Source organism: Microcoleus sp. T3_A4, from assembly GCF_036700465.1.
Classification (GTDB): domain Bacteria; phylum Cyanobacteriota; class Cyanobacteriia; order Cyanobacteriales; family Microcoleaceae; genus Microcoleus.
This window is the reverse complement of record NZ_JAUBOY010000014.1, coordinates 1-57,671: the sequence shown is the minus strand read 5'-3', so window position 1 is coordinate 57,671 and position 57,671 is coordinate 1. Positions and strand designations below refer to the sequence as shown.

The following is a 57,671-nucleotide window of genomic DNA, read 5'->3' as shown; positions in this document are numbered from 1 at the left end:
TTTTGTAACCATCGCTACTCAAGCATTAGCTGCATTTAAAGCAGCGGACATACCTAGGGTACGAATTTTAAAGATTGGGTTAATTTGGCAGGGTCAGCCTGCAGAAAGGTGAAATCATTCTGGCGGTAAGCTTACAATGAAAATAAGACAGTGTAAAGCCGATCGATCCCATGCCCCAACCGCCTGCTAAAAGCGATCCCCCCGACCCAGCCCCCACTCCCAGGAGGTTGACAAATCGCGCAAGTGAAACTAGAATTCCTCCAACCGTTCGCTCGGTAGCCGGAACACTCAGCCACTTTGACCGTCAAATTCAGCCACATCCCGACTTAATTAAACGCACAGCGAATTATCTAGGTGCGCGCAAAAAGTCGAGCAACTGCATTGCAACGAGTGAAATTTTTTATGGAGGGTAGCCTGTTGAGCAGGGTAAAAACTTTTATTTAGAAATAGCCTCAAGCTGAGCCACTCAGCATCAATCGAGGCCTTTCCTAAATCCCGCCGTCATTATACAAACCACAAAGGATTTCAAGCTCATACCATGCTACAAGACACCCAAACAATCCGGCACTACCAAAAACTCACCGACGCCCTCGTCGAAATGTGGAATAGAGGTTATCGCTTCGATGACCTGCGGCTTTACTTAGACGGCTATTTAGCAGCCCTGCGGCATTCCAACGGCCTGGAACCCTATCTGATTCATAGACTAGAGGAAGAAGCAGCGCGTTACATTCACGACCCCTCCAATTTTGCAATGCCACAGACCCAAACTGAAGCAGACTACTATTAAATAGCAAATTCGGTTTGATAAACCCTTGATGAATTGGGAATTGGGAATTGGGAATTGGGAATTGGGAATTGGGAATTGGCAATTTTAACGGGTTCCCTGGCTATGCCTCGGAACCGATGTCCACAGGCTCGGCCTCGCTTTGGGAGCCTAAAAATTCGATGCCTAGCCCACTGCATTGCGTTCCTAGGCTTTGCCTGGTAACGAATAATTAAGTAAATCAACCTAATTCAACGTAAAACGCGATTGCTGTTATTTCCCCGACTTCTTTAAGAAGTCGGGGAAATGTTTTTTAGGTCTAATTTAAGAAGCCAAAGCCACTTCTACAACTTCTTGCAATTCGCCCTTTTGATACATCTCGATCATAATATCCGAGCCGCCAATAAACTCCCCGTTGATATAAACTTGGGGAATTGTCGGCCATTGAGAATACTCTTTAACGCCTTGACGAATTTCCTGGTCTGCCAAAACATCAACAGTTTCGTAAGGCACTCCCAAAGTATTGAGAATTTGCACCACAGTATTAGAAAAACCACACTGGGGCATTAACTTATTGCCCTTCATAAACACCATGATTTTGTTTTGCTTAACCAACTCGTCAATTCTTTGATGTGCTGTTGTACTCATGGTAGGTCCTAATATTGTTTGAAAATTTTTAAACGTTGACTGACGCAGAAACCGCGTTTTTTACGAAAATCTTTCGTTACAGCCATAGATTCCGGTAAAAAAAACCGGGTTTTTGTGGTTTTTGTGCGTAAGTGCAGCAGTTGTATTTCAAGCAACTATATTTCAAGCAACTATTGACACAAGCACAAACTTGTGATATCCAATTGCTACTCAACAATTAAGCAACTTGACTTTTCGCTTCCCATTCTGCGGGAGTTAAGGTTTCCAAGCCCAAAGCGTGGATGGCTTCACTAGCCATTGCCTGTTTGAGAGCGCCGTAAACCAGTTGGTGCTGCTGTACTCGGCTTTTTCCTTCAAAGGCTGCAGAGACGACTCTCGCCTGGTAGTGGTCACCGCCACCGGTCAAATCCTCAACTTGTATTTTAGCGTCGGGCAACCCTGCCTTAATCATTTCTGCTACTTGAGACGGTGTAACCATTGGTTTCTCTGATAAACGGCTGTAATTTAGATTTTAGTGGAACTATTTTGTCGATGAGCTCGGTTGACTGCTGGCAGGCCGGGGAAAGGGCGAATCCACAAAACCCAATTCCAGTAACTGCTGGTAAGCTTTCTTGCCCAAGTCGCGAGTTGGCTGCTGCGATCGAATAATCTGAATCAGCAGGGGCACAGCCAGTTCGGGCTTATTTTGTGCCCGGTGTACCAACGCCAGCCGATAGGTAGCTTCGTCGCGCATTTGGGCCGTTTCTACAGCTTTGGTGCGGTGGCTTTCGGCCAAGCGGATGTCTATTCCGGCAAAACTGCTACCCAGTTGTTGATAGAAGTTGGACAGTTGATTGAAAATTTGGCGGGATTCTTGGAGTTTTTGAGTAGCCAGTGCGTAATTCTGAGAGGAAATAGCACTGCTGGCTTCTGTCATCAAACGCTGGCCTCCTGGGACGCTCAGCAAGCTGCTGTCTTGCGTCAGAGGGCGAAGATTGTTGGGGTCTGTGGGGTCGTCGGCGGGCTCGACTTGCGGTTGGTTCTCTGGCCCAGAAGGTTGTTGTGCTTGGACTTGGAGCGGTTGCAACAGGGTAAAAGCTGCGATCGCCCCGATCGTAATCCGGGCAGTGGAGCGAAGCCAGCAAACAGTTCCAGAGTATACCATGAAATTACTTTGCGCCTGTGCGCTTTAAAAAAATATTTAGCTTGAGCCGATCTTACCATTGGCGATCGCAACCGGCTAAGTGTAAACCAAATTTGTTGAAATGTCAAAGGGTGCGATCGGGAGAAAAGCTCAAAACGAGTTTTCTGTGAGGTGGTTTATCTAAAAAACACTCAGCCGTCGAATAAAAATCGCCGATTGAAACCGATCCTACACAAACTTTGGTCTCTCTCGCTTGAGACGAAAGGAGTTAGTAAGGCGCTTATGGCGCACCCTACCGCTGTTAGTTACAGTTTCAAACCCCTCATGGTAAAAACCTGTCTGACAGCTTATAAATATGTTTGATAAATAGACATCAAAATTAAACAGGAATATTTCTGATGGTACAACCCAGCAAACCGACCTCCGACACTCTCCAAAACTATCAAGGGATTGGAGTCCCCGATGAAAGTCTGGCAGTTATTTTACAACGCGGCGGCGACGAATTGCTGCTGTCAAAAGCGGACGATCGCTTTACAGTCCGCCCCTCATCAACAGCATCAGCCTCAAACGATTGGGCTGCAACAACTGGGGCAAAAATCAACCGTCGCGTCGGCCAAAGCCATCTCGAAGAATATCTCGTTTCACCCGATCGCCTAGAAGCCGCAATGCAAGCAGCCCGCGCCAGCGATGCTGTAGCTTTTGCCAGCCACGTCTATTGCCCCGCCAACAATCCGAGTACATTCTTTTATCTGACAGACCAAATTACTATTCAATTTGGGGAACAAGTAGACGAACAATCGCGACAAGCGATCGCCAATGCAGCAGCTTTAAAAATAGTCCGGCCAGTAGAAGGAATTCCGAACACGTTCGTCTGCGAAGTCACAAAACAAGCAACAGAAAACCCGGTCAAAATTGCCAACCGCCTGACAAGATATCCAGAAGTTTTGATCGCGGAACCAAACATTTTAGTAGAGACACAGCAGCATTACACGCCCCGCGATCCGCTTTATCCCAAACAGTGGTATCTCAATAACAAAGGCGGCAACCAACTTGTCGGCGGTGCTCAAATTTATGCCGAACCAGCTTGGGACATGACTCGCGGAGTTCGATCGATCGTAATTGCCATCGCCGATGATTCAGTTGACATCACCCACCCAGATTTTCAAGGCCAAGGCAAAATTGTCTCACCCATCGATTTCAAAGAGGGCGACACCTCCCCGATGCCAGTAGCCGACTCAGACAACCACGGCACAAGTTGTGCCGGCGTCGCCGTTGCTGAAGAAAACGGCAAAGGCATGGTCGGCGTCGCCCCCGGCTGCGCCCTAATGCCCATCCGTACCACTGGTTTTCTCGATGACGATTCTGTCGAAAAAATGTTTAATTGGGCGATAGATAAAGGTGCCGCCGTCATTTCTTGCAGTTGGGGGCCTGCGGCAGTTTACTATCCCCTTTCCCTGCGGCAGAGTGCCGTTATCACCAAAGCAGCAACCCAAGGGCGGGGCGGCAGAGGCTGCGTTATTCTGTTCGCGGCGGGGAATGCCAACCGCCCAGTTAACGGCACAATTAACGAGAAAGGCTGGCCAAACAACGTTGTGGAGGGTCAAACTAGATGGCTAAACGGATTTGCCGTTCACCCCGACGTAATTGCCGTCAGCGCTTCCACTTCCCTCAACAAAAAAGCAGCCTACAGCAATTGGGGCACCAGCATCTCGGTTTGCGCCCCCAGCAACAACGCGCCGCCGGGAACTTGGTTGCCCGAAACCGGATTTATCGGCACGCCGCCGGAGGTGACGCAGTATTTGCCCGGTTTGGGGGTGTTTACTGCCGATCGAGTGGGCGATCGGGGCTACGACTGGGGGGACTATACTGATACTTTTGGCGGTACTTCCAGCGCCACTCCCGTAGTCGCTGGGGTTGCAGGGTTGATACTTTCGGCTAACCCCCGTTTGACGGCGCGGGAAGTGCGGGGAATTCTCGAACAAACTGCTGAGAAAATTGTCGATCCCGATCCCGATCCCCAGTTGGGCAATCGCCTGGGAAATTACGATCCTAACAACGGCCGCAGCGATTGGTTTGGTTACGGGAAAGTGAATGCTTTTAAAGCTGTGCAAGCTGCGGTGAGAAAGGGTGGCGGCAATCCGAATATCGGCGGTGCGGTGTTCAGTGATATTTCTGGACATTGGGCACAGAAGTTTATTGAAGCTTTGGCTGCGGCGAATATAATTAGCGGTTTTCCTGACGGTTCTTTTCGGCCTGATGACAGTTTAAATCGTGCTCAATATGCGGCGCTGTTGGTGAGTGCGTTTAGTCCGATTCCGAGGGTTCCGGCTACAAATTTTATTGATGTTTCTGCTACTTTTTGGGCGAGAAGTGCGATCGAACGGGCAAATCGGGGGGGGTTTTTGGCGGGGTTTCCGGGGTTGAAGTTCGGGCCGAATCAGAATTTGACTAAGAGTGAGGCGATCGTGTCTTTGGTTAACGGTTTGGAACTCAAGGGCGGCAATCCTGATTCTTTGAAAGTTTACAACGATCGTTCTCAAATTCCTAATTTTGCTTTAAGTGCGATCGCCACCGCAACTGCTTTGAAGATTGTGGTTAATTATCCTTCCCGCGATTGGCTTTCGCCGCAGCGCGATATTACCCGCGCTGAGATTTCGGCTTTGATTTACCAGACTTTGGTGGCGATTAATCGGGCAAAGGCGATCGATTCTCCTTACATTGTTTAATGGCAATTGGTTCGTAGTGAGGACTTAAGTTATCAGAATTTTATGAGGACTAAAGCCCTCACTACAAACCTATTTTAGGCTAGCAGCTTTTAAGCTCTAAAATCCCCCAAAGCCTTCAATGCAAACTGTGGCAAAGCTAACATCCTGCGCCACCGCCAAGGTTCTTGATAAAGTCGGTACAACCATTCTAAATGATTGTCACAAAACCAAGCCGGCGCGCGGTCTTTTGTTCCCGCCCAAATATCAAAACTGCCACCAACTCCCACCCAAATCGAATTAGGACAAAGGTGTCTGTGTTCGGCAATCCAAAATTCTTGGCGCGGCACTCCCAAGCCTACAAAAATTAGTTTTGGCTGCATTTGTTTTAGGCTTTCACGGAAGTCTTTCTCTTCATCTGCGGAAAGATAACCGTGTTGAGAAGCAATCGACAATCCGTTAACTTTTTGCTGCCACGTTTTGGCCGCCGCAGCCGCCACTCCTGGGGAACCTCCAAAGAAAAATAGTGGTTCCGAATCAGGCAATTTTCCGGCTTGTTGCAGCAGCGATTCTGCTAATTCAATCCCCGGATAGCGCTGTGCCGGTTTGCCACGCAGCCGCAAGTACAACACTACTCCCGAACCGTCGGGAATCACGAGTTCCGCTTTGCGAATTACATCCGCTAAGGCCTGATTTTGCTCGGCTTGCATGGCCATTTCAGCATTCAAAGTCACCACATGACTTCCTAACCCTTGATGCAGACGCTGCATCAGCCAACCTGCATAATCATCTAATATGTGAACTGGTAGTCCCAGCACTGAAAATTGCGGGCGCGATCGATCCATATTTTTTTCTTTGAGATTCCTACACACCTAGTTATTTAAATTAGCTGAGATTGGCGATCGACGCTAGAGCAGTTTTGGTCGCAAAAAACCCGGTTTGTGCCACCAATAGTCTGTTAAGTCATCGTTCGGTGGCCCAGAAACCGGTTTTTTTGTAAGCGACGGGTCGCGCAAGTTCATTAGAGTTGGCCAGCCAAGTGCGATCGAGCATTAGTGTTCGATTTTTTTGACCGACCCGTCAGCGTACCATTCCATCGGTACTAGCTCGATTTTACCATTAATTTTAACTGTAGAGTAGACAACTTTCACGAAAGGAACGCTATTGTTATTGTTGTTACGGGTAGACATGGCAATTACCTTTTTGTGTTTGGATAACTTGAGAAATAATCTAAACTCTGATATATTTAAAAGTCTATTCACCGCAATTCGGCTCGCATCAGGAAAAAGAAGGAAAACGAAATGGCGATCGCAAAAACCCAGCGGCAAACCAGGTTAGATTATTACTACCAGCAAATCAAAAACATCATCCTCAAGCGCCAGAACCCAATTACTGGTTTGCTGCCGGCGAGTACCGCCGTCAACGCCCACGGCGACTACACCGATGCCTGGGTACGCGACAACGTGTACAGCATTCTCGCGGTTTGGGGTTTGGGTTTAGCTTACCGCAAAATTGATGGTGATCAGGGCAGAACATTTGAACTCGAACATAGCACAGTCAAATTGATGCGCGGATTGCTGTTTGCGATGATGCAGCAATCGAGCAAAGTAGAACATTTTAAAAATACTCAGTCGCCCCTAGATGCCCTGCACGCTAAATACAATACTCAAACTGGAAGTATTGTTGTCGGTGATGACAAGTGGGGTCATTTACAGTTAGACGCTACCTCTATATTTTTATTAATTCTTGCTCAAATGACGGCTTCCGGGCTGCACGTAATTTTTACAATAGATGAAGTCAATTTCGTGCAAAATTTAGTTTACTACATCGGTAGAGCCTACCGCACGCCGGATTACGGAATTTGGGAAAGAGGTCATAAAATCAATCGCGGCAATGCAGAATTGAACGCCAGTTCAGTTGGCATGGCGAAAGCAGCGCTGGAAGCAATAAATGGGTTAGATTTGTTCGGAATTAAAGGTTCTCAAGCATCAGTTATTCACGTTTTGCCAGACGAAATTGCCAGAAGTCGCATAACTTTGGAATCGCTTTTGCCTCGCGAATCTAGTTCAAAAGAAGTAGATGCGGCTTTATTGAGCGTGATTAGTTTTCCGGCTTTTGCTGTGGAAGACCGAGAATTAATAGAACGGACTCGAAATAAGATCATTGACAAATTGCAAGGAAAATACGGCTGCAAGCGGTTTCTGCGGGACGGACACCAAACAGTTTTGGAAGATGCCGATCGCCTGCACTACGAACCCACAGAATTAAGGCAGTTCGAGCACATTGAATGCGAGTGGCCGCTATTTTTCACTTATTTGCTCTTGGACGGCATATTTCAGGGAAATCAAGCTCAAGTGCAGGAGTACCAGCAGCGTTTGGAATCTCTAGCAGTCGATCGCTCTGGTTTGCCACTACTACCCGAATTGTACTACGTCCCCGCCGAAAATATAGAAGCAGAAAAGCTCAATCCCCGCAGCCAGCAGCGCTTACCCAATGAAAATATTCCCCTGGTTTGGGCGCAAAGTCTGTATTTTCTCGGTCAATTGCTAAATGAAGGATTAATCGCAGTGGGCGATATTGACCCGCTGGGAAGGCACCTGTCGGTCGGCCAACACAGAGAACCTTTAGTGCAAATTGCCCTGTTAGCTGAAGACGAAGATTTGCAAGCAGAATTAGCCGCTAACGGCATTGCCGCGCAAACCCCAAAACAGGTAGAACCTATTCAAGTCCGCCAGACTAAAGAATTATCAGCTATTTACACGCAAATTGGACGCAACGACCAATTAGGCTTAACCGGCCGCCCCGTGCGCCGTTTGCGGAGTTTAACAACTTCTCGGGTGTTTAAAATTCGCGAAGAGGCGATCGTATTTCTCCCCTCATTTTTGAACAGACAAGAGTTTTACTTAACTTTAGATTACCATTTTTTAGTAGCCCAAATCAAGAGCGAAATAGCTCACATTCACCACCACTGGTATCAGTTGGGACGCCCTACGGTAACGCTGATGCTGACTCACACGATGCTGGAAACCGGCCGGGAAGCGTTGTTAGAATTAATGAAGGAATTCCGGGATGGACACTGTAAAAACACGCCCGTTAAACTCGGAAATCTTAAGCAGTTAATGCTGACCGCTGGCACCGAAAGAATTGATTTCATGCACGATTTTGAATTTACCGAATCTCCGGTGACAGGTGCAGTAGAAACGCGCAGCTATCTAACTTACAATCCTGAAAAAACTTGGCCTTTGGGTCACACGCAAGAATTTAAATTAGAGTGTGAAACTAATACTAACTTTTTGCTAAATAGCCTGCGAGATTCAGAAAATCTGTACGAACAAATTGAGTTGCTACACACGTTAGTTAGACTCAAAGGATTAAATTTTCATACAGGATTTGGAGGTGCGGAAGAAACAGTAGAAGTTGTGGATTTGCTCAACGAAGTTTATACCAAAGCTGGAGAAAGTTCGCAATCAAAAATCCAATGGGCAGTCATCCGCCATGCCGCAGGTTTGCTGGACAAGGTTGATATCAGCTTGTCCGATGCGGTGACAGATATTTTGGTGCGGCAAAAACAGATTGCTGTGGGGAAAGCCTACAGCGAAGATTCGATAATTTCGCGACCCGGATCTTACACCGAAGTGATGGACAAAATTCGCCAATTCTGCGGAGAAGATATTCGCGATCGAGTTCTCACCCAAGAAATTCTAATTTACCTCAGCGTCCTAATTAAAGCAGAACCGCAATTATTTAAAGGTCTACTGACACTGAGAGTTAGCTACTTTATTCTGCTGTTAACAAGCGAATTAGCCCGCGAATTAGGAGTGACGCAAAATGAAGCTTACGAACATTTAATGCAGCTAAGCCCTTTTGAAATCAAAAATCGCCTGCGCCAAGTGTTGACAGAATACGAGGAAATGAATCAAATCCTTAAACAGCAAGAATCCCTGCGCGTCAAACAGGCGGAAAAAGATATTGAATGGGTAGTAGCGCCTGTTTCCGAAGAACCGCAAATGCCTGCGGGAGGATGGCGGCGGAAGCGGCAGATGGAAGGTACTGTCAATCGCGTACCGAAGGATTTTTATCCGAGTGTTTGGGGACTCCTGCGGCACTGCAAAGGCTTGATAATTGGCGACAAATTAGAGCGGCGCAATCGCTTAGATAGCCATATCATTTTATCGGAAATGACCCCAGGCGAAAAGAATTTCGCGCTACAAATCGAGCATTTGCTGAATAAGATTGTCGCACCGGAATACCGACAAGTCAATATTGAGGCGCTGATGGAGTTGGCAGCGATCGCCCAGCGTAACCCAGATTTGCAAGTAGAAGAATACATCGTTTTAGATGTATTAGTCGGTCACGCAGTGCGGCTGAATTGGCTGGGTAAACACCAGGAAAGATCCGATAAATACGACGAAGATAAAGCGGCGGCTTGGCAAGCTTTTTACAATACTTCGCCTTACGTTTGCGCGAGTCACGTACTCGATGCTTTCAGATTCTTGACGAAGTTTGGATAGATTGAGTGCGGGTGGTTAATACAAGCTACCCCCTCCATAGTTCGGCGGTTGAAACCGCAACTACACAAACGAAGTCCGCCTCTGCGGACTAAGAAATAAGGGAGATATTTAAGCTTGATTTGGTATGGTAGCTTTCAACAAGTCTAGTCAACAGAATGTTTGCAGTAAAATAATGTCAGCTATTAGCTCAACTACCCGCATCATAATCAAAGCATACTTAGAAGTTTTCATCGAAAATCTTGTCAATGAATACAGAGGACGGCTAATACCGAAACTTGATATTCCAGCAGCATATTTATCATGCAAATCCTCTAAAGGTCAACTAAAACCGTTTCAGGCTGCTATTATGCCCTCAGAATTGCTACGGATTAACGAGTTTGAAAGAGGTTTCAGCAGCAGCTTGGGCACAACTTATGAAGAATGTGCAAAACTCATTGCTTTGGAACATCACCAAGAAGCAAGCAGAAGCTATGAAATTTATGGCGAAGTTAGCATAGAGGCTATCAATGAAATTGAGCATCAGATAGCGCTATTTGAACAGTCAGCAGACAATAATGCAAATAAACCTGCTTTTGAAGAAATGATAGAAGCTGTTCTTGTGGCTCAAAAAACGAACCATTTAGTTACGCGATCGGTCAGAGTCAAAGCAGATTTGTACGTGCTATCCCGTGACGGGAGGAAATTTTTCTTTGAAATTAAAGGGTCAAAACCCAACAAAGGACAATGCTTGGAGGTAATTCAACGACTGCTGAGATATCATTTACTGTGCGGACTGTCTCGGCCCGATGCTCAATCTTATTATGCTATGGCTTACAATCCTTACGGGCCAAATCGTTCAGATTATAAATGGCCAGTGGCAAGGAAGTACACGCCTTTTCAACAAGCTGTCATTATGGGACATGAGTTTTGGAATATTATAGGGGGAGAGACTGCCTACGAAGAACTTTTGGATATATATCAAGAAGTGGGGCGGGAGAAGGGTAAGCATATGCTTGATGCTCTTGCTTTTGGATTTTAGTAAAGTATGAGTTTCTTCAGCTTTCTCTTTTCAGTTAACTAATATATAAAAGAGTTGAGGAAAAAGAAAAGTGTCAGGGCAACTTCATGAATTATTAGCATTTGTTTTAGAAAAAGAAGTAGGATTGTTAGCCAGAAAGTCTCGATCTTTCGCCAGTCACTTTGCGGAGTTAGAAGAATTTCTTAACTTAGAAGCCGCCACACTCAGAAACGGCATCAGCAGCATATCTGGCAAAACAGCACTCAGATTTACTTGCGATGAGATTGAACGCATTTTAGCATTTATATCTTCAGGCAAGCTTTCGCTGCAACTTACTGTTGCTGAAAATTTTTTAGCCAGTATTTGTCGAGATTTTACTGGGCGACAGCTAGTTATGGTGGAAAATCTGACTTTAGGGAAAATTCATCCCAACCCATTTTTAATCAGGGCGTTAAATCTGGACACTCCAGAAGAAGTTGTCAGGCTTAATGTTTATATGACGGCTACGAGGTCTATTGTCACATCAATGGGATTTTTTATTCAAAAACTATTGATATCTTGCTCTGAAAGTGCAGAAATTCCACCGGAAGAGTCAGGATGGGACGCAATTAAAACTACCAGTGAGGGCGAGAAATGCTGGATACAAGTAAAAAGTGGCCCAAATGATATGGATAAAGACCCGATAGTATATTGGGCTGCCAAAATTGAGGAAAAAATTCAGGAGGGCGATCGCGCTTATATTGGTATAGCTTACGGTAAAAGAACTAATAAAACTGTAACACTTGGTTTACTGAAGCAAATTTTGCCCAATTCGGAAATGATCACTTTAATAGGTCGAGAACTGTGGGATTTTGTCAGTGAAGATACTCGCTATACTGTGAATCTGTTTGAAGTGTTGCGTCAGTCGGCTAGTCAAGTTTTAGCACAAAGTTCTATTGATGAAGCTATAGAAAGGTGTAGCGATCGAATCATCGCTGAATTGATCGGAAAGTACGGCGAGGGAAGTCAAGGCGTTTTTAACTATATAGCAGATATATTTTGATTGACAGCTTTGCAGTAGCCCAGAAGCGCTACTGCAAACCCCATACTACAAAACCCCTTTAGAACTCGGAATCCGGCTGGCGCGCCGCGGATCGATTTCTACCGCCATCCGCAGAGCTCGCGCAAATGCCTTAAACGCCGCTTCCACAATATGATGAGAATTTCCGCCCTGCAACTGTCGAATGTGCAGTGTCATTTGAGTGTGGTTCACCACCGCTGAAAAAAACTCTCTCACTAATTCAGTATCGTAAGTGCCGATCCGCTGGTTGGGAATTTCCAAGCTGTAACTTAAGTGAGGCCGTCCCGAAAAATCTAGCACTACTTCAATTAAAGCTTCATCCAAAGGTGCGATGAAATGCCCGAAGCGAGAAATGCCCGATCGATCCCCGACAGCTTTTGCTAGGGCTTGGCCCAAGGTAATTCCCACATCTTCGTTCGTGTGGTGGTCGTCAATCTCCAAATCCCCGATCGCCTGCACGTCCAAATCGATCAATCCGTGAGAAGCAATCTGGTGCAACATATGGTCTAAAAACGGAATCCCCGTAGACGCCTTGCAAGTTCCTACACCGTCTAGATTGAGGCTGGCCGTGACATCCGTTTCTAGTGTCGTGCGTTTCACCAAGGCGGCCCTAGCTGGTTGAACTGAATTTGCAGGAGGAAGAGAAGGGCGATCGATTATCTCCATAATTCGCAATTGGTCATTCATTAGTTATTGATAATTAGTAATTTGAGAACGGGATTTTTTTAGTGTTGAGTCTCAAGCGAGGGGCTGGTTCTGCATACAACTGACATCAGACACCAACGTCAATCAAGGGATTTTTGGTGGGTGGGGGCGGGTTTATTTAACCTGTCTGTTACCGGAGAAAGTTTTTGGTGAACCCGCCCCTACAGGTTCTTGAAAATGGTGCAAGAAGATGCGAGATAAAACTTACTTGTTAAAGTTAAAGTTTATTGTCTAAACCCGCCCCTACATAACTCAAAATTCTCGACTACCGTTACATTCCCATGATTTCGTAACCGGCATCGACATACAAAACTTGACCCGTAATTCCGCTAGCGAGATTGCTGCACAGAAAAGCCGCAGCATTTCCCACTTCCTGCTGAGTCACCGTCCGCCGCAGTGGCGCCACTTCCTCAACGTGGTGGATCATGTCCAGAATACCGCCAACTGCTGACGAAGCAAGAGTCCGAATCGGGCCAGAAGAAATCGCATTTACCCGAATATTTAACGGGCCCAGTTCAGCAGCCAGATAACGAACATTCATTTCCAAAGCCGCCTTAGCAATTCCCATCACATTATAATTAGGAACTACTCGGACGCCGCCCAAGTAAGTCAGCGTCACAATACTGCCGCCCTCGGCCATCAGGGGTTTAGCAGCAGCACAAAGCCGCACCAGCGAGTAAGCGCTAATATCCAAAGCATTGGAGAAACCTTGGCGCGAAGTGTTGGTGAAGTCTCCCGAAAGTTCGTCCTTGCCGGCAAAAGCCAGACAGTGGATCAGGACATCTAACTTGCCCCACTTGTCGGCGATGGTTTGAAAAGTAGACTCAATTTCGCTCTCGTCTTGGACATTGCAGGGCAAATACAGACTGGGATTGAGCGGTTCCACCAGTTCAGCGACTTTGCGCTCGTGCTTGCCTTTCTCGTCCTTCAAATAAGTTATGCCGAGGTTGGCCCCAGCTTTGTGGAGCTGCTGAGCGATGCCCCAGGCGATCGAGCGATTGTTGGCAATGCCCGTAACAAGAGCATTTTTTCCGGTCAAATCTATCATCTGTAGTTTATCTAAAAGCAACTTGCACCGTTCTCATTGGCTATATCTGACAACCCCGCCAGTTTAGACACAACTGATTCAGATTTAACTGATTCAGACACAATTGAGACACAATTGAGACACAATTGATATTAATTTTGCTGTGGAGCTACATGGGGGCGGAATTGAAAAAGTTAAGAGAAGGGCTAGATTTAATCATACAGTGCGTGTTTACCTTAACATTAGATGGAAGTAACAGAATCCCTAGATATTGGAGGTTGGGCAGTATATTTACTCAATAAGGTTAATCGGCAAGTTATAAAGTATTGATTAGTACAAAGGATCTAGTCGTGACGCATGATAGACCGCTAGCAGCCGTGTTCCGCCAAATCAGCGGCGGGGCGTTTCCACCCATTGTGGAAACCTTTGAACGGGGCAAGACAATTTTTTTCCCTGGAGACCCGGCTGAGCGCGTCTACGTTCTCATTAGAGGTGCTGTGAAGCTCTCCAGGGTCTACGAAGCAGGGGAAGAAATTACAGTCGCCCTCCTGCGCGAAAATAGCGTATTTGGGGTGCTGTCTTTGATTACGGGACACCGATCGGACAGGTTTTACCACGCGGTAGCCTTTACGCCGGTGGAATTGATCTCGCTGCCGATCGAACAAGTCGAGAAAGCGCTCAAGGAAGACCCGGAACTCTCGATGGTGATGCTGCGGGGACTGTCGTCTCGGATTTTGCAAACCGAGATGATGATCGAAACGTTGGCGCACCGAGATATGGGTTCGAGACTTGTCAGCTTTTTGCTGATTCTGTGCCGGGATTTTGGCGTGCCCGGTACAGAGGGGATTACGATAGATTTGAAGCTGTCCCACCAGGCGATCGCCGAAGCGATCGGCTCGACACGGGTAACTGTGACTCGTTTGCTCGGGGATCTCAGACAAGAAACCATGATCTCGATCCACAAGAAAAAGATCACAGTCCACAACCCGGTGGCCCTAAGCCAGCAATTCACTTGATGCCGAGAAAGTATAGGATTTTGGATTTTGGATTTTAGATTCAATCCAAAATCCAAAATCCAAAATCTAAAATCGGAATGACTGCTGGATACATCCTGGTATTTGTAATTTTAGTGTTGGGGGGTGTGATCGCCACTGTTAGCGATCGCCTTGGGACGAAAGTCGGCAAGGCAAGGTTGAGCTTATTCAAACTTCGCCCCCGCGATACTGCTGTTGTTGTGACAGTGATGGCCGGCAGCATCCTGTCAGCAGTCACTCTGGGCATATTGTTTGCTACTAGCAAGCCGCTGCGAACGGGAGTTTTTAGAATAGACGAGATTCAAAAAAGGCTCAACAACGCGCGCAGAGAAATCAACCAGGCCACTCAAGAAAAAAATCGAGTTGAAACTGAATTAGCTCAAGCCAGAGCCGCCCAAGCGCAAGCTAGAGCCAATTTAGAGCAAATTAATCAATCCCTCCAAGCAGCTAATGCTGAGCAAGCTCGAACGCAAACAAAATTAAACTCGCTGCGGGCCCAGCTCAACAGCGTGCAAGCAGCCAAGTCTAAAACTGAAGAGCAGTTAAGTCAGGTAGAAGCAGCTAAATCTCAGACAGAAGAACAGCTCAGCAGTGTGGAAGCGGCTAAATCTCGCACCGAAGAACAGTTGAAACTGGTTGAAACGATCCGATCGACTACACAAGCTCAGCTCGATCGCACCGAGAACCAATTGAAAACAGTTTCTGGTCAAAAAACGACTTTAGGAGCGGAAATCGCCCAACTGCAAGAGGAACGCCAACAGTTAATCGAGCAGGTAAAAACTCAAATTGCCCAGCGCGATCAAGAAATTGCCAAGCGAGAGAGAGAAATTGCCAGGCGAGACGCAGAAATTGTCGCTCGCAACGAACTAATTGCCCAACGGGACAAGGAAATTGCTCAGCGGGTGCAAAATCTCGCCGAGCGCGATCGAACTATTGTCGAGCGCGACAAAGTAATTGCCGAGAGGGAAGCACTCCTAGAAACCTTGGCACAGCAACAATCTCAACTCGAACAGCAACAAACTTTATTGCAGCAGCAAGTGCAAGTTTTGGAACGCGATTTTCAGGCAATCCGCGAGGGTACAGTTGCCATCAGGCGCGGTCAAATTTTAGCTGCGGGCGTGGTTCGTATTATTGAACCCGGTATGGCGAGTCGCGCGATCGATCGACTCTTGCAAGAAGCAAATAAAACCACCGTCGGACTGATGCAGCCGGAAAATAGGAAGGTTAGAGACCAGGTTATTCAAATTACTAAAGCAGAAATCGATCAACTAATTAGTCAGATTAAAGACGGTCAAGATTACGTGGTGCGGATTGTCGCCGGCGCTAATTACCTGCGGGAAGAAAAGGTAATTAAGGTATTTGCAGAAGCAGAAATCAATCGAGTTGTGTTCCGCGCTGGAGATGTGATTGCAGGGGTTGCTGTCGATCCCGTGACTTTGACCCACGAACAGGTGCGGCAGCAGTTGCTGCAATTGATAGAAGCTTGTCAATTTCGCGCTCGCCTGATCGGTGTTGTCGGCGGTAGAGTTCAAGTGGCCGACAGTCAGATTGAAACTTTAGCTGGTTTTATCGAGCGATTGCAGCAGTACGAGAAACCGCTGGACGTTCAGGCGATCGCAGCAGATGTCACTTATATCGCCGGCCCGCTTAAAATAGATTTAGTTGCTCTTGAAAACGGAGCCGTTGTGTTCCGCACCGGACAACAAAAACAAGGCCCCGGAGACTTGAAAATTCAAAAATAAACTTGGTAATTAATAATAGGTAACTGGCTATGATTTTAGGTTTCGATCCAGGTAAAGACAAATGCGGCATAGCTGTAATGGGTAGAGATAAGAAGGTCTGCTACCATCAAGTTGTACCCTCGGAGAGTGCAATTTCTACTATTCAATCTTTGTGCGAACAGTTTCCCATTGAGTTATTGGTGCTCGGAGATCAAACGACTTCTAAGAGTTGGAAACAAAAACTAACGCAGAGTTTGTCGCCTGCGATCAAAATTGTTCAGGTTGACGAGAGGTACAGCAGTTTAGAAGCGAGGGAACGCTACTGGGAAATGTACCCTCCGACGGGACTCAACCGCTTGATTCCGAAGGGAATGCGGACGCCGCCGAGACCGGTGGACGATATTGTGGCGATCGTCCTAATTCAGAGGTATTTAAACAAAAGTTAGTCAATTTTATAAGCGTTACCACTGATGAGCTTGGATAATTTAAGGAATCAATATGTTTTGGCGACTCTTGAATTTTTCACTTAAATAAAATACACCCTGAATTTAGTGAATTTATGATTAAATAACAATTAGTGTTACTTGATCACACCTTCGGTCAAAATTACCTTACCATTTTGCCGGACTTGTAGGCGTTGGGGGTTAATGGAATAGATAATATTGCCGTTAGTCGCTTCATAAGTTCCGTCGTCACCTGTCGTTACTTGCATGACATTGATTTGGCTGCCATTTATTTTGCTGAGGCCTCGGTAAAAAATATCGCCTTCCTGGGTTTTGCAAATGTATATAGAAAAGTTGGGCGTTGCGAAAAATTGCACCATTTCGGCTCTCGGACATCCCTCAACTTGAGCAATTTGTAGCGGTTGATTATTGCCCAAAGTGTTGGGTGCGATCGCCCGAACTTTGTCAATCGGTTGATTTAGTGCAGTTGCTTCTGCTGAGGCAGTCAAAAAGCAGATCGCACTAATGCCTGCCATAACTAGAACTACTCCTTTAATGCCCTTAACTCTCTCCTTATAAAACATCTTGTCACTCCTGGTTTTAACTATATAATTACATCTTAAGCTATCTTGGCTGGATATTAATAATATTTAATGTCAGAGGTGAGATGTGCAGGGAACAGGGTCGGTTTAAGTAAGGTGCGAACTGTCCACCCTACACCAGTGAAAATACATAAGTATGTCAATGCGATCGCCGGAAAGCAATCTCTTGCATTTATGACATTTTTAAGGTTTTATGACTTGTTCACGCTGATTTGAGAAACCGGGTTTCTTCATATATTTCTCGTTACTAAACCTTTGATTTTCCTAGAAACCGGGTTTATAGTCCCCCAGGCGATCGCTAACTGACTCTTTTACAGGGTAATGTTTATTTGCGCTTAGCTATTTAGTGATATCATGTCCGATCGAGTGACCGAGATTAAAAGGGCTGGTTTTTGAGATTGTCAATTATGGGCAGATATTTTTGGTGAGGGGAACTCCTACCGTATTAGGGTAATCGACCGGACATAATATGAATAAAAAAAGGGAAACAGAAGATACATTTTTACTCCCATTTCCCCTGTTGAAAAGAACCGTCGTCCTGCCTGGGAACCTGGTAATTAATTAACTGCTGCCAACTGTTTGTCTTTAATTTCCACTGGCGCGGTTAATGCTTCTTCCAAATCCGCACAGCCGAGTTTTTCCTCCAAAATTGCCATCACTTCGCGGCCGAAATCATTGGAATTACGCTGCCAAGCTTCTAAACAAATTTGCCCGAAAAACGAACCCAAAGGTTCGGGATTCCACAGCAACTTGCGCGCTGTCCAAGGCATCAAACTCATCGGATCGTAACCAGGTTGCAGAATATCCTTTTTAAAGGCGTATTCTTCCAAAATTGTGTGTGGCTGCAACCCGATAAAGAAAATAGCTGGTTCTACTTTATCTACTCCGAAAATTCGCTCTAATTCTCGGTGATAAGCAATAGTTTGCCGGATAGTTTCAAAGGTTTCGTCAATGACGTTAAACGAGTAATTCACGGAAACCACATCGTTGTAACCGGCTGCTTTTAAATCGCGGCAATTTTCCAAAACTACTCGCAAGTTATAGCCCATCCGCATTTTGCGAACCAGTTCCTGGGAACCGCTGGTGATGCCGATTTCAAAGTAATTCATCCCCGTTTTTACCATCAAATCGCACAATTCGGGTGTGAGATTGTCCGCACGGATGTAAGCAGCCCAGTGTATGTCGTCCATGCCGGCGGCGATGATTTTTTGCAATAATTCAACTGCATCATCGATGAATTTGCGTGCTGGGATAAATTGAGCGTCGGTAAACCAGAAATTGCGGATACCTCGATCGTACAATTGCCGTATTTCCGCCACCACCTCATCCGCCGGATTAATCCGCACTTGTTTCCCTTCAATCACCGTATAAATGCAGTAACAGCAATTGTGAGGACAGCCGCGCTTGGTTTGGACTCCCACGTAGAAGTCCATATCCTGTAGATAATAGGAAAATTCCGGCCAAATGGTTTCGATGTAGTTATAGTCGCAAGCACTTTTCTCGATGTTGGCTGGTTTTTCGTGAATTAGCTTCGCGCGCGGCACAGTTTCCCCCACCACATAACACCTTTCCTCGGCCAAATCTTCGCCCTTAATCAACTTCTCCAGCAAAGCTTCGCCTTCCCCCACCGAAACCACAGTTCCCGCCGGCAAACTGCGTCCCAACTGCTCGTAAAACACGCTCACAGCACCGCCTCCGACCACTGCACGAGCTTCGGGGCGGTATTTCCGGGCCCGCTTCAATCCGCGCTTAATCAGTCCCAAATTGCGCCAGAGTTCGGTGTAGTAAGACGCGGCTAAACGCAGTCCTCCGAGGGCTCCCCGGAACTTGATCAGCGGATTTTTGGCGTAGTAAAACTCGAAGGCATTTTGCAACGGGTTGCCACCCCTGCCGCCCACGGGCGCGTAAATTTGAATGTCCCGCCAAGAGAAAACCAGCAGCGTCGGCTTAAACTCGTCTATGCTGGCATCTAAAGCTTTAGCGAAATCCAGGGGGGGTACGGCACCTAAATCGAAAATGCGCTGTTCGACATCGGGAAACAGCTTGTGTACGTGATCCGAAAGATAGACAACTCCGATCGGGAAAATAGGATTGCAAGGGAGGCGAACGTACAGGACTCGGTTTTCTCGGTTTTCCATGATTGCCATATCCTAAAGTGGAACTTTTTCAGCTATGTTAATATTCTTTTAATATAACTTTACAATATGTCTAATTTTCGCAATTTGACATTAAATATTCTTAAATTTTTCTATTTGGCTCAAGGCCGAGCTTGTTAGTGTCGATCGGCGACAGCAGTAGAAAAAAGCTAATTTTTAAGTCAATACAGCGTATTTTGACTTAAAATCCCAGCGGGGAGTCAAAAATTCGATATTTATCCGGTTAGATTTTAATTTAAGTTCGATCGGTCTCTCATGTATTAGGGAGTTGGTAGTCGGCTTTACAGTAGGCGGGATCACCTAGTGTTAGCCTGAGAAGATAACTAAAACTTTTAGGCAAGGCTCCCTCAGCAGTTATGGCTCAAATTCTTGACCCCGTACCCTCAGACACCGACAGCAAGATTCTGTGCTGCTACGTCAACGCCACCAGTCAGATTCAGATTGCTCGCATCGCCAACATTCCTAACTGGTACTTTGAACGAGTGGTGTTTCCCGGACAGCGCTTAGTGTTTGAAGCGATGCCCGCTGCAGCATTGGAAATTCACACCGGGATGATGGCCAGTGCAATTTTGTCGGATAAAATTCCTTGCGATCGCTTGCAGATTAACGAAGGCCCCTATTCCAACGTCAATCCTAGCAGATCGCGAGAGGCAGTTCCGGGCGATCGAGCAGCAATGACTGGCCGCCCCAAATCCCGAGAAATCTCAGAACCTCTGACTGTACCGGCACTAACGGCCGTTGATTAATTGAAGTTGTGAGTTTTGAGTTATAAATTGTCAGTGAATTGATAACTCCGCGCTCAAAATTCCAACTTCAGCAAAGCCTTAAAAACTCAACACTTAAGAATCAAAGTTTGTGAAATGAATTTTAGATCAAAACTCCCGACGGCAAATATTGTCCGGTTTTTCCTATTTCCCTGAGTTTGGTTGGCGGGTTCGGCAACTGTGCAAAAATATCATTAAACAGCTTCTCGAATTTCAGCCATGTCAGCACAACCTCTTGCTTCTTCCCCATCTTCGGCCCCAGTATTTGAGCCGGCGGTATTCCGGCTTTCTCCCCTGATTAGAATCACGCTGTTGAGCTTGTACACAGCCCTGACAATTCCCTTGCCGTTTTTGTCGGAAGTAACAAAAGCACCGGTTCCCCCGGCGACCCTCTGGGTGGCAATCGTTGTCGGCGCTGTGGGCCTGTACGGCGTGCTCAGTGAAAGGGTAATTTTGAGCGAGGAGGGGATTGAAGTCACATATCCCAACTGGTTTCCGCGTTGGTTTCGCAAGGGTTGGTCGCTACCTTGGACTGAGGTAAAAGCTCTCAAACCTCGATCGACAGGTCAAGGAGGTTTAGTTTACTATTTTTTGAGTCATTCGGGTGAAGGTTATTTGTTGCCAATGCGAGTGGCTGGGTTTGGTAAATTAGTCGGTTTGGTAGAAGCAAAAACAGGCATTGATACTAGAGATGTCCGCCCTTTGTCGCAGCCTTGGATGTATCTTATTTTGCTGGGATGTACGCTGCTGTTGCTGTTGGTAGATGCGTGGACTATTGTTACGGCGATCGGGCTTAAAGGTAATCTGTAAATTTCTTGTGGGGCGGGCAAGATGCCCGCCCCCAATATGCAGGCTAAATGTGGAACATCTTATTATCAAACACGCAGAAAAAAGAAAAACCCGGTTTCTTAAAGAAGCCGGGCTTTTACGTATTCTATTGTTTATTTAAGCTACTTAACTTCAGCCGATCGCCGGCTGTTAGGTGATTCGTAGTAAACTCCAGAACCTGTATCCGAGACAAAATGACAATCCCAGTAAGAGCGAATAAAACTCTTCCAAATTGGCTCGGTTGACTTGCGGTAATAATCGCCCAACACTGGCTTGATGGCTTCCGTTGCTTCCTTCAAGTGATAGTGCGGCATTGTCGAGAAAATGTGGTGGGCTACGTGAGTCCCGATGTCGTGATGGATGGAATTAATGATTCCGTAGTCGCGATCAATCGTAGACAATGCACCTTTCAAGAAAGACCAATCATTACCGCGATACCAAGGAATATCGGCTTCTGTGTGGTGCAGGAATGTTACCAAATCCAGCCACATCACGAACACTACATAGGGAACCAAGTAGAACTTGAGTAAAAACAGCCAACCAAACTGATAGGTTAGCGCGCCTAAAAAGCCTACCATCAGTACCAAGGATGCGGAACTCGTCAACACATCCCATTTTTCGGACGGACGGAAAAGCGGGCTACCGGGCATGAAGTGAGAACCAGTTCGATCGGGCGAGCGGCGAAATAGATAAATTGGATAGGCAAATAACATCAAATAAAAGCGTCCCAGCTTTTCGTACCAAGGCATTTGATTGTATTTGCTCTCCGATACCGGATACCAGCTTTCATCGTTATCTAAGCTGCCTGTATTGGCGTGGTGGGTTCTGTGACTAATCCGCCAACCGTGGAAGGGCACGAGAATTGGAGCGTGAGAGAGGTGTCCGATCAGGTTGTTGAGCCATTTGCTCTTAGAAAATGAACCGTGTCCGCAGTCGTGGCCCACTACAAACAATGCCCAAAACATGGTTCCCTGCATCAACCAAAAGATTGGGTAAAAAAGCCAGGAATCGACGGTGTAGGCGATCGCATATAAACCTGCGATGATGCCAATATCTAAAAAGAAATAAGCCAGAGATTTCCATGCCGAGGGCTCAAAACAGTGGGCTGGAATGGCTGCCTTGATATCTTGAAGAGTAAAAGGTAACTCTGCTGTACGAGAGGATGAGCCTGGATTGCTCGCGGGATTGAGAACAGTATTTGATTGCACGAAGTTTCCGATTTAAGCTGACTTGAGAAACCGCATTCCGCCTTCTTTTAACAGTCAATCGATTTTAGATTTTAGATTTTAGATTTTAGATGCACTCCACAGATGAATCTGGGGGCTTAAACTAATATCTAAATTTTTTGGCTCTCCCCGACATGAGCCGGGGGGTTGTATCCCTATGCAGGTGAGGTCAGTTTCAACCTGCAAGGAGCCATATTTTTACTCTGCAAGGGTTTCTAAAGTTCTTTAGTTCGCATGAATAGCCCGTCCGCGATTCTCAAGCAAGTTGGCTTGTCGAATACTTGTGTCGGAAAAATTAGTGCGATCGACCCTGTTATCTGAAAAAATCTCCTGTGCCCGTTGTTGGTGCGAAATGCGACTTCAATCTGAGAGTGGACATCTGGAGGAACTACCTCCAGTCTGCAGGTAGCATACAGCGTTTCGAGCAAGAATTGTGAACGAGAGTGTAGGGAAAAACCATCGATTTTAGATTGGCGATTTTAGATTCAAGCACAAATCTCCAATCTTCAATCTTCAATCTCCAATCTCCAATCCGAGGGTTGGGTTTCACACAAGTTGTACCCAAGCGCCTGTTCACTACAGTTCACCAATTCCGCAAGAATTGCTACAGCTAAGTTAATGTAACATTTCTACACACATTCTGGCAACGACTTACCAGAAAATTTTGAAAATCCCTAAATCGCGGAAATTGACGGGCGATCGCTTTCTCGCTTTTTGATTTTCTAGGTTCCAGCTTTTTCTAATATGAGCTTAGACCGTTTTACCATTTCTGGAACGTCGATCGGATAATCACCGGTGAAACAGGCCGAACAAAAACTCATCGGGTCTTCGTTAGTCGCCTTCAGCATTCCATCCCAACTCAAGAAAGCCAAGGAATCAACCCCAATTTGGGTGCCGATTTCTGCGACTGACTTAGTAGCAGCAATCAACTGATCTTGATTGTCGGTGTCGATACCGTAGAAACACGGATGAGTCACCGGTGGCGAGGAAATTCTCATGTGAACTGCTGTTGCGCCAGCATCCCGCAAGGCTTTGACGATTTTGCGACTGGTAGTACCGCGCACGATCGAATCATCGATAATAATTACCCGCTTTCCTTCCAACACATCTTTGAGAGGGTTGAGTTTCATGCGGATTCCTGACTCCCGCATTGTCTGAGTCGGTTGAATAAAAGTGCGCCCCACGTAGCGGTTTTTAATCAATCCTTCGGCGTAAGGAATGCCGGAAGCTTGAGAAAAGCCGATCGCCGCTGGGATTCCCGAATCAGGAACGCCGATAACTATATCAGCATCAGCCGGAGATTCTGCTGCCAACAAACGCCCGATCCGCAGTCGGTAGCTGTACAAACTTTCACCTTCCATCTGGCTGTCCGGTCGAGCAAAATAGATCATTTCAAAGATGCAAAGTTTGCGCTTCTGCTGCTGACTCCAGTGGAAGGAAGCCATACCTTCCTCTGTAATCCAAACTAATTCCCCAGGTTCTACGTCCCGCAAAAATTCAGCACCGATAATATCCAAGCCGCAAGTTTCCGATGCTAAAACGTATCGTACCGGAGTTGTGGGGAGGATGCCAATTACCAGCGGGCGGACGCCGTGGGGGTCGCGGACTCCCATCACGCCTTTGGGGGTGGCGATCGTCAAACTAAAGGCTCCTTGGCACATAGCAAAGGCGCTGATCGCTGCTTCCAGCCAGTCTTTGCCCTTGTCTACCTCGGAACCGATCGCCACTGCGATCGCCTCTGAATCCGTCGTGCTGACAAATTCGCACTTCCGAGACAGCAATTCTTCGCGCAATTCTTTAGTATTGACAAGATTCCCGTTATGTGCTAGGGCCAGACTTCCCAAACGAGTTTCGACAACCACAGGCTGAGCGTTGACCACGCGCGAGGAGCCGGTAGTAGAGTAGCGAGTGTGCCCTACGGCTAAGTTACCGGGCAAGTGACCTAAACTCGATTCGTTGAAGACTTGGGAAACCAGTCCCATATCTTTGTGCAGGTGGACTTTTTCACCGTCAAAGGTGGCAATTCCTGCTGATTCCTGACCGCGGTGCTGCAAAGCATACAAACCGAAGTAGGTCAACTTGGCGACATCTTCACCCGGTGCGTAGATACCGAAAACGCCACAAGCTTCCTCGGGCTTGTCGGGTTTACTAGAATGCTCGTCAGCCGCGAAGGAATGGTTGGGAATCATAGATGGGTGGGTTCCTAATGGGGAAGGTGGGTTAGGGGGACAGTTTCAGCGGGAAATCTTGTTTGCGAAAGCGTCGCATAACTTAACATTCCCTTAATCTTGCCACGGATCTGTCATTATTTCCAACTCGTGTAGCATTTCAGACAGAAGCGATGCGGCGTTTAAGGGCATTGTAGTATCGATCGCTCGCAAATTCTATACTAACCTTGATTAAGGGCGGGCGATGGATGGGGCGAGGGATGCGGCGATTGTCAAACGAAGTCCGCGCAACGCCAGACTGAAGAGATCGGCGATCGGGCCAGGGAAAATAAATTAGAAAGTTGCTTGAGGGGCTTTTTCAAATATTAGGATTTAAGGGCGATCGCTCTTGACTTTTCTGTGAGATTGACTTACTATATTATCATGGGAATCTGTGCGGCCATGTAAAGTCAATTTTGGGCGCAGCCAGTTAGGGCAATAGCACGGAGCAAATAAGTTTTTCAGTTTAATTTGTAGGGTGCGTCGCTGTGAAATTGTCGATCGAACTTGCAGATTGTTTCGGGCGACGCACATTACGGCTTCAACCCGCTACGCGGAAACCAAAGCCACGCGAAAACCGATGTCTGAGTAACGATCGCCCGCCGAATTGCTAAGACGATACGCACTGCGACAATTCACCGCACTGTCGTTCCAGGAACCGCCACACCGCACCGGGCGATCGTTGCGATCGTTGTCGAGATGACTGCACCATTCCCAAACATTTCCGTGCATATCATAAAGTCCAAAAGCATTGGGCCCAAAACTCCCGACATCAGTTGTTTGTTTGCGGTAAAGTCCCTTCGATGCCCCAGCGTAGGGATTATTGCCATTATAATTAACTAAATCCGGGGTAATTGTTTCACCAAAATAGAAAGGTGTTTTAGTTCCGGCGCGGCAAGCATATTCCCATTCCGCTTCTGAAGGTAAGCGATAAGTCTTGCCTGTTTTTTTAGAAAGCCGCTTGCAGAATTCCACAGCGTCATTCCAGCTTACTTTTTCGACAGGAAGTTTCGCACCTTTGAACTCAGAAGGGTTATTTCCCATCACCGCTTGGTATTGTTCTTGAGTGATCTCATATTTACCCATAAAAAAAGCCGGGATATTCACGGTACGCTGCGGCCCTTCATAGCTACTTCGTCCGGCTTCCGTATCGGGGGAACCCATCACGAAACTGCCGCCAGGAAGTGCTACCATCTCTAGAGTAATACCATTCCCAAAATTTTCTATAAAAGCCTGTGCTTTTCCTTGACGGCGGTTGGCAATTTGCCCCGTTGAGTTGACTGTTACTGTTTCAAAAGTAAAGCTTTTTAAAGCATTGGAAGATGGCGTAGGTTTTGGAGTTTCTGGTGCGGGTTTTGGAGATGGTTTTGGAGATGGTTTTGGAGACGGTTTTGGCGATGGACTTTCTGCTACAGATTGTGGAGATGGTTTTGGCGATGAACTTTTGGCTGTAGTTTTTGGAGATAATTTTTGAGCTGATGATTTAGGAGATGGGGCCGCCTTGTTGGATGAAGGTGGAAGATTTGGTGAAGATGAAGAAGATTTGTTGTTCAATAAATTTTGACCCAGCACAGCTAATGCAAATCCTCCCCCAGCAAAACCCGCTAATTGCAATAAACCTCGCCTTGTTATGTTAGTTCGTAACGGCAAAGAGTGCTGTGGAATGACAGGAATTGTGGGAATTGGTGTCGGTGCGGGAGTTGGTATTGACTGACGTTGAAAATCTATTAAAACTTGCTCTGCAGATTGATAGCGCTGCTGGATATCTTTTGCCAACAACTTAGATAAAATCAATTCCAATCCCTTGTCTATGGGACTTTTCAAATGTTGCTGCCAATTTCCAGTCCAGCTATAACCGTGTTCCGTCCACAAACCATAAGGATGTACCCCCGTCAGTAGATGAAAAGCCGTCGCCCCCAAACTGAACAAATCGCTGGCTGCATAAGCTTCACCACCTTGCATTTGTTCAAGCGGTGCATAACCATGCGAACCAATTTGCGTTCCCCGTCTCGATATCACTGTTCCCGACAACTGTTTGGAGACTCCGAAATCAATCAGCATTAACACACCGTCGCTGCGACGGCGCATAATATTCTCAGGCTTGATATCTCGGTGAATGATTTTTTGTTCGTGAACAAACTTGAGAACAGGTAGAAGTTCGAGTAATAGTTGCTTAACTTGGTTTTCTTGCCAAATTCCCTGATTGTGGAAAAGCGTCAACAAATTATCTCCATCCACAAACTGCTGTACGAGATACAAATATTTGTTGTCTTCAAAGTAGGCATCTAGTGATGGAATTTGGGGATGTTGTCCTAGCTGTTGCAGTTGTCTAGCTTCTAGCTGAAATAATTCTACCGCTTTGTTAATCGCCCAAGTTCCCTGGACATCTGGTGCTAATTGTTTAACGACACAGGGTTGATTTAGTCTATCAATATCTTCTGCTAAATAGGTGCGGCCGAAGCCACCTTGACCGAGGAGTTTGATCATGCGGAAACGATTTCGCAGGATGGGCACGAGTTGAAGACCACAACTGATGCAATATGTTTGTCCATCCGGGTTTTGAGGATTGGGGCAGTCGGGATTGATGCAGCAAATCATTTATTTTATGAATGATATTGTTTATATTGTATAGGACTTACGCATGGGGCCCAGAAACCGGGTTTTTTTTATGAAAATACTTCGTTCGCTCTCGCAGATTCGGTAAAAAACCCGCTTATGAAGGCGGAGTGCGTCCAGTAGTCTAATTTGTAGGGTGCGGATATGTGAGATTTGCATCTGTCTTAATTCTGCGTTACCTACCCAGAAGCAAGACTCTTCGGGGTCGGAGTTGACTGGTTGAGAAATTACCTGATGAACGAGTTGATAGAATTCGATCGAAGTGTCATAAATCCCGGTTCCGAATGTAAAGTCTAAGCGCAAGGTTAAAGGTTGGGGAATTAGAGAAATGCCTGCGAGGTCGGCACTTTTCAAGTCTTCTATGCAAAAATGTTTTAAAGGGCGATCGGTTGTAGCAGTCATAGAATTATTAAATTCAATTAAGATATGGACGGCGGCCCAGAACGATAGACACGAATCACTTTTCCCGTCAGTATCTCAGCATTAGATATCGCATCATTAATATTCGCACTCAGTCTAGGCATATGGTCATCTCGCGTGCAGGCAATAATACCACAATGGTCAGGTTTCAGCTTGTGCAGTTGAAAGAAATCGCGTCTGTTGATGGTCAAAACAGCTCGATTGTCAGTGATGGCAAATACTAATACATCCTCATCAGGTAGTCCAGCATTTCCTGCTTCTTGAACAGTCTGGACATCATGCCCCAAAGACCGCAGATTTTGCACAACTTGTCGGGGAAAGTGTTCGTCTGCATAGAGACGTGCCATAGGTTTATTTGATATTTTCAGGTGGATCTAAGATTTCGTCAGCATCATCTTGCTGTCGAATTGCTGACTCAATTTCGTCAGGATAAGCTTCAGTATAAGCCCAAACATTTACCAAATCAGCAGCACTGAGATGGGGGTAGCAGTCGAGAATAAAAGCATCGGTAGCTCCGTCATTGCGATAGCTGGCGAGCAACCAAACGGGAATGCGAGTTTTGTCAATACAAGCATCACCACCCATCACGCCGGGAGTTTTGGTTATCGGGCGGCCGCTGTTTTTCAGGCTTTGAGTTAAGATGCCGATCGCCTCAGCTTTTTCGATCGCCGTTAAGGCCAGGAGTTGTACTTCTAATTCTTCGATTGTCATATAAATTTGGGGATTTATGAATTGTGTAGCTATTTGATATTGTAAGGCGATATCTCTATCAGTTATCAAGCTCGGTAGGCTTAATTCTGGGCTAGGGGCGGGTTTTACCAACCATCTATGTCGGAACCAACAATATAATAAACCCGCCCTGGCCTAATCTCCGAATCCTCTCCACAAGCCCCCGGATTCATCTGTGGGGTCGATCTTTGAATTCTAAAATCTAAAATCTAAAATCTAAAATCTAAAATCGATTGACTGACTCTCGCGGTGTGTGGCTGCGAGATTGTCGATTTGATTTGCAGATTGTTCGATGCGACGCACCCTACCACTACTACGCGGAAACTAGGACGAGGAAGAAACCGACGCTACCGCCACGCGAAAACCGAGGTGCCTGCTGCGATGAACCGCCCAATTCCTGCCACGATAGGCACTACGGCAATAGACCGTATTGCAGTTCCAGGCACCAGCACGCAGCACTCGGTTATTATCTGTTCCAGTTTCCCAAGAACTTCCATCAGTCGGTGCGCCGTTATAATTACCATGCCATTTATCGCTGCACCATTCCCAAACATTCCCGTGCATATCATACAAACCAAACGGATTCGGCGGAAAACTCCCCACATCCGTTGTTTGTTTGCGGTAATGTCCCTTCGGCGCAGAACCGTAGGGATAATTGCCATCATAATTAACTAAATCCGGGGTAATCGTGTCACCAAAATAGAAAGGCGTTGTAGTTCCGGCGCGACAAGCATATTCCCATTCGGCTTCCGAAGGTAAGCGATAAATCTTGCCGGTTTTTTGAGAAATTTTCTGGCAGAATTCCAGAGCATTATTCCAGCTTACTTGTTCTACAGGACGTTTCCAACCTTTGATCTCAGAAGGGTTATTCCCCATCACTACTTCCCACTGTTCTTGAGTAATGGGATATTTACCCATAAAAAAAGGAGAGATATTAACAGTACGCTGCGGCCCTTCATTGTTACTTCGCCCTGCTTCCGTATTGGGAGAACCCATCACGAAACGGCCACCAGGAATTGCTACCATGTCTAAGATTGCACCGCCACCTAAATTTTCCCTAAAAAATTGTGCTTGACGGCGTTGATAGCTAGTTATATTACCCCGCACATCAACTGTCACCGTGTCAAAGTCAAACCTTTTTAAAGTCTGTATAAAATTTGGCGTTGACTGACGTTGAAAATCTATTAAAACTTCCTCTGCTGATTGATAGCGCTGCTGAATATCTTTTGCCAACAACTTAGATAAAATCAATTCCAATCCCTTGTCTATAGGACTTTTTAAATGTTGCTGCCAATTTGCAGTCCAGCTATAACCGTGTTCCGTCCACAAACCATCAGGATGTACCCCCGTCATTAGATGAAAAGCCGTCGCTCCCAAGCTAAACAAATCGCTGGCTGGATAAGCTTCACCCCCTTTCATTTGTTCAAATGGTGAATAACCAGGCGTACCAATTTGCGTTCCCAGTCTCGACATCACTGTTCCCGACAACTGTTTGGAAACTCCGAAATCAATCAGCATTAACACACCGTTGCTGCGACGGCGCATAATATTGTCAGGCTTGATATCTCGGTGAATAATTTTTTGTTCGTGAATAAACTTGAGAACAGGTAGAAGTTCTAGTAATAGTTGCTTAACTTGGCTTTCTTGCCAAATTCCCTGCTTTTGCAAAAGCGTCAACAAATTATCTCCATCCACAAACTGCTGTACGAGATACAAATAGTTGTCTTGTTCAAAATAGGCATCTAGTGATGGAATTTGGGGATGTTGTCCTAGCTGTTGCAGTTGTCTGGCTTCTTGCTGAAATAATTCAGCCGCTTTGTTAATCGCCCAAGTGCCCTGGACATTTGGTGCTAATTGTTTAACGACACAGCGTTGATTTAGTCGATCAATATCTTCTGCTAAATAGGTTCTGCCGAAGCCACCTTTACCGAGGAATTTGATCGTGCGGAAACGGTTTCGCAGGATGGGTACGAGTTCCAGGCCGCAACAGATGCAATATCTTTGTCCGTCAGGGTTGTCAGGCTTTTCGCAGTCGGGATTGATACAGCAAATCATTTGTTTTAGGAATGATATTGTTTATATTGTATAGATTAATTGGGTGATTGACACGGCGGTTGATTGGGGAATTGACACAGAAATTCAACCCGGCGATTGAAAGAGCCGGGTTAATCCCAATCTTAACCCGCGAAGGCGGGTTTCGTCTGTGTAGACGCGGTTTCAACCGCCGGGTTTTTTAATCCCAATCAAACAGATGCAATCCGACGCTCGATCGCATTATAGAACCGATCGCCCATATCACCCATCGCCACCTCAATTAACACTTGATTGTCAGCACTCACAACGCGCAAAGGTGATTCAGCACAGCAAACTAAACCAATTTTCTGCCACATTTTGGTCAAATGTTCTTGCAGGTAAGACTCCCAAATTTCTTGATTTTTCGGTGCCACTGAAACTACAATGCAGTTGCCCATTTCACCAAACAAAATTTCATCCCAGCGCCTGACATTTGCTGAATTATAACTGAGATGAATTTCCGCACCCATTTTAGCAGAGATACAGCATTCCGCGAGGGCGATCGCAATTCCACCTTCCGCACAATCATGGGCAGAACCTACCCAACCTTGCCGAATTCCATCGCGACAAACCGATTGCACTTTTCTTTCCAACTCAAAATCTATCCTTGGCGGTTTCCCAGCTACAATCCCGTGAATTGCCGCTAAATATTCCGAACCTCCGAGAGTAGGAGAAGTTGCGATTTTTGAGCTTTCAGATGAAATTTCTGAGTTTTGGGATGATTCCCCCATTCCCAGCACATAAATTAAATCACCTTTCTTTAGCCAAGCTTGGCCGCAAATCTTCTTCAAATCGGGAATTAACCCCACCATTCCGATTACCGGAGTCGGATAAATTGGTTGAGGATTTCCCTCAGCATCAACAGTTTCATTGTAAAGAGAAACATTGCCGCCAGTCACAGGCGTTCCCAACTCCCGACAAGCATCAGCAATTCCACGACAAGCTGAGGCTAACTGCCAATATCCGATCGGCTTTTCAGGACTGCCAAAATTCAAATTATCGGTAACAGCTAAAGGTTCAGCACCCACACAACTTAAGTTTCTCGCTGCTTCCGCTACGACTGCTTTTGCACCTTCATAAGGATCGAGATAAACATAACGAGAATTGCAATCAACCGTTGCAGCAACTCCAGGAATCATCCCCAAGGGCGCTTCGTTCTTGCTAAGGGGGGGAGAAACTTTTGGAGTTTCCCTACCTTGTGCCTTTGTAAATAGAGGAATTACCTCTTCTTCCTGTTTGCTTTCGGAAGCTAGAGAAACAGCATTTTCTCTCTGTAGATCCCCCTTAGCAAGGGGGTGTACTTCTAGCCCGTTACCGAGAGAAGATTGGCAGGGTTCTAGCGGACGCAATCTGACAACCGCAGCATCAGCGCCTCCCGGTAAAACAACAGTATTGTTTTGCACTTGATGATCGTATTGGCGATAAACCCAGCGTTTAGAAGCGATGGTGGGAGTATCTAAAAGCGTCAGCAAAATCTGATTCCAAGTTTGGAAATTGCCGTTAATTTCGATACCTGTAACTGTGGATTGTGGCAGGGGATCAGCCGTCCATTCCCATGCTTTTTTAGCATATTCGGGCGGTTCTGTCAACAATTCTCGGTGATAAATTGGCGTGTTATCTGCCAAAGCAGTGGCGGTAATTTCCGCCGCGATTTCGCCTTTAAAGAGAATTCGGACGATCGGCTCTTCGATGACTGTACCCGCTACTACCGCGTGCAATCCCCATCTGTGGAAAATATCGATTAATTCCTGTTCGCGTCCTTTTTGGGCAACAAACAACATCCGTTCTTGGGATTCCGAAAGCAGGTATTCGTAGGGAATCATGCCGCTTTCTCGAACGGGAACTTTGTCTAAATCGAATTCAATGCCGACGCCGCCTTTGGCTGCCATTTCTGATGTGGAACAGGTGATTCCGGCCGCACCCATGTCTTGGGCGGCGACGACTGCACCGGTTTTGAATGCTTCTAAACAAGCTTCAATTAAGGATTTTTCTAAAAATGGATCTCCTACTTGGACTGCGGGGCGATCGTCCATTGATTTATCGGTCAATTCTGCACTGGCAAAACTTGCTCCTCCCATGCCATCTCTGCCAGTGGTTGAACCGACGTAAAGCACGGGATTTCCGATGCCAGAAGCGCCGGATTTGACTATTTCTTGAGTTTCCATTAAACCCAAGGCCATGACGTTAACTAGCGGGTTGCCAGAATAAGCAGGATCGAAGTAAACTTCGCCGCCAACTGTGGGCACGCCGATGCAATTTCCATAATGGGAAATTCCTGATACTACTCCTTTGAATAACCTCTGAGTTTTGGCATCGTCTAAGTTGCCGAAACGCAGGGAATTCAAAAGTGCGATCGGGCGTGCACCCATTGTGAAGATATCGCGGAGAATCCCGCCGACACCGGTTGCCGCACCTTGGAAAGGTTCGACTGCAGACGGGTGGTTGTGGGATTCAATTTTGAAGGCGAGTTGCAAGCCTTCTCCCAAGTCTACGACGCCGGCATTTTCTCCGGGCCCGACTAGAATTCGATCGCCCTCTGTGGGAAACTGTTTTAATAGTGGCCGCGAATTTTTGTAACAGCAGTGTTCGCTCCACATAACGCCGAACATTCCCAATTCAGCTTTATTGGGATGGCGGCCTAGACGCTGAACGATTTCTTCATATTCTTCCGGTGTGAGTCTTTCACCGGCAATTTGTTCGGGGGAAAATGGGGATTCGGAGATGGGAGACATGGAAACTCGTTATAAACCACAGGCTTTATTCTAAATGCCCTGTGCTTGGTTAATCTAAAATCTATAATCTAAAATCTATAATCCTAGGTCTTTGGGTTGCTAACCTAAAATCTAAAATCTAAAATCTAAAATCTAAAATCGAATGACTCAACCTCGAAATCTCAATTTTGCTAACCAAAACTTGCGGAACCGTTCTTTTAAAGGGCTTGACTTGTCAGGGGCGAATTTCAGCGGTTCCGACATCCGAGGCTGCAATTTTACCGGGGCGATTTTGAGGGGGGCAAATTTTCAGGGTGTCAGAACCGGACAAAGCCGCAGGCGAGTGAGAAATTTGATTGCTAGGGCTGGGGTAACGGCGGTGACAGTGACGACGGCTGGGGCTTTGACTGGACTGATTGCCGGGGCAGATGCGGGGGCTGTGGCGGTGGCTGGAACGGCGGCTACGGCGATTGCTGTGACTCGGTGCGAGGCTGGGATTGTGGCGGGGGCTGTGGCTGGGGCTGCGGCTGCGATCGGGGCTAGCGGTATTGTGACATTTTTAGGCGGAGATACTATCAGGGGAATTGTTTTATTTTTGGTTTCTGGGGTAATTCTGGGGTTAACTGCGATCGGATTTTTTATCGCTGTTGAACAAATAGAAAAATTGTCGATAACGTCGTTTAGAAAAGCTGATTTAACTGATGCTGTATTCGATCCGGGGGCGGTTCTAGATGCCGATTTTTCCGATGCGCGAGGAGTGCCGTGGTAAAGTACACAATTACTGATTTTTTACCCATTCCCGGAATTCTCGCACTGCTGTGGTTGCGCCTGTAGTTTGAGTGCGATCGATAAATTCGTCAACTTTTGCAGTGGGTAGCATCGGGAAAGCCCGGGAAAAATTGCACTCGGCATATTCGCCATTTTGCAATTGATAAAACTTGATGCTTCGTCCGTCGTACCGCCAAATTTCTGGTACGCCTAAATCTGCATATAAATCGAATTGATTTAAGGAACTGCTGGTAATATCAATTTCCAGTGCTAAATCTGGCGGCGGATCTTGAGCAAAGTCTAATTCTGTTCTCCCTCTGACCAGTGCTTCATTTTGGATATAATAGCAGGAATCTGGTTCTTTACCCGCTGCTTTTTTGCGTTTTTTAATAGTCATAGAGCCAAAGGGGTTGTACTCTAGATTAAGTTCTTCGATGAGAGTTACAATTAAGCGATCGATTAGCCTGTTGCGATTTTCATGTTCCGGTAGCGGCACCATAATTTCTAATTGACCTTGATGATAAGCAATTCGGGTGGAACGTTTGTTGCCCAGTTCCGCTAGCAGGCTTTCATATAATTGCCAACTGATATTTTGCAGTAAAACTCGCTGTTCGGGGGGGGTTGATATTGTTAGCATTTTACTTGGGTTTTAGATATTGAGAATATTTTAGTTTAGCCTTTTTTTTTTGCGAACCGCACAAAAAGTATCTGCCGACAGCTACGATTATGCGCTGCTCTATAGCGGTTCTCACGAAAGTAAGGTACTCTTCCAATGCCCTGTTTGGCCAATGCCCTGTTTGGCCAATGCCCTGTTTAGCCAATGCCCAAGAACACCTCATGTTACTGAGAAAGGCTATAGTTAATAATAGACTGTGGTCATTAGTCCTTGTTGTATGAAGCTGCGATCGTTCTTTTCTTTCCTCATTGCTGGCGTCTTGGCACTCTTAGGCTTGAGTGCCGGCGGTTTTTACTGGCTGACAACTCACACTCCCCTGAATTTGCTCGCTGGCGGGCCGACAACTACTCCGGCTGCGGCTGTGTTTGTCTCGAAACAAGCACCTTTGTTAGCATCAATGCTGGTAAATCCCGATCGCCTCGAAGCATTGCGACAAGTTTTTGCCACTCCCGAAGAAAGAAGTCGATCGCACGCAGAATTTGAGCAAATCAAAAAAAGTCTCCTCGGCAATACAGGCCTCGATTACAGTAGAGATATCCAACCTTGGATAGGTGACGAAATAACCCTCGCCGTCACAACCCCTGATTTCGATGGCGACAGCAGCAACGGCCAACAAGCCGGGTTTTTGCTGGCCGTTTCCTCCCAAAAGGTCGATCGCAGCCAACAATTTCTCGACTCCTACTGGCGCCAACAATCTCGTGCCGATAAAACAGTTCATTCGGAACTATATAAAGGGGTGAAAATTAATTATAAACAACCACCAATAGCCAAGAAAAAATCTACTTCGCTTTTGCCTTTTAACCAGTTTTCTCTGCCGAATTCAAAGTTGCCATCCAGCTTCGCAACAGCAGCCATCGGCGGTAATTTTAATTTTGGGGAGAACCAAAATTTTGTTTTATTTTCCAATAGCCCGATTGTGATTCGAGAGGCAATTAATAACGTTGAATCAGCCAACCTAAATCTCAACAATACCCCGGAATATCAAAAAGCTTTGCAGCAGCTAAATCAAGGTAGAATCGCTTTAGCATTTGTCAATCTCCCGCAGTCAGCAACCGAGCAAAATCCCCCAGTTTCTCTTAATTCTCTCGCAGTTGCTGTCGGAGTCAACCGACGGGGATTGCTGGCTCAAACTGCTTTAGTGACATCGCGAGAAAACACAGCTTCTCCAACACTCTCCGAACCGGTGCAAGCCTTGCAATACATTCCCTCAGCCAGTCCTTTCGCGGTCGCCAGCACCGATTTAAGGAATTTTTGGGCTGATTTGTCATCGGCGGTGTCCACTAATGCAGAAGTGTCAAATTTAGTCGATCGCACCCTGGCAGATATTCAGCAAGTTTGGGGCGTCAACCTGCAGCAGGATATATTTGACTGGGTACAAGGAGAATACGCTTTAGCAGTGCTTCCGAATTCGTCAAATGGTGCAGACTGGATTTTTGCCGCCGAAAACTCTGCTGATTCCCAAAAGGCGATCGACAAACTCGATGAAATTGCCCGCAGCAAAGAATACAGCATCGGCAGCTTCACTCTTAGAAACCAGAAAATTACCGCTTGGACGCAGTTGACAACGAACGCAAATTATGGAAGAGAAAATAATAGAAAAAGTGCGATCGAAACCGAGGCAAAAGGAGTCCGAGCCACCGTCGGCAAATACGAAATTTTTACCACTTCAGTAGAAGCAATGGACGCAGCACTAGAAGCAGCAGACACAGGCTCTTTAGTTGCCAATCAAGATTTTCAAACCAGCATTGAACCGCTTCCGCCATCTAACGACGGCTATTTTTATTTAGACTGGCCCTCCAGCAGGGCAATTTGGGAAAAACAAATCCCGCTGTTGAGGTTAATTGAACTTTCGGCAAGACCATTGTTCGATCACTTGCGATCGCTTACTGTCACCAGTACGGGAGAAATAACAGGAATTCGCAAAGCTACTATATTTATGCGGCTGAATTAGTCAGAAGGAAGTTCGGCAACGGATTCTGTAACGGATGTAACGGATGTAACGGATGTAAAGGATAGAAGGAAGAAGGAAGAAGGAACAAGGAAGTTCGGCAACGGATTCTGTAACGGATGTAACGGATGTAAAGGATAGAAGGAAGAAGGAAGAAGGAACAAGGAAGAAGGAAGAAGGAAAAACAAGAAACTATGCCCAATGCCCAATTCCCAATGCCCAATTCCCAATGCCCAATGCCCAATGCCCAATTCCCAATGCCCAATTCCCAATAACTAAGGACTAATAACTACTGGCTGCTTCACGTTTTTAGGTGGCCCAAAATAAGCTTGAAATACCTCTTTGGCGATCGGGGCCGCGGCAACAGAACCATAACCGCCATTTTCCACAATCACGGCGATCGCGATTTCCGGCTTGTCAGCGGGCCCGAAGGCGACATACAAAGAGTGATCCTCCTGTCCGATGACCTCCGAAGTCCCTGTTTTGCCCGCCGTCAGTGGAATCGTACCGTCATTCATCCCCTGTCCCGTACCCTGGGCAACTACCGCGATCAGTCCTTCCTTCACCACCTGAATGGTTGAAGGTTTCATCCCCGTATGTACCCGTTTAGTCTCCGCTGTGCCGGTCATAGAAGTCAACAGATGAGGCTTCACCCGATAGCCCCCATTCGCGATCGAACTCACCATTACCGCCCCCTCCAAAGGAGTCATCAACACCAACCCTTGCCCGATCGACATCGTTACCGTATCACCCGCATACCAAGGTTCTTTATAAAGTTTCTCCTTCTCCTCCGGCGTCGGGATTTGACCGTAATCGCCGCCACCTAGCCCCAAAAGATTCAAATTCGTATCCTTGCCAATTCCCAGGCGGTGTCCCCACTTAGAAATTTGCTCCGGCCCCGTACTAATCCCCACTTGATAAAAAAATGTATTGCTGCTGAAAGCCAAAGCATCCCGAAAGCCGATGTCGCCGTAACCGCCGCTGTGTTCGTTAAAATCAATTCCCCCCACAGTAATGTAAGAAGAAGTACCGAGAATTGAGTCCGGCGAAAATTTGCCCGACTCCAGGCCCGCGACGGAAGTCACAATTTTAAACGTGCTGCCGGGGGGATAGCCTTGCATGGCCCGATTCAAAAATGGATTTTGCGGATCTTGAAGAGTTTCCCACTCATCCTTAGTGATTTTTCGCGTAAACAGATTGGGATCAAAAGTCGGGTGGCTGGCCATAACTAATACCGCCCCGGTTTTGACATCCAGTGCCACTACTGCTCCCCGGCGCTGCCCCAAGGCTTTTTCGGCTGCTTTTTGCATGGACAAGTCTATGGTTAGCTGCACCGCCTCACCGGGTTTGGGCGGTGTATCTCCCATCAGTCGCAATTCTTGATTTTGGGCATTTACCTCGATCAGCCGATCGCCCCAAACTCCGGCAATCTTCTGGTTAGAGCTCGCTTCTATGCCCATTTGACCGACAATCATCCCCATCGGATATTCGGGATGGTCTTCTAAGTCTGCTGCGGTAGCTTCGCCAATATATCCGATCACGTGAGCGGCCAAACTGCCTTCGGGATAGTAGCGATTCGCTTCTGGCCGCACTTCCACTCCTCGCATTTGTCCCACCTCTTCTGCTAGTGGCACAAACACCTCTGGCGGCATTGCTTGCTTAAGCCGCACCGGTCTGTAGGATTGAGGATCGACCTCTTTTAATTTTTTTAAAATTTCTTTGGCCGGGATTTTAACCAACGGACTCAACTTTTCTGCTGTCGCTTTCCACTGTTCCGGCGTTTGTTCTTTCGGCCACAAATATACGGATCGAGCTAAATTGTTTGCTGCTAGCAAGTTCCCTTTGCGATCGATAATATGTCCGCGATTAGCCGGCATGGGAACTAGGCGAACGCGATTGTTTTCGGCTCTTTCCCGGTTTTGCTTCCCTTGTATCAGTTGCAATTCCACCAGCCGACTAGCGTGCAGGCCCAGCAAACCGGTCGCCACCAGCATTAACACGATCGCCCGGTGTATCGGACGCTCCTGTTTCTTAGGAGTTTCCGCCAGGGTTTTGTCAGAAGAGTGAAATGCTGAGATCGAATAAACTTGTCGTTGCATCATTCTATAGGTAGATGTCAAATCCTAGATTTTAGATTCTTGAATTGTCAATTTTGAAGTATACATCATCAAACCGGGGACGATCGCGCCTTGCGCCTTGGGGGAAGCGGAATGATTGAGCGTTAACTTTTGACTAATCACTAATTAACTCATGACTGCTCACTAATCCCCCAAGCACCAAGAAATCGACAGAAAAATCAAGGTCAGGCTCAGCCAATTAGGGAGGTGGAGCCAGCCAGATAGACCTATAGGTAACAATACCAAGGCCTGTGTCAATAGGGAGCCGAGCGCCAACAGGAAGGCTAGGAGTATCAAATTTATCATCTTGACACCGTACAATTTCGGATATGAGTCGATCGCCTGTGGCAGAAATCCGACTGGCACAACCGAGCGCGATCGTACAGGGATTGTCCTGATAGACATAAGGAAGAGAAGCCAGGAGGTTTTGAACTAATTTAAAAATTATTCTTCCTCCATAGTTTGTATTCGAGGGGCTGCGATGGGTAAATTCTGAGTTGTGATTTTAAGTTGTGACGCCTGGAGTATTGCCATGTTGTTTAATCAGCGAGCCAATTTCAAAAACGGTGCGCTCTTGGCTGCGATCGCCGCGATCGCCGCCCTACCAGTTTTAGCAGAAACAGCCAATTTCGGCACTTTAACTTTATCGCGAGGTTTTGCAGCCCCAACAGCAGTTTTGAGAGGTTCTACAGGCGGATCGTACTCTCTATCTGTCATAGCCAACGCCGATCGCCACAAAAACAAATGTTTGGGTTTTGCCACCCCAACTCCCGACCACATCATAGTCTTGCAGGAAAACTTTTCAAAACTCACACTCCAAGTCCACAGCGGAGGCAAGGACACGACCTTACTCGTACAAGGCCCCGGTAATGCGGTGCGCTGCGGAGACGATATAGGTCAGAATAAAGATGCTGGCATACTTGATTCAGACTGGCAAGCAGGCTCTTACAGGATTTGGGTAGGTACTGTCGAACCCGGAGTCAAGTCTAACTATACAGTCTCAGTACAGGAATAGTCAGTAGTCAGTAGTCAGTAGTCAGTAGGAAGAATTACCAATTGCCCATGCCCCATGCCAATTGCCCATGCCCCATTCCAGGAACCCCACTCTCCCACTCTCCCCCACTCCCACTCTCCCACTCTCCAATCTCCCGATCGACCGCTCACTTCCCCATCCAGTAAAATGTAAAATCGAAAGTGGCGTGTTTAACCAAAATAGGTAACTCCGAAAGTGCTAAAGACTCTTAGAGCTGACTTCAGTATAATTTTTGATCGCGACCCTGCCGCTCGCAACTGGCTGGAAGTTTTGTTTTGCTACCCCGGTCTTCAGGCCCTAGTGTTGCACCGCCTCGCACACTGGCTTTATGTGTTGGGACTTCCCTTCATCCCCCGCTTGATTTCCCACATTGCTCGTTTTTTGACCGGAATTGAAATCCACCCAGGGGCAACCATCGGCAAAAGCGTATTCATCGACCACGGTATGGGGGTTGTGATCGGCGAAACAGCGATTATCGGCGATTTTGCCCTAATTTACCAAGGTGTCACCCTGGGCGGTACTGGCAAACAAAGTGGTAAGCGTCACCCTACCGTCGGCGAAAACGTAGTTGTAGGTGCTGGCGCCAAGGTACTCGGCAATCTGCAAATTGGCAATAACGTCCGCATCGGCGCCGGTTCTGTCGTACTCCGCGACGTACCATCTGACTGTACAGTGGTAGGGATTCCCGGCCGCATCGTCTATCGATCGGGAGTGCGCGTCAATCCCCTAGAACACGGCAGTTTGCCGGATTCGGAAGCTGTGGTAATTCGCTCTTTGCTCGATCGTATCGAGTCCCTCGAACAGCAAGTAAAAAGTTTGCTTCCTAAACCATCTGTCTCCTTAACTTCTGTTCCCAATTCCCACAATTTCCACTCAGTATCAGAATCTTTAAACCCAGCCAGCAATGTAGCCGTAGCCGAAAAAACACAGCTAGTTACAACCCCTAGCTGCCAGTTAAAAGATAAAGCAATTCAAGAATTTTTCGACGGCACCGGCATCTAAAATTTGAATTGGGCATCGGGCATAGGGCATTGGGCATTGGGCATTGGGCATCGGGCATTGGGCATTGGGCATCGGGCAGTGGAACTGACAACAAATAACCAATAACTAATAACTAATAACCAATAACTACTGACTACTGACTACTGACTAATGACTTCTTTTTCAAGGATTAACAGATCGCACAGACCAATTTCCCTCCCCGTCGCGCCGATAAAGCGAGCGGTTTTGCGGTTCCCCCCGCAACTCCAACAAATCCACCGTTTCCGGTTCCAACAACAGCAAGCAAAAATTAGGCAGCGGCTCGATCGCATTTGGGGAAGCAGAATCAAAAGCACTAGCCTCGGCTTTGTCATCCCCCGGATGCGGCCAAGCAAACTGCGCTCTAGCCGCCTCAGAAAGCTCCTGCCAAGTTGTGCATCGCGATGAGCACAACTCTGCCTCTGGATAATCTGCCCCTACCAAAACTAGCTTTCCAGCAATCCGAAATTGTTCGCGAGTTTTCGGGAAATACCAGCAAATTTCCCCCCAAGGATAGAGGTTAATTTCCTCTGCCTTTTGGCTGCGAATATCTGTAATAAATTTCAACTGATTAGTATCTCCTAAAAAGCCTCGAAACACCACAGTGCGGTTGGCCGGACGCCCGGTGACGCGAACAGTTGCAAGTTGCAAGTAACGGGCAAAAGCAAGACTGCGGTTGCGGTGGAGGGCACGAGCTAAGGGCGATCGCCAAAGTGCTAAAGACATAATTAATAACCTATCATATTGGTAATGGGATTAGTCAGTAGTCAGTAGTCAGTAGTCAGTAGTCAGTAGTCCTTAGTCCTTAGTCCTTAGTTATTGGGAATTAGGAATTGGGCATAGTTTTTTGTTTTTCTTCTTCCTTCTTCCTTCTTCCTTATGAGTAATGACCACTGACTACTGGCTGCTAGCTAATAACTAATAACTAATGACTACTGACTAATAACTATTCTTTCTGCTATTGCTAATTTTATGTCAAATTCACTCTCAAAACTCAAAACTATTGAAACTCCCCACAGTGGCTACCACTGGGACGGTAGTGCCCGGCGCTTTTTTGAAGGCTGGTACTACCGAATAACATTACCGATTCACGGACAATCCTTTGCATTCATGTATTCCATCGAAGACCCCAGAGGCGGTCAACCTTACAGTGGCGGTGCAGCTCAGATTCTCGGCCCGAAAGATAGCTATTTGTGTCGCACTTTTCCCAATGTAAATAAGTTTTGGGCGGAGCGAGAAAGCTTAGGTTTCGGACATTGGGGCAAAACAGATTTACAAATTAAACCCCAATATTTAGAGCCGCAAGTATTCGACAGCCGCGTCGAAGAAGGCTATCAAGCTACTGCTACTTTGAATCAAGGTTATCTGCACGATCCGGGAAGCGGCAGCCACTGTTTTTGGCAGTACGAAATTCAACCTATTTATGGCTGGGGAAACTCTCAGGAACTCCAGAAATCTACCGCAGGAATGCTATCTTTTCTCCCCGTATTTGAGCCGGGATGGCAAATTTTAATGGCTCACGGTTTAGCCACGGGCTGGATTGATTGGAATGGCGAACGCTACGAATTTAAAGATGCTCCCGCTTACAGCGAAAAAAACTGGGGCGGTGCTTTTCCGCAAAAGTGGTTTTGGATTAATTGCAATTGTTTTCAAGGCGAAAAGGATTTAGCTTTAACCGCTGGTGGCGGCAAGCGGGGCGTGCTGTGGTGGATGGAATCGGTAGCCATGATTGGTCTACATTACCGAGGCAAGTTTTACGAATTTGTGCCTTGGAATTCGGAAGTTAGTTGGAATATTCAACCTTGGGGAAGCTGGAAAATGCAGGCTAGAAACAGTCAGTTTGAAGTTGAGTTAATTGGCACTACAAACAGTCCTGGTACTTATGTGCGAACTCCTACAGAAAAAGGTATGGCTTTTTGCTGCCGGGATACGACGCACGGCGAATTGCGCTTGCAACTGCGAGAGTTGTTGGGGGGAAATGTGGAAAAAAATGGCAAGCAGCGTTCTAGAATTATCTTAGAGGCTCAAAGTTCTTTATCGGGTTTGGAAGTTGGGGGCGGGCCTTGGGATGAAGTTTGGCGATCGAATTAAGTCATTAGTCATTAGTCATTAGTCATTAGTCATTAGTCAGTCGTCATTAGTCAGTCGTCATTAGTCAGTCGTCATTAGTCAGTGAATAGTTAACAGTAGTCAGAACAGCCATGATCAATTTACTCGGTTTGCAAGGCAAATTATACCGCAGCCAGGGGTTACAACAAGCTCTCAAGGTGATTTTGGGAGTAATTTTATGTTTGAGTACAATCTTGATGCCGACGGCAATTGCTAGTGCTGCCGGTGATTTGTCTCGGCAACCTGTCACCGAAATTACTGTTAGTTTGGGTAACGAAGCTGGGGAACTTAAGTTTTTTCTCAATCTGCTAGAATTTGAATCGGGCAAGCGCTATAAATTAGTGCTGAAAAATCCCAGTTCGCAGAAACATTATTTTACTGCTAAAAACTTTGCTGATGCGAGTTGGACTCAAAAAGTTGAAGCTGGGAAAGTGGAAATTAAAGGAAGTATTCACGAACTGGAACTAAAACCGGGCGCTATGGCAGAATGGGTGTTTGTGCCGATGAAATCGGGAACCTACAACCTGCGCTGTACGGTAGCCGGACATACGGAAGCGGGGATGATTGGCAAAATTACGATCGCCTCTTAAATCCCAATCTCCGTTCAATTTCAGATGAATTACCGAAAATTAATCGAACTTTCGGCCCTCTAGACACTTTTTAAGTAGACTCTAGCGGAGCCATTGTCAGTCCTGCACGGCTCAATTGCATATGATAAAGTTCTGCTTGCTCTTGCGGGCCAACCCAAACGGTGGCCTGGCCTTCGTGGTGGATTTGGTTGGCGAGTTTCCAAGCTTGATCGCTCGTCATCCCTGGAATGTATTTTGTCAAACATTCCACAACGTGCTGAAATGTGTTGAAATCGTCGTTGAGGACTATTACCCGATAGTTTGGATAAGGTTTGCGGGTAACTTGACTCGATCGAACGGGTGCTATGGTTGGTGAAGAGGTCATCGCGCGAACAGCCACTAAAACTACAAAATTCGTAAAATAGTTACCTCTAAAATTTTAACACAATTTCAGATTTTTTTTAACCCCTACTTGGTATTTTGATCCGCTTCGGGGTTTATTTTCACCACCGGGCCCTGCGTTAGATTTCTCCCGAAACTCCTGTGGGGAGTAGGGGTTAGACATCCTGCCCCCATTGACAGGCTTTTCTGGAGAAATCTATTGCACCGCGCCGATTACACTACAGTTAACACTCGATCGACCTCAGAAGTGTCGCCGCCGTGAGAGTACGCTTGCAGCAGAAGTTGCTTTAAATCTTCAATCAGTGGATAGCGGGGGTTCGCTCCGGTACACTGATCGTCAAAAGCACGATCGGCCATTTCCTCAACGCGAGCAAAAAAGAAATCATCGCTCATTCCCTGACTGGCGATCGCCTCCTGAATCGTGCTAGGAAGATCTACCTCACGCTTGAGATTTTCCACCGCTGCGATCAACTTCTCAACTTTTTCATCTTCTGTATCCCCGCCCAAACTCAGATAGTCTGCAATTCGAGCATAACGCCACTTGCTGTTAGGATACTTGTTTTGAGAAAAAATCGCTTGTTTGAAGGGAACATCCGTCGCATTGTAGCGAATTACATGGGAAATCATCAGCGCATTCGCTAAACCGTGAGGGACGTGGCAAGTTGCACCTAATTGGTGAGCTACTGAGTGACAAACCCCCAGAAAAGAGTTGGCAAATGCCATGCCGGCGATCGTAGCAGCATAATGTACTTTCTCCCGCGCTTTCGGATCGTTAGCACCATTTTTGTAAGCGCTGGGCAGGTATTTAAACAGCAAACGAATCGCTTCTAAAGCCAAACCATTTGTATACTCAGAAGCCAACACAGAAACATAAGCTTCTAAAGCGTGGGTTAGCGCATCAATGCCGCCGTAAGCTGTCAGTTTCCGGGGCATATTCAGCGTAAGTTCTGGATCGACGATCGCCATACTCGGAGTCAGAGCATAATCTGCAAGCGGATACTTAATCCCCGATCGTTCATCCGTAACAACCGCAAAAGGCGTGACTTCCGAACCCGTTCCCGAAGTAGTTGGAATTGCCACCATAATTGCCTTTGAACCCAAAGGCGGCAGTTCGTATACCCGCTTGCGGATATCCATAAACCGCATCGCCAATCCTTCAAACTCAATTTCTGGATGCTCATACATCAGCCACATTACTTTAGCAGCATCCATCGGCGAGCCACCACCAAAGGCAATAATCGCATCTGGATGGAAACTATTGCAGATTTCTAAACCTTTGCGAACAGTAGCCAGCGAAGGATCGGGTTCCACATCGTAAAATGTGTAGTGCTCGATGCCGATTTCTTCCAAACTCTCTGTGACTTCCTTAGTCAATCCCAATTCAAACAAAGGTTTATCCGTCACGATCAAAGCACGTTTCTTACCTGCAAGATCCCTCAAAGCTACAGGAAGACAACCCGACTTAAAATAAATTTTGGGAGGAATGCGGAACCAGAGCATATTCTCGCGCCTTTCTGCTACGGTTTTGATATTGAGCAGGTGATGGGGTGTCACGTTGACAGAAATGGAATTATCGCCCCAGCTACCGCAACCGAGGGTAAGGGAGGGATCGAGGCGGAAATTGTACAAATCGCCGATCGCACCTTGAGAAGAAGGCGTATTAATCAGTACCCGCGAAGTCTCTAGTTTGCTTTCAAAATAACGAATGTGCTTCTGATTGTGGGGGGCGGTGTAGAGTACAGAAGTATGGCCGTGTCCGCCAAAAATTATCAGCGCTTCAGCTTTGTCTACTGCTTCAGTAAAATCCTTGGCGCGGTACATTGCGAGAATCGGCGAAAGTTTTTCACAAGCAAAGGGTTCTTCTTTACCTACCACATCCACTTCTCCAATCAAAACCCTGATGTTTGACGGCACTACAAAACCCGCAATCTGCGCCACCTTTTGCACCGATTGTCCGACTATTTCGGCATTCAATCGACCATCAATTAAGATTACCTGACGCACTTTTTCCCGTTCTTCAGCATTGAGGAAATAAGCACCGCGCTTGATAAATTCCAGTTGCACTGCGTCGTACACCTCATCCACAACAACTACCGATTGTTCCGAAGCACAAATCGTGCCGTTGTCGAAAGTTTTGCTGAGCAAAATTGAGCTGACAGCCATTTGGATGTGGGCGGTTTCATCGATGATGGCGGGAGTATTTCCTGCGCCGACACCGAGGGACGGATGCCCTGAAGAGTAGGCAGCTTTTACCATTCCCGGCCCGCCAGTTGCCAAAATTAGTTTGATATCGTGGTGCTGCATCAAAGCTTGGGAAAGTGGCACAGTTGGCTCGTCAATCCACCCAATAATATCCGGTGGTGCTCCTGCAGCTACAGCAGCATCGAGGATGATTTTTGCCGCCGCAGCAGTGCAGGATTTTGCACGGGGATGGGGCGAAAATATAATGCCATTTCTAGTCTTGAGCACGATTAAAGACTTAAAGATTGTGGTGGAAGTCGGGTTAGTTACAGGAACGATTCCCGCCAGCACTCCCACGGGTTCGGCAATGCGTTCGTAGCCAAAATGCCGATCGGACTCGATGATACCGCAAGTCTTGTCATTTTTGTATTTGTTGTAAATCATTTCCGAGGCAAAATGATTTTTGATTGCCTTATCTTCGATCACTCCCATTCCCGATTCTTTGACTGCTGCCTTGGCTAAGGGAATGCGGGCGGCATTAGCAGCTAAAGCTACTTGCTTGAATATGCGATCGACTTGTTCTTGAGTGTAGGTGGCAAATTCAGCTTGGGCTGCTTTTACTTTTTGAATTAGGACTTCTAATTCCTCTAAATTGGTAACTTTCATGTTATTTTGCCTGATGTTTATTTGGGGAAAATTATTGCCTCAATCTTTGAGTGGTAGGGAACCTGCAGATCGACGCAGATAATTTCAAGATTGTGGGTGACTTGTGTACGCGGTCTTTTAATTATTATATACCGCTAGCTCCGAGCGCATGGACCCCGCGACTGCGAAAAATATCAACAGTTTGTTGCACGAGTTCCGGTGAAGCTGGAGGTGTATCCTTGAGTTCGTAATCCAGTTTTAATTGTTCCCATTTGTATTCTCCCATTTTATGAAATGGTAATACTTCTACTTTTTCCACATTGTTCAGATTGGCAATAAACTCCGCTAATTTTTCTACGTTTTCGATGTGATCTGTGAGGTGAGGAACTAGAACGAAGCGAATCCACGTCGGTTTGCCAATTTCGCTGAGATATTTGGCCATTGCTAAAGTTGGCTCGATCGAAACATTGGTGACTTGGTAATACAGTTCGGGAATGTAGGATTTGATGTCCAACAAAACCAGATCGGTCATTTCCAGAACCGGTTTAGCAACTTCTAAAACACAGAATCCTGATGTGTCTAGGGCTGTATGCAACCCCATTTGATGACAGCGGCTAAAGATTTCTCTGACAAAATCAGGCTGCATCAACGGTTCGCCGCCGCTGACTGTAACGCCTCCTTTCCGCAGGTAGGATTTACATTTGGTAATTTGATTCATTAAATAATCGACGGTTACTTCTTTACCATCGTGGGAATTGCGACAGTCGGGATTGTGACAGTAAAGACAACGGAGGGGACAGCCTTGGGTGAAGACGATAAACCGGATTCCGGGGCCGTCTACGGTACCAAATGTTTCGATTGAGTGAATGCGACCAATTCCAGACATTGATTTGGTTTTGAATTTTGCTTGGCTTCAACTCCGCTCAGTCAGCCGTCAAGTTAAAGTTTTAGTTTGGGCTTCGATTCCGCTCAGCCAGCGGTTAAATCGTTAACGGAGCGAAGTCGAAGTTTGAGTTTGGGCTTTGCTCAGACAGCGTTTAGGTTGGTAGCTGAGCGAAGTCGAAGCTATACCCGTTCGTGGAAAGTCCGTTTAATCACATCTAATTGCTGTTCGCGGGTAAGTTTGATGAAATTAACCGCATAACCGGAGACGCGAATTGTTAGCTGGGGATAGTTTTCTGGATGTTCCATCGCATCTAGTAATGTTTGCCGATCGAGCGCGTTAACATTGAGGTGATGGCCGCCATCGTGAAAGTAACCGTCTAACAGACCAACTAGGTTGTTAGTCCGATCGCTCTCCATTCTGCCCAAGGCCTGCGGTACAATCGAAAAAGTATTCGATATGCCATCTTGACAATCGCTGTAAGGCAGTTTTGCTACAGAAGATAAGGATGCGATCGCCCCACAGGAATCTCGGCCGTGCATCGGGTTAGCACCGGGAGCAAAGGGTTCGCCTGCTTTACGTCCGTCGGGAGTGCTACCAGTTTTTTTGCCGTACACTACGTTAGAAGTAATCGTGAGTACCGATTGAGTCGCTACAGCGCCACGGTAGGTTTTTTGCTGGCGAATTTCGTTCATGAAGCTTTGCACAAGTTCGATGGCTAGACTGTCTACGCTATCGTCATTATTGCCATATTTTGGATATTCTCCTTCGATCGAGTAATCCACTGCCAAACCTTGCTCGTTGCGAATCACCTTAACTTTAGCGTTTTTAATCGCCGACAGGGAATCTGTCACCACGGACAGTCCCGCAATTCCGCAGGCCATTGTCCGGTAAACATCGCGATCGTGCAAGGCCATTTCCAGCCGTTCGTAGCAGTATTTGTCGTGCATATAGTGAATGACATTCAACGTATTGATATACGTTTTTGCCAACCACGCCATCATGTCGTGGAACCGCGCTCTTACCTCGTCATAATCGAGATATTCGGTAGTAATCGGTGGGAACTGCGGCGCGATTTGGTCGCCGGACTTCTCATCTTTACCGCCGTTAATCGCATAGAGCAAAGTCTTAGCTAAATTAACTCGCGCGCCGAAAAACTGCATTTGCTTGCCAATTCGCATGGCGGAAACACAACAGGCGATTGCATAATCATCGCCGTATTGAGGGCGCATCAAATCGTCGTTTTCGTACTGAATCGAACTTGTCTCGCTGGATACCTTCGCACAGAATTGTTTGAAGTTGTCCGGCAAGTTTTCCGACCACAACACGGTGAGATTTGGTTCTGGTGCAGTACCGAGGTTTGAGAGAGTGTGCAAGAATCGGAAACTGTTACGAGTTACCAATGTTCTACCGTCATCGCTGATACCGCCGATCGCCTCTGTTACCCAAGTTGGATCGCCTGAAAACAGAGCGTTATAGTCGGGAGTCCGCAAAAACCGCACCATGCGGAGTTTCATGACAAAATGGTCGATCAGTTCTTGCAATTCCACTTCGGAATTCACGCCATTTTGCAAATCGCGCTCGAAATAAATGTCTAAAAACGTCGATACGCGCCCCAGAGACATCGCTGCCCCGTTTTGTTCTTTCACTGCTCCCAAGTAGCCAAAATACACCCACTGGACAGCTTCTCGTGCATTTGCCGCCGGACGGCCAATATCAAAGCCGTAGCTAGCAGCCATTTCTTTTAACTCAAACAATGCCCGAATTTGCTCGGATAACTCTTCGCGCAAACGAATAGTTGCCTCGTCCATCGCCTCTAGTTCGAGTGATTCTTGCTGTGTTTTTTTATCCTCAATTAGGCGATCGACACCGTACAAAGCAACGCGCCGATAGTCACCGATGATCCGCCCGCGTCCATAGGCATCTGGCAAACCTGTGATGATACCAGAACGTCTCGCCAGACGCATCGAGCGCGTGTAAACATCGAATACACCATCGTTATGAGTTTTGCGATATTTCGTAAATATTTCTTCTGTTTGTCGATCGAGCTGATAGCCGTAAGCTTCTAAACCGGCCTTGACCACGCGAATTCCCCCAAAGGGCATAATAGCACGTTTCAAAGGTTTATCGGTTTGCAAACCTACTATTTGTTCTAAGTCGCGATCGATGTATCCTGCTGCATGAGCCGTGATAGATGTGGGAACTTTTGTATCAACATCCAATACGCCTTTTTCGCGCTCTTGCTTCATTAATTCCAGAACTTTTTGCCAAAGCTGCTGGGTTTTTTCGGTTGGTGCTGTGAGAAATTCTGGATTTCCTTCGTAGGGGGTGTAATTTTTTTGAATGAAGTCTCTGACGTTGACTTCGTTTGTCCAGTTGCCTTCAGTAAAGCCGTGCCATTCTGCAAACATAGCTTGCTTTCCACTCACTTTTTTATTAGCGATCGATTTTTTCTTCTTCGACCACTAGATGTAGTATATATTTAATTTCACTATTTTAAATACCGCTTCGCTATTTGTTACAAAAATTGACTTGCTAATTCCGTGGGAAGAATTAAGATAGATAGTAGGCAGAACATCCTCGTGAATTGTTGAGGAAGCTCTGACCAAAGGGGTTCCCGAACTAACACTTTGACAACCGAAATGTTGTTTAAGGGCGGGCGGGTCGGAAACGCGCAATGAGATTTTTTTTCAGGAACGGCGAACACCCGAAGAAGATGAAGAAAAAGTAGAAAAAAAGTAGAAAAAGAGTTGAGATTGGATGCGTTAATTGTTATCGAAAGCAGAGCAATATTAATTGCTGATTAATTGAAGTAGGGTATTATGCAGATAAATTCAAGAAATCAAAGCACTGCGAGCGATCCGGCTCACGATATTTGGAAAGAACAGCGTCATCCGCTCGATCGGATTTTTAGGCCTCGCTCCGTGGCTGTAATCGGCGCAACAGAGAGAGAAGGAAGCGTCGGACGAACTCTCCTGTGGAACTTGATTCGGAATCCGTTTGGCGGAACAGTTTTTCCGGTGAATCCCCAGCGCCACAGCGTGTTGGGGCTCAAGTCTTATCCTGATATTGCTAGCGTCCCGGAAGTAGTGGATCTGGCGGTGATTGCTACGCCTGCTGCTGGGGTGCCACAAGTGATCCGCGAATGTATCGCTGCTGGGGTGAAAGGAGCAATTATTGTTTCTGCTGGGTTTAAAGAGATTGGTGCGGCTGGGGAGGCTTTAGAACAGCAAGTTATGGCCGAGGCGCGTCGGGGCGGAATGCGGATTATCGGCCCAAATTGCCTCGGTGTGATGAATCCTGTGGTTGGGCTCAATGCTACTTTTGCAGGTACGATCGCCCGTCCGGGCAATGTCGCCTTCATCAGTCAAAGCGGCGCCCTCTGTACTTCGATTCTCGACTGGAGTTTGGGGGAAAATGTCGGTTTTAGCGCTTTTGTGTCGATCGGCTCTATGCTCGATGTCGGTTGGGGCGATCTGATCGAGTATTTCGGGGACGATCCCCATACTCACAGTATCGTTTTGTACATGGAATCTATGGGTGATGCTCGTTCGTTTCTGTCCGCCGCCCGCCCAGTGGCGATCGACAAACCGATCATCATTCTCAAGGTAGGACGTACCGCTGCCGCCGCCCAAGCCGCCGCTTCCCATACGGGAGCTTTGACCGGCAGCGATGACGTGCTTAACGCTGCTTTCCGTCGCTGTGGCGCGTTGCGGGTACATACGATTTCCGATTTGTTCGACATGGCAGAAATTCTGGCCAAGCAACCGCGACCGCAGGGCAACCGCCTATCGATCGTCACCAATGCAGGAGGCCCAGGGGCGATCGCCACTGATGCCTTAATTAGCGACGGCGGTGCCCTGGCCAATCTGTCACCGGAGACGCTGCAGCAGCTTGATGAGTTTTTGCCCCCTCAGTGGAGTCATCACAACCCGATCGATATTTTGGGCGATGCTAGTAGCGATCTTTACGCCAAAACTCTAGAAGTTGTCGCTCCCGATCCCAATAGTGACGGATTGCTGGTCATCCTAACGCCACAAGCGATGACAAATCCCACCCAAACCGCAGAAAAACTCAAGTCTTACAGCAAACTCGGAAAGCCCTTATTAGCAAGCTGGATGGGCGGTGTGGAAGTGTCAGCGGGAACGCAAATTCTCAATCAGGCAAATATTCCGACTTTTCCCTATCCCGATACCGCCGTCAGATTATTCAACTATATGTGGCGGTACACATACAACCTGCGCGCTATCTACGAAACGCCTTCTCTCCCCGCTGATTGCGAAATCGAGACTTCGGGGTGTGCGACTGCTGCGAAGATTTTGACTGCCGCCCGCCAAAACAATCGCACTCTATTAACCGAGTACGAATCAAAACAGTTGCTGGCAGCTTACGGCATTCCCACCGTAGCGACAGAAATTGCAGCGAGTGCGACGGAAGCTGTGGAAATTGCCGAGATCCTCGGTTATCCAGTGGTGCTAAAACTGCATTCTGAGACGATTACTCACAAAACCGATGTGGGGGGCGTTCAACTAAATTTAGGCGATGCTAAGGCTGTAATTAGTGCCTTTGAGGCGATCGCCCAGCGGGTACGGGCGATCGATCCTGCAGCGTTTCTCGGCGTAACCGTGCAGCCGATGGTGCATTTGGAAGGCTATGAACTAATTTTAGGTAGCAGTATCGACCCACAATTTGGGCCAGTGATGCTGTTTGGTTCCGGCGGACAATTAGTGGAAGTCTTTCAAGATCGATCGCTCGCACTTCCGCCTTTAAATACTACCCTAGCGCGCCGGATGATGGAGCAAACGCGCATCTATAAAGCTTTGCAAGGAGTGCGCGGTCGATCGGCAATTGACTTGGTACAACTCGAACAGTTATTAGTTCGTTTCAGTCAACTAATTGTAGAGCAACCTCAAATTGCCGAGATTGATATTAATCCACTGTTGGTTTCTCCTGAAGGTGCGATCGCTCTTGATGCCCGCGTTGTTCTGCAAACAACGGAAAACCCCATTTCACCCGCGATTCGCCCCTATCCTACGCAATACGTTCAAACATGGTCAACTAATGGCGATCGTCCCATCACCATCCGTCCGATTCGCCCAGAAGATGAGCCGCTGATGGTGCTGTTCCACGAAGAACTTTCCGAAGAGAGTGTGTATTTGCGCTACGCTCACATGGTAAAGTTAAAGCACCGCATCGCTCACGAACGTTTGACCCGGATTTGTTTTATTGACTACGATCGGGAAATGCTGTTAGTAGCCGATCGTCAAGACCCGGAAAGCTCAGAACACCGGATTTTGGGAGTAGCGCGTCTGAGCAAACTCCACGGCACAAACCAAGCCGAATTTGCCCTCATCGTTAGCGATAGCTATCAGCAGCGCGGTTTGGGAACAGAATTATTGAGGCGGATGCTGCAAATTGGTCAGGAAGAGAAATTAGAGGCGATCGTTGGCTACATTCTCAATAGCAACTACAAGATGCAGAGCCTCTGTAAAAAACTAGGATTTGAACTCCAACCAGACCGAGGCGAAGGAATGTTGAAAGCTGTTTTTGTCTGCTAATCGCAACTTTGGTTAAATAATTCTCATTCATCACGACTAAAGTCCTCACTACAAACTTTATCGTTTTGTAGTGAGGACTTTAGTCCTCAAACTAAGATGCTACTAAGCCGCCGCAGCCAAATTTGCTGCTGCAAACTCCCAGTTAGCCAAATTATCTAAGAAATTAGTAATGTAGTCGGGACGGCGGTTTTGGAAATCCAAATAATAAGCGTGTTCCCACACATCCAAAGTCAGCAACGGAGTTTGGCCGTGTGCAAGCGGGGTGTCAGCGTTAGCAGTTTTGGTGACTTTCAAAGTGCCGTTGTCCACAACCAGCCAAGCCCAGCCACTACCGAACTGAGTTGTCGCAGCAGTCTTGAATTCTTCTTTGAATTTATCGAAGCTGCCGAAGTCGGCGTTGATTTTGTCAGCTAAAGCTCCTGTCGGAGTGCCACCGCCGCCCGGTTTGAGCGAATTCCAGAAAAAGTTGTGGTTCCAAACTTGACCTGCATTGTTAAAAATGCCTGCTTTGGATGGGTCTTTAGCAGATTCCTTGACAATTTCTTCAAGGGATTTGCTCGCCATTTCAGTCCCTTCAATCAGTTTATTCAGATTGGTGACGTAAGCAGCGTGGTGCTTGTCGTGGTGGAACGAAAACGTGTTGGCCGACATATGAGCTGGTTCTAGGGCGTCAGCGGCGAAGGGTAATGGTGCTAGTTCAAATGCCATGGTGTTCAATCCTCTCTGGATTACTTTGGGTTTTTCGGTTGACTTGGTGGCTTTTTTATGATTCAAGCCGAGAGTCACTAGCTTGAGTGTATCAAGCTGTGGTAAATAATTCTTTACAATTTTCCTATTTTATAGCAGTTGCAGCATTTTAGGATTCAGACTTCTATTTTTTAGATATCAAAGCTACTTCTTGCCGACTTCAAATAGCATAAAGTATTACTAAATGTCAAGCTACCTGGGAGACAAATAAAAGTGTGTGTGAAATTGTCAACCGCTCGAAATTTTATGAGACTGATAAATAGATTAAACCTGTAAATTGTCAAACATTAACCTAAGTTCAATTAAGCTGTAAGAAAGTCAAACAAGTTGCAGGATGTGTCAATGGAAAAGCGTTTAAACAACTCGTCTAGTCACCCCCCTCAATGGTTGAATCTGCAATTAATCGTCACCGCTCTGGAAACAGTCCAAGACTTAATTGTCATTTCCCTATGTATTGGTTTGTTTTGTTTCATGGTGCTAGAACTGCGAGAAATGTTTTTCTCGCTGCTGCCTCCTTTGAATTTCCAGCAAGTGACGGCAGACATTCTATTTTTATTAGTTTTAGTGGAATTATTTCGGCTGCTAATTATTTACTTGCAAGAGCAGCGGGTTTCGATAGGTGTGGCTGTGGAAGTCTGTATAGTATCTGTTTTGCGAGAAGTCATCGTGCGGGGAGTGCTGGAAACTCCCTGGGTTCAAATATTATCAACAGGCGCATTTTTGCTGGTTTTGGGAGTGTTGTTGGTAGTCCGAGTTTGGTTGCCCCCAACCTTCGAGGGAATTGACCCGGAACGTCGCATGGCTAGCAGAAAGAGAAATCTATCAGACAATGAATCTTCTTCCGCATCTGTTGTAGCCAATACCAAGTTTAATTCTCATTGAATATGGCATGACAGGCGATTTAAGATTTTAAATTTACTCTAATATTGCTTGTCGCGTTACCAGCCATCATTTCCCGTAAAACTGAGATGTTGAACCATTGTCCAGAACGGGCATCTTGCCCGTTCCACAGAGAGTAGATTTTCTTGTAGGCTGGGCAGGAGATCCCACAGGGCTGTTTCATTCTCACGAAAATCAGGCTTTTGTAGGGGCGGTGCCAAGAGTGCCCGCCCCCCACGGACGATGAAATCGATGTTTCAAATATCGGGGATCTTCACGAGGGATTGCCCCTACAAGAGAATGAAACCGCCCTGGGATATCCCACCCAAAAAAGGATTATTGAGAATGGTGCAAGATGTGAGGTCAAATCAACCTGATAACGGTTGCAGTGAAGCCTAAAATCCTCTGAAAATTCAGAGGAAGGTAGTCTTAACTACAAAGACAAGCTTCATCCATCATTCCCCCTTATTCAAATCTAAAATCTAGAATCTCAAATCTAAAATGGTATTACCCGTTAGCCTGTAATTCCCCCAAACGAGCCAACACTTCTTTAGAATGAATCGCCGGATTAATCTTCACAAAGGTTTCACGCAAAATACCTTCAGGATCAATAATAAAACTGTGTCGCGCTGAGATAAAACTCATCCAAGAACCGTAAGCTTTACTCACTTTACCATCCGTATCAGCTAACAGCGGAAACTTCAAACCTTCCGAATCGCAAAATTCCGCATGGGAATCGACATCATCAGCGCTAATACCGATAATTTGAGTATTCTTTGCCAAGTATTTCGGCAAGTCTTGCTGAAATCTCCGCGCTTCGATCGTACATCCTGAAGTAAAGTCTTTCGGATAAAAATAGACTACCAGCCACTTACCGCGATAATCCGACAGCGACACTTGTCCGTCCCCGCTGTTTGTCGGCAAAGAAAACTCCGGCGCTGGTTGATTTACCGGAGGAAGCTTACCGCCGAGGGCAAATGCAGGTGTGGCAAAATTGAAACTTAGAAAAACTAGACAAATTGCCAATAAAGTGCTAAAAAAATTGCGGCGAGACATCATAAATTTAGAAGTAGAACTGTACTTAAGACAAGTTTACAGTTTTCTGATTAAATGGGTAGGGGCAATTCGCGGATTGCTTCTAAAACCCAAAGATCACTCACTCAAATAGCGATTTACCCATGAGCGCTGCACTCCCGTTAACCGGCAAAGCTATAGTAGTCCAGGTAATTAACGGTCAACCCGTTACGATCGAAGTAGACGGTACTAATGCCCCGATTACTGCGGGAAATTTTGTTGACTTAGTTGAACGAGGCATTTACGACGGGGTGATGTTTCACCGAGTTGTGCGCCAGCCAGATCCTTTTGTGGTGCAAGGAGGCGATCCGCGCAGCAGAAATACGACAATTCCAGCAAGTCAATTGGGAACGGGTAGTTTTATTGACCCGGATACCAATCAGGCGCGTTTTATTCCTTTGGAAATTAAGCCGCAAGGGGCCGCGCAACCTGTTTACAACCAAGTTGTAACCCAGACGCCGGAGTTGCGGCATAATCGCGGGGCTGTGGCAATGGCTCGTTCCAATGCTTTGGATTCGGCTTCTTCGCAGTTTTATTTTGCTTTGGATGAGTTGCCATTTTTGGATGGTAGTTATGCTGTTTTTGGCAACGTTATTCAAGGTTTTGAAACGGTGAATGCGGTGCAGCAGGGCGATCGCATTTCAACTGCAAAAGTCGTTGACGGCATCGTCCCCAGTCGGATTTCTAGCATCATTACCGATGTTGATTTCCTTAACGATTCCATTAACATTACCAATTTGGCAAATCTGCCTTTGCGACCCCTCAGATTGGCCAACACCCCGAACAACTATCAAGTCACTCCCCAAGACTATGAGCAAAATCCCGGCGGTGTAGTGGGAGGTAGCGCAAACGATCGCATCCTCGGTGAAGCCACGTATGGTGATGGAATTAACGGCAGCCAAGGCAACGATACCATCAGTGGCGAAGAAGGCGACGACTTTCTCAGAGGCGGCAAAGGTAACGACTCCATTAGCGGCGGTGTTGACGACGATATTATCAACGGAAATCTCGGCGACGATAATGTCAATGGTGATGCTGGTAACGACTTTTTGCGAGGCGGCCGAGGAAACGATATTTTAATCGGCGGCGATGGTAACGATGTTTTAATCGGGGATGTTGACAGCGATACTCTCACTGGTGGCGCAGGTGCAGATACTTTTGTTCGGGTTACGGGTGAAATTCTGGAGTTGGATGGGACGAGCGATATAATTCTTGATTTTAGGCCGGGAGATGGCGATCGTATTGGCTTGACCAGCCCTTTATCCAACACCTCATTCACTCAATCAGGCAGCAACACACTCATTCAATTTGGAGGAGCTACTTTGGCTGTGGTTCAAAATGCCACTCCTGCAGCAGTTCAAAATGCTGCTTTTGAAATTAACTTTTCTTCTGCTTACGTTGCCGATAACTTGCCCCCCGGAGACGCTGCCTTGAGAGTTGGCTAACTTTAACAAGGCTCACGCAATAAAGATAAGGGTAGGGTGCTCTTCAGTGCACTTTACCTGATTATCAATAGCCAATTCCCTATTCCCTATTCCCAATTGCCAAATTCAACTAACACCATAGCTTTGTAATTTGAGAAACTGCCTCTTGATAAGAATCCATTCTCCCCTGCTGCTTAAAAAGCTCGGCAGCTTTCTGAAAATCCTCAAATGCTCCCTGAACCTCTCTCAATTTATATCTAGTCAGTCCTCGGTTAAAGTAAGCTTTAGCAAAAGCGCTATCGAGGCGAATTGCTGACTCAAAATCAGCTAGTGCTGCCAGGGAATTTTCCATTTGTAGGCGGATAGCACCTCGGTTAAAGTAAGATTGAGCTACATTAGGGTTGAGCAGCAGTGCCGAGTTGTAATCGGCGATCGCCGCACTATAATCTTTTAAACGAGTCAGCATAAACCCCCGATTGCTGTAATACTTGGCTCGGTAAGGATTGAGTTCGATGGCTGTAGTTAAATCTTCGATCGCCGATTGCTTATAGCCTAATTTGTAGCGGGTCACA

Annotated in this window: 46 protein-coding genes; 19 read left to right on the top strand and 27 right to left on the bottom strand. The window is 46.6% G+C overall.

The window, feature by feature from the left end; translation table 11 throughout:
- Positions 1 to 538 precede the first annotated feature (538 nt).
- Positions 539 to 787, top strand: a complete 249-nt coding sequence (locus QUA07_RS10110) for a DUF6761 family protein (protein WP_006634037.1) — start codon at positions 539 to 541, stop codon at positions 785 to 787.
- Positions 788 to 1,087: 300 nt separating this feature from the next.
- Here QUA07_RS10110 and grxD read toward each other — a convergent pair whose 3' ends face one another.
- From grxD to QUA07_RS10095, 3 genes are all read right to left on the bottom strand, one after another.
- Positions 1,088 to 1,411 carry a Grx4 family monothiol glutaredoxin gene (gene grxD / locus QUA07_RS10105; protein ID WP_006634036.1) on the bottom strand — a complete coding sequence of 108 codons (324 nt, stop codon included), beginning with the start codon at positions 1,409 to 1,411 and terminating at the stop codon, positions 1,088 to 1,090.
- A 217-nt stretch (positions 1,412 to 1,628) separates the two neighbouring features.
- Positions 1,629 to 1,889 (bottom strand): BolA family transcriptional regulator, encoded by a 261-nt coding sequence (locus tag QUA07_RS10100; protein ID WP_333068825.1) that lies wholly within the window; start codon positions 1,887 to 1,889, stop codon positions 1,629 to 1,631.
- A gap of 42 nt (positions 1,890 to 1,931) precedes the next feature.
- Positions 1,932 to 2,555: a hypothetical protein gene (locus QUA07_RS10095; protein ID WP_333283797.1), complete on the bottom strand. Its 624-nt coding sequence runs from the start codon at positions 2,553 to 2,555 to the stop codon at positions 1,932 to 1,934.
- Positions 2,556 to 2,932: 377 nt separating this feature from the next.
- On the opposite strand from QUA07_RS10095, the gene QUA07_RS10090 reads away from it, so the two are divergent.
- Positions 2,933 to 5,260 carry a S8 family serine peptidase gene (locus tag QUA07_RS10090; RefSeq protein WP_333324627.1) on the top strand — a complete coding sequence of 776 codons (2,328 nt, stop codon included), beginning with the start codon at positions 2,933 to 2,935 and terminating at the stop codon, positions 5,258 to 5,260.
- 89 nt (positions 5,261 to 5,349) lie between these two features.
- Here QUA07_RS10090 and QUA07_RS10085 read toward each other — a convergent pair whose 3' ends face one another.
- Complete coding sequence (locus QUA07_RS10085) at positions 5,350 to 6,081, bottom strand: WecB/TagA/CpsF family glycosyltransferase (RefSeq protein WP_333324625.1); 732 nt, start codon at positions 6,079 to 6,081, stop codon at positions 5,350 to 5,352.
- A gap of 207 nt (positions 6,082 to 6,288) precedes the next feature.
- Positions 6,289 to 6,426 carry a hypothetical protein gene (locus QUA07_RS10080; protein ID WP_333324623.1) on the bottom strand — a complete coding sequence of 46 codons (138 nt, stop codon included), beginning with the start codon at positions 6,424 to 6,426 and terminating at the stop codon, positions 6,289 to 6,291.
- A gap of 111 nt (positions 6,427 to 6,537) precedes the next feature.
- Between QUA07_RS10080 and QUA07_RS10075 the strand changes: the two genes are divergently transcribed.
- The 3 genes from QUA07_RS10075 to QUA07_RS10065 all read left to right on the top strand — a co-directional run bounded on the left by QUA07_RS10075 (position 6,538) and on the right by QUA07_RS10065 (position 11,786).
- Positions 6,538 to 9,747, top strand: coding sequence for a glycoside hydrolase family 15 protein (locus QUA07_RS10075; RefSeq protein ID WP_333324621.1), 3,210 nt, complete (start codon positions 6,538 to 6,540; stop codon positions 9,745 to 9,747).
- Between the two features lie 172 nt (positions 9,748 to 9,919).
- On the top strand, positions 9,920 to 10,765 hold the full coding sequence (locus QUA07_RS10070) for a TdeIII family type II restriction endonuclease (RefSeq protein ID WP_333324619.1): 846 nt from the start codon (positions 9,920 to 9,922) through the stop codon (positions 10,763 to 10,765).
- A gap of 70 nt (positions 10,766 to 10,835) precedes the next feature.
- A complete protein-coding gene (locus tag QUA07_RS10065; RefSeq protein ID WP_333324616.1) occupies positions 10,836 to 11,786 on the top strand; it encodes a PmeII family type II restriction endonuclease in 951 nt (316 codons plus the stop codon).
- A 45-nt stretch (positions 11,787 to 11,831) separates the two neighbouring features.
- Here QUA07_RS10065 and hisB read toward each other — a convergent pair whose 3' ends face one another.
- Both hisB and fabI read right to left on the bottom strand, forming a co-directional pair.
- Positions 11,832 to 12,470, bottom strand: coding sequence for an imidazoleglycerol-phosphate dehydratase HisB (gene hisB, locus QUA07_RS10060; RefSeq protein ID WP_333102034.1), 639 nt, complete (start codon positions 12,468 to 12,470; stop codon positions 11,832 to 11,834).
- A gap of 310 nt (positions 12,471 to 12,780) precedes the next feature.
- On the bottom strand, positions 12,781 to 13,557 hold the full coding sequence (gene fabI, locus QUA07_RS10055; RefSeq protein WP_006634022.1) for an enoyl-ACP reductase FabI: 777 nt from the start codon (positions 13,555 to 13,557) through the stop codon (positions 12,781 to 12,783).
- Positions 13,558 to 13,886: 329 nt separating this feature from the next.
- Between fabI and ntcA the strand changes: the two genes are divergently transcribed.
- The 3 genes from ntcA to QUA07_RS10040 all read left to right on the top strand — a co-directional run bounded on the left by ntcA (position 13,887) and on the right by QUA07_RS10040 (position 16,737).
- Positions 13,887 to 14,552: a global nitrogen regulator NtcA gene (gene ntcA / locus QUA07_RS10050; protein WP_006634020.1), complete on the top strand. Its 666-nt coding sequence runs from the start codon at positions 13,887 to 13,889 to the stop codon at positions 14,550 to 14,552.
- A 77-nt stretch (positions 14,553 to 14,629) separates the two neighbouring features.
- Positions 14,630 to 16,312 (top strand): DUF3084 domain-containing protein, encoded by a 1,683-nt coding sequence (locus QUA07_RS10045; RefSeq protein ID WP_333324613.1) that lies wholly within the window; start codon positions 14,630 to 14,632, stop codon positions 16,310 to 16,312.
- A 29-nt stretch (positions 16,313 to 16,341) separates the two neighbouring features.
- Positions 16,342 to 16,737, top strand: a complete 396-nt coding sequence (locus QUA07_RS10040; protein ID WP_333324611.1) for a pre-16S rRNA-processing nuclease YqgF — start codon at positions 16,342 to 16,344, stop codon at positions 16,735 to 16,737.
- A gap of 134 nt (positions 16,738 to 16,871) precedes the next feature.
- Here QUA07_RS10040 and QUA07_RS10035 read toward each other — a convergent pair whose 3' ends face one another.
- Together QUA07_RS10035 and QUA07_RS10030 are read right to left on the bottom strand one after the other, a co-directional pair.
- The gene (locus QUA07_RS10035; protein WP_333086135.1) at positions 16,872 to 17,318 is read right to left on the bottom strand and encodes a hypothetical protein; all 447 of its coding nucleotides are present in this window, start codon (positions 17,316 to 17,318) and stop codon (positions 16,872 to 16,874) included.
- 575 nt (positions 17,319 to 17,893) lie between these two features.
- On the bottom strand, positions 17,894 to 19,474 hold the full coding sequence (locus QUA07_RS10030; protein WP_333324608.1) for a photosystem II high light acclimation radical SAM protein: 1,581 nt from the start codon (positions 19,472 to 19,474) through the stop codon (positions 17,894 to 17,896).
- A 374-nt stretch (positions 19,475 to 19,848) separates the two neighbouring features.
- Here QUA07_RS10030 and QUA07_RS10025 point away from each other — a divergent pair, with 374 nt between their 5' ends.
- Positions 19,849 to 20,238, top strand: coding sequence for a DUF1830 domain-containing protein (locus QUA07_RS10025; RefSeq protein ID WP_333080653.1), 390 nt, complete (start codon positions 19,849 to 19,851; stop codon positions 20,236 to 20,238).
- Between the two features lie 237 nt (positions 20,239 to 20,475).
- Positions 20,476 to 21,066: a hypothetical protein gene (locus tag QUA07_RS10020; protein ID WP_333324605.1), complete on the top strand. Its 591-nt coding sequence runs from the start codon at positions 20,476 to 20,478 to the stop codon at positions 21,064 to 21,066.
- 140 nt (positions 21,067 to 21,206) lie between these two features.
- Here the strand turns inward: QUA07_RS10020 and QUA07_RS10015 are convergent, their stop codons facing one another.
- From QUA07_RS10015 to purL, 8 genes are all read right to left on the bottom strand, one after another.
- Positions 21,207 to 22,292 (bottom strand): DUF3474 domain-containing protein, encoded by a 1,086-nt coding sequence (locus QUA07_RS10015; RefSeq protein ID WP_333080649.1) that lies wholly within the window; start codon positions 22,290 to 22,292, stop codon positions 21,207 to 21,209.
- A 740-nt stretch (positions 22,293 to 23,032) separates the two neighbouring features.
- On the bottom strand, positions 23,033 to 24,499 hold the full coding sequence (gene purF / locus QUA07_RS10010) for an amidophosphoribosyltransferase (RefSeq protein ID WP_333324603.1): 1,467 nt from the start codon (positions 24,497 to 24,499) through the stop codon (positions 23,033 to 23,035).
- Between the two features lie 567 nt (positions 24,500 to 25,066).
- Positions 25,067 to 27,115, bottom strand: coding sequence for a bifunctional serine/threonine-protein kinase/formylglycine-generating enzyme family protein (locus QUA07_RS10005; protein ID WP_333324601.1), 2,049 nt, complete (start codon positions 27,113 to 27,115; stop codon positions 25,067 to 25,069).
- 21 nt (positions 27,116 to 27,136) lie between these two features.
- On the bottom strand, positions 27,137 to 27,535 hold the full coding sequence (locus QUA07_RS10000) for a hypothetical protein (RefSeq protein WP_333324599.1): 399 nt from the start codon (positions 27,533 to 27,535) through the stop codon (positions 27,137 to 27,139).
- 17 nt (positions 27,536 to 27,552) lie between these two features.
- On the bottom strand, positions 27,553 to 27,900 hold the full coding sequence (locus tag QUA07_RS09995) for a DUF5615 family PIN-like protein (RefSeq protein WP_333324597.1): 348 nt from the start codon (positions 27,898 to 27,900) through the stop codon (positions 27,553 to 27,555).
- Between the two features lie 4 nt (positions 27,901 to 27,904).
- A complete protein-coding gene (locus QUA07_RS09990; protein ID WP_333324595.1) occupies positions 27,905 to 28,264 on the bottom strand; it encodes a DUF433 domain-containing protein in 360 nt (119 codons plus the stop codon).
- Between the two features lie 342 nt (positions 28,265 to 28,606).
- On the bottom strand, positions 28,607 to 30,337 hold the full coding sequence (locus QUA07_RS09985; RefSeq protein ID WP_333324593.1) for a bifunctional serine/threonine-protein kinase/formylglycine-generating enzyme family protein: 1,731 nt from the start codon (positions 30,335 to 30,337) through the stop codon (positions 28,607 to 28,609).
- Between the two features lie 188 nt (positions 30,338 to 30,525).
- Positions 30,526 to 33,087, bottom strand: coding sequence for a phosphoribosylformylglycinamidine synthase subunit PurL (purL, locus tag QUA07_RS09980; protein WP_333324591.1), 2,562 nt, complete (start codon positions 33,085 to 33,087; stop codon positions 30,526 to 30,528).
- 142 nt (positions 33,088 to 33,229) lie between these two features.
- Between purL and QUA07_RS09975 the strand changes: the two genes are divergently transcribed.
- The gene (locus QUA07_RS09975; protein ID WP_333324589.1) at positions 33,230 to 33,835 is read left to right on the top strand and encodes a pentapeptide repeat-containing protein; all 606 of its coding nucleotides are present in this window, start codon (positions 33,230 to 33,232) and stop codon (positions 33,833 to 33,835) included.
- Positions 33,836 to 33,844: 9 nt separating this feature from the next.
- On the opposite strand, the gene QUA07_RS09970 is transcribed toward QUA07_RS09975, so the two are convergent.
- Complete coding sequence (locus QUA07_RS09970) at positions 33,845 to 34,471, bottom strand: Uma2 family endonuclease (RefSeq protein ID WP_333324587.1); 627 nt, start codon at positions 34,469 to 34,471, stop codon at positions 33,845 to 33,847.
- Between the two features lie 235 nt (positions 34,472 to 34,706).
- Between QUA07_RS09970 and QUA07_RS09965 the strand changes: the two genes are divergently transcribed.
- Positions 34,707 to 36,461 carry a DUF3352 domain-containing protein gene (locus QUA07_RS09965; RefSeq protein WP_333324585.1) on the top strand — a complete coding sequence of 585 codons (1,755 nt, stop codon included), beginning with the start codon at positions 34,707 to 34,709 and terminating at the stop codon, positions 36,459 to 36,461.
- A 272-nt stretch (positions 36,462 to 36,733) separates the two neighbouring features.
- Here QUA07_RS09965 and mrdA read toward each other — a convergent pair whose 3' ends face one another.
- Entirely contained in the window at positions 36,734 to 38,560 is a 1,827-nt protein-coding gene (gene mrdA, locus QUA07_RS09960) for a penicillin-binding protein 2 (protein ID WP_333324583.1), read from the bottom strand.
- A gap of 547 nt (positions 38,561 to 39,107) precedes the next feature.
- On the opposite strand from mrdA, the gene QUA07_RS09955 reads away from it, so the two are divergent.
- Both QUA07_RS09955 and cysE read left to right on the top strand, forming a co-directional pair.
- Entirely contained in the window at positions 39,108 to 39,590 is a 483-nt protein-coding gene (locus QUA07_RS09955; RefSeq protein WP_333324581.1) for a hypothetical protein, read from the top strand.
- A 213-nt stretch (positions 39,591 to 39,803) separates the two neighbouring features.
- Complete coding sequence (gene cysE, locus QUA07_RS09950) at positions 39,804 to 40,610, top strand: serine O-acetyltransferase (protein ID WP_333324579.1); 807 nt, start codon at positions 39,804 to 39,806, stop codon at positions 40,608 to 40,610.
- 162 nt (positions 40,611 to 40,772) lie between these two features.
- On the opposite strand, the gene QUA07_RS09945 is transcribed toward cysE, so the two are convergent.
- Complete coding sequence (locus QUA07_RS09945) at positions 40,773 to 41,354, bottom strand: Npun_F5749 family FMN-dependent PPOX-type flavoprotein (RefSeq protein ID WP_333324577.1); 582 nt, start codon at positions 41,352 to 41,354, stop codon at positions 40,773 to 40,775.
- 246 nt (positions 41,355 to 41,600) lie between these two features.
- Here QUA07_RS09945 and QUA07_RS09940 point away from each other — a divergent pair, with 246 nt between their 5' ends.
- A complete protein-coding gene (locus tag QUA07_RS09940) occupies positions 41,601 to 42,719 on the top strand; it encodes a tocopherol cyclase family protein (protein ID WP_333324575.1) in 1,119 nt (372 codons plus the stop codon).
- A 110-nt stretch (positions 42,720 to 42,829) separates the two neighbouring features.
- On the top strand, positions 42,830 to 43,327 hold the full coding sequence (locus QUA07_RS09935; RefSeq protein WP_333324574.1) for a biphenyl 2,3-dioxygenase: 498 nt from the start codon (positions 42,830 to 42,832) through the stop codon (positions 43,325 to 43,327).
- A 70-nt stretch (positions 43,328 to 43,397) separates the two neighbouring features.
- On the opposite strand, the gene clpS is transcribed toward QUA07_RS09935, so the two are convergent.
- The 4 genes from clpS to pflB form a co-directional block, all read right to left on the bottom strand.
- Entirely contained in the window at positions 43,398 to 43,691 is a 294-nt protein-coding gene (gene clpS, locus QUA07_RS09930; RefSeq protein WP_006633998.1) for an ATP-dependent Clp protease adapter ClpS, read from the bottom strand.
- 230 nt (positions 43,692 to 43,921) lie between these two features.
- Entirely contained in the window at positions 43,922 to 46,555 is a 2,634-nt protein-coding gene (adhE, locus tag QUA07_RS09925; RefSeq protein WP_333324572.1) for a bifunctional acetaldehyde-CoA/alcohol dehydrogenase, read from the bottom strand.
- Positions 46,556 to 46,679: 124 nt separating this feature from the next.
- Positions 46,680 to 47,420, bottom strand: coding sequence for a pyruvate formate-lyase-activating protein (gene pflA, locus QUA07_RS09920; protein WP_333324570.1), 741 nt, complete (start codon positions 47,418 to 47,420; stop codon positions 46,680 to 46,682).
- Positions 47,421 to 47,599: 179 nt separating this feature from the next.
- The gene (gene pflB, locus QUA07_RS09915) at positions 47,600 to 49,828 is read right to left on the bottom strand and encodes a formate C-acetyltransferase (protein WP_333324726.1); all 2,229 of its coding nucleotides are present in this window, start codon (positions 49,826 to 49,828) and stop codon (positions 47,600 to 47,602) included.
- A gap of 411 nt (positions 49,829 to 50,239) precedes the next feature.
- On the opposite strand from pflB, the gene QUA07_RS09910 reads away from it, so the two are divergent.
- Complete coding sequence (locus tag QUA07_RS09910) at positions 50,240 to 52,975, top strand: bifunctional acetate--CoA ligase family protein/GNAT family N-acetyltransferase (RefSeq protein ID WP_333324568.1); 2,736 nt, start codon at positions 50,240 to 50,242, stop codon at positions 52,973 to 52,975.
- A 102-nt stretch (positions 52,976 to 53,077) separates the two neighbouring features.
- Here the strand turns inward: QUA07_RS09910 and QUA07_RS09905 are convergent, their stop codons facing one another.
- Positions 53,078 to 53,683 (bottom strand): superoxide dismutase, encoded by a 606-nt coding sequence (locus tag QUA07_RS09905; RefSeq protein WP_333080613.1) that lies wholly within the window; start codon positions 53,681 to 53,683, stop codon positions 53,078 to 53,080.
- A 381-nt stretch (positions 53,684 to 54,064) separates the two neighbouring features.
- On the opposite strand from QUA07_RS09905, the gene QUA07_RS09900 reads away from it, so the two are divergent.
- Positions 54,065 to 54,604: a phosphate-starvation-inducible PsiE family protein gene (locus QUA07_RS09900; protein ID WP_333324565.1), complete on the top strand. Its 540-nt coding sequence runs from the start codon at positions 54,065 to 54,067 to the stop codon at positions 54,602 to 54,604.
- Between the two features lie 504 nt (positions 54,605 to 55,108).
- Here QUA07_RS09900 and QUA07_RS09895 read toward each other — a convergent pair.
- The gene (locus tag QUA07_RS09895) at positions 55,109 to 55,657 is read right to left on the bottom strand and encodes a peroxiredoxin (RefSeq protein WP_445243544.1); all 549 of its coding nucleotides are present in this window, start codon (positions 55,655 to 55,657) and stop codon (positions 55,109 to 55,111) included.
- 122 nt (positions 55,658 to 55,779) lie between these two features.
- On the opposite strand from QUA07_RS09895, the gene QUA07_RS09890 reads away from it, so the two are divergent.
- Positions 55,780 to 57,120, top strand: a complete 1,341-nt coding sequence (locus tag QUA07_RS09890) for a peptidylprolyl isomerase (RefSeq protein ID WP_333324563.1) — start codon at positions 55,780 to 55,782, stop codon at positions 57,118 to 57,120.
- 109 nt (positions 57,121 to 57,229) lie between these two features.
- Here QUA07_RS09890 and QUA07_RS09885 read toward each other — a convergent pair.
- The coding region (locus QUA07_RS09885) for a tetratricopeptide repeat protein (protein WP_333324561.1) at positions 57,230 to 57,671 on the bottom strand (442 nt) is incomplete at its 5' end.

What these genes read in the sequence shown, in the direction of transcription:
- QUA07_RS10110 (WP_006634037.1), top strand. Translation starts at nt 539, where the DNA reads ATGCTACAAGACACCCAAACAATCCGGCACTACCAAAAACTCACCGAC.
- grxD (WP_006634036.1), bottom strand. Translation starts at nt 1,411, where the DNA reads ATGAGTACAACAGCACATCAAAGAATTGACGAGTTGGTTAAGCAAAAC.
- QUA07_RS10100 (WP_333068825.1), bottom strand. Translation starts at nt 1,889, where the DNA reads ATGGTTACACCGTCTCAAGTAGCAGAAATGATTAAGGCAGGGTTGCCC.
- QUA07_RS10095 (WP_333283797.1), bottom strand. Translation starts at nt 2,555, where the DNA reads ATGGTATACTCTGGAACTGTTTGCTGGCTTCGCTCCACTGCCCGGATT.
- QUA07_RS10090 (WP_333324627.1), top strand. Translation starts at nt 2,933, where the DNA reads ATGGTACAACCCAGCAAACCGACCTCCGACACTCTCCAAAACTATCAA.
- QUA07_RS10085 (WP_333324625.1), bottom strand. Translation starts at nt 6,081, where the DNA reads ATGGATCGATCGCGCCCGCAATTTTCAGTGCTGGGACTACCAGTTCAC.
- QUA07_RS10080 (WP_333324623.1), bottom strand. Translation starts at nt 6,426, where the DNA reads ATGTCTACCCGTAACAACAATAACAATAGCGTTCCTTTCGTGAAAGTT.
- QUA07_RS10075 (WP_333324621.1), top strand. Translation starts at nt 6,538, where the DNA reads ATGGCGATCGCAAAAACCCAGCGGCAAACCAGGTTAGATTATTACTAC.
- QUA07_RS10070 (WP_333324619.1), top strand. Translation starts at nt 9,920, where the DNA reads ATGTCAGCTATTAGCTCAACTACCCGCATCATAATCAAAGCATACTTA.
- hisB (WP_333102034.1), bottom strand. Translation starts at nt 12,470, where the DNA reads ATGGAGATAATCGATCGCCCTTCTCTTCCTCCTGCAAATTCAGTTCAA.
- fabI (WP_006634022.1), bottom strand. Translation starts at nt 13,557, where the DNA reads ATGATAGATTTGACCGGAAAAAATGCTCTTGTTACGGGCATTGCCAAC.
- QUA07_RS10045 (WP_333324613.1), top strand. Translation starts at nt 14,630, where the DNA reads ATGACTGCTGGATACATCCTGGTATTTGTAATTTTAGTGTTGGGGGGT.
- QUA07_RS10040 (WP_333324611.1), top strand. Translation starts at nt 16,342, where the DNA reads ATGATTTTAGGTTTCGATCCAGGTAAAGACAAATGCGGCATAGCTGTA.
- QUA07_RS10035 (WP_333086135.1), bottom strand. Translation starts at nt 17,318, where the DNA reads ATGTTTTATAAGGAGAGAGTTAAGGGCATTAAAGGAGTAGTTCTAGTT.
- QUA07_RS10030 (WP_333324608.1), bottom strand. Translation starts at nt 19,474, where the DNA reads ATGGAAAACCGAGAAAACCGAGTCCTGTACGTTCGCCTCCCTTGCAAT.
- QUA07_RS10025 (WP_333080653.1), top strand. Translation starts at nt 19,849, where the DNA reads ATGGCTCAAATTCTTGACCCCGTACCCTCAGACACCGACAGCAAGATT.
- QUA07_RS10020 (WP_333324605.1), top strand. Translation starts at nt 20,476, where the DNA reads ATGTCAGCACAACCTCTTGCTTCTTCCCCATCTTCGGCCCCAGTATTT.
- purF (WP_333324603.1), bottom strand. Translation starts at nt 24,499, where the DNA reads ATGATTCCCAACCATTCCTTCGCGGCTGACGAGCATTCTAGTAAACCC.
- QUA07_RS10005 (WP_333324601.1), bottom strand. Translation starts at nt 27,115, where the DNA reads ATGATTTGCTGCATCAATCCCGACTGCCCCAATCCTCAAAACCCGGAT.
- QUA07_RS10000 (WP_333324599.1), bottom strand. Translation starts at nt 27,535, where the DNA reads ATGACTGCTACAACCGATCGCCCTTTAAAACATTTTTGCATAGAAGAC.
- QUA07_RS09995 (WP_333324597.1), bottom strand. Translation starts at nt 27,900, where the DNA reads ATGGCACGTCTCTATGCAGACGAACACTTTCCCCGACAAGTTGTGCAA.
- QUA07_RS09990 (WP_333324595.1), bottom strand. Translation starts at nt 28,264, where the DNA reads ATGACAATCGAAGAATTAGAAGTACAACTCCTGGCCTTAACGGCGATC.
- QUA07_RS09985 (WP_333324593.1), bottom strand. Translation starts at nt 30,337, where the DNA reads ATGATTTGCTGTATCAATCCCGACTGCGAAAAGCCTGACAACCCTGAC.
- purL (WP_333324591.1), bottom strand. Translation starts at nt 33,087, where the DNA reads ATGTCTCCCATCTCCGAATCCCCATTTTCCCCCGAACAAATTGCCGGT.
- QUA07_RS09975 (WP_333324589.1), top strand. Translation starts at nt 33,230, where the DNA reads ATGACTCAACCTCGAAATCTCAATTTTGCTAACCAAAACTTGCGGAAC.
- QUA07_RS09970 (WP_333324587.1), bottom strand. Translation starts at nt 34,471, where the DNA reads ATGCTAACAATATCAACCCCCCCCGAACAGCGAGTTTTACTGCAAAAT.
- mrdA (WP_333324583.1), bottom strand. Translation starts at nt 38,560, where the DNA reads ATGATGCAACGACAAGTTTATTCGATCTCAGCATTTCACTCTTCTGAC.
- QUA07_RS09955 (WP_333324581.1), top strand. Translation starts at nt 39,108, where the DNA reads ATGTTGTTTAATCAGCGAGCCAATTTCAAAAACGGTGCGCTCTTGGCT.
- QUA07_RS09945 (WP_333324577.1), bottom strand. Translation starts at nt 41,354, where the DNA reads ATGTCTTTAGCACTTTGGCGATCGCCCTTAGCTCGTGCCCTCCACCGC.
- QUA07_RS09940 (WP_333324575.1), top strand. Translation starts at nt 41,601, where the DNA reads ATGTCAAATTCACTCTCAAAACTCAAAACTATTGAAACTCCCCACAGT.
- QUA07_RS09935 (WP_333324574.1), top strand. Translation starts at nt 42,830, where the DNA reads ATGATCAATTTACTCGGTTTGCAAGGCAAATTATACCGCAGCCAGGGG.
- clpS (WP_006633998.1), bottom strand. Translation starts at nt 43,691, where the DNA reads ATGACCTCTTCACCAACCATAGCACCCGTTCGATCGAGTCAAGTTACC.
- adhE (WP_333324572.1), bottom strand. Translation starts at nt 46,555, where the DNA reads ATGAAAGTTACCAATTTAGAGGAATTAGAAGTCCTAATTCAAAAAGTA.
- pflA (WP_333324570.1), bottom strand. Translation starts at nt 47,420, where the DNA reads ATGTCTGGAATTGGTCGCATTCACTCAATCGAAACATTTGGTACCGTA.
- pflB (WP_333324726.1), bottom strand. Translation starts at nt 49,828, where the DNA reads ATGTTTGCAGAATGGCACGGCTTTACTGAAGGCAACTGGACAAACGAA.
- QUA07_RS09910 (WP_333324568.1), top strand. Translation starts at nt 50,240, where the DNA reads ATGCAGATAAATTCAAGAAATCAAAGCACTGCGAGCGATCCGGCTCAC.
- QUA07_RS09905 (WP_333080613.1), bottom strand. Translation starts at nt 53,683, where the DNA reads ATGGCATTTGAACTAGCACCATTACCCTTCGCCGCTGACGCCCTAGAA.
- QUA07_RS09900 (WP_333324565.1), top strand. Translation starts at nt 54,065, where the DNA reads ATGGAAAAGCGTTTAAACAACTCGTCTAGTCACCCCCCTCAATGGTTG.
- QUA07_RS09895 (WP_445243544.1), bottom strand. Translation starts at nt 55,657, where the DNA reads ATGTCTCGCCGCAATTTTTTTAGCACTTTATTGGCAATTTGTCTAGTT.
- QUA07_RS09890 (WP_333324563.1), top strand. Translation starts at nt 55,780, where the DNA reads ATGAGCGCTGCACTCCCGTTAACCGGCAAAGCTATAGTAGTCCAGGTA.